Here is a 54,867-nt window from a genome sequence, read left to right on the forward strand (position 1 = left end):
GCGGCAACGCTGTCAAACAGCGCCTGCAGGTCGTCGCTGTCATTGGTAGCAGCGGGGGCCGCCACCGCGGCAGGGGCTGCCGGGGCAGGAGCGGCAGCCGGCTCGGGACGAGCCGAGGCAATGCTGTCGAAGAGGGCTTCCAGATCGGCGCTGTCGCCGCTGAGATTGGCATCGCTCATGACTCAAGCCCCCATTTTTTCGAAAATCTTTTGCAGCTTTTCAGCCAGCACCGCAGCAGTGAAGGGCTTGACGATATAGCCGCTGGCGCCGGCCTGGGCCGCGGCGATGATGTTTTCCTTTTTGGCTTCCGCCGTGATCATCAGCACCGGTAGATGCTTGAGATTGGGCGTCGCGCGAATGGTCTGCAACAGGGTCAGGCCATCCATGTTCGGCATGTTCCAGTCGGAAACCACGAAGTCGAAGCCCCCCCCTTGCAGCTTCTGCAGTGCGATGGCCCCATCCTCGGCCTCATCGACGTTGGTGAATCCCAGTTCCTTGAGCAGGTTGCGGACGATGCGCCGCATGGTGGAAAAATCATCCACCACCAGGAATTTCATCTTTGGATCAGCAGACATGCTTCACTCCGTTAATTCTTATCGTTCGAGCAGGGGACGCAAGGTATCAGCCAGCACTTCGGCGTCGAACTTGGCCACATAGGAGTCCACCCCTACGGCCTTGCCCATCGCCCGGTTGGCTTCTGAAGACAAAGAGGAATGCATGACCACAGGCACGCCTTCGAAACGTGCATCCCCCTTGATGTTTTTGGTCAGGACGTAGCCGTCCATTTCCGGCATTTCCGCATCCACCAGGATCAGGCGGATTTCATCGCGCAGGCTCTTGCCCATCTGCTGGGCATGGGCGGCGATGGCCTGCAGGCGGGTCCAGGCCTCCATGCCATTGGTGGCATGCTTGTGCTTGACGCCAAGTTTGTCGAGCACTTCGGAAATCTTCTTGCGGGCCACGATGGAGTCATCCACGAAGAAGATGCTCACTTCTTCTTCGACGCGGGCCGGAGCGATGTCGATGATGATGGCCTCGCCGAAGGCATTGGCCAGAATCTGCTCCACGTCGAGGATGGACACCAGATGCCCGCCCTCCAGCTCGATGACGGCGGTGATCAGTCCCTGATTGGCGGCCAGCACGGTCTCCGGCGCCTTCACCCGCTCCCAGTCCACACGGATGATGCGATCCACCTCATGCACCAGGAAACCCAGGGTGCGCTTGGAATACTCGGCCACCATCATGGTCTTGCCCAGACCGGCGGGCGGGTTGTCCAGCTCCAGGAAAGAGGCCAGGGACAGCACCGGGATCACGTTGCCGCGCAGGGAAATCAGGCCTTCCACCCCCCGGGGCATGTTCGGGGTCTTGGTGATATGGGGCGTGCGGCCGACTTCCCGCACCTTGAACACGTTGATGCCGAAAGTCTCCCGGGTTCCCAGGGAGAACAGCAGGATTTCCATCTTGTTGGAACCCGCCAGACGGGTGCGCGCATCCACGCTTTCCAGGAGGTTCTTCTTTTCCGACATATCCATGATGGTCAGCTCCGGGCAGTATCAGGCTTCAACGGTGGCGGGAAGGGTAGCCCCCAGGCGCCGCGCCAGGGTCTCGGAAAGCTTCTGGGGCTCGAACTTGGGCACATATTCATCCACCCCGACCGATTGACCCAGCTTCTGGTTGGACATGCCGGACAGGGAGGAATGCATGATCACGGGCACACCGGCAAAGCGCGGATCGCTCTTCACCTTCTTGGTCAGGATGTAGCCATCCATTTCCGGCATTTCGATGTCGGTCAGCACCAGGCTCACCATTTCATTGACCGGACGCCCCAGGGAAACGGCATAGGCGGCCATTTTCTCCAGTTCTTCCCAGGCCTGGCGGCCGTTGATGGCAGCCACGTACTTGACGTTCATGGCCTGCAGGGTACGTTCGATCTGCTTGCGCGCCACCACCGAGTCGTCGGCAAAAAACACCGTACATTCGGGCTTGTCGATGGGGACGATGCTGCGATACATGAACTCGTCGTCGTACTTGGTGGTTTCGGACAGGACCTTTTCCACGTCCATCATCATCACCAGACGGCCATCGGCCAGTTCCGTCACGGCGGTCACCAGGCCGCCCATCTGGGCCACCAGCATCTCCGGCGGCACCCGCATCATGCCCCAGTCAAGGCGCAGGATGGTATCCACCGCCTCCACCAGGAATCCCTGGGTGTGGCCGTTGTACTCGGTGACGATCATGATGTCCCGCGGCGTGTCGGTCTGGACCCCGGCGTACTTGGCCAGATCCACCACCGGCACCAGGGCGCCGCGCAGGCTGACCATGCCTTCGACTGCAGCCGGCATGTCCGGCGCCGCCGTGATGGGCGGCGTGCGCATCACCTCGCGGACCTTGAAAACATTGATACCGAAGGTTTCCCGCCGGCCATTGCGCGAATCGGTGCCCAAGGTAAACAGCAGGATTTCCAGCTTATTGGTGCCGGCAAGTTTAGTGCGGGCGTCGATACTTTTGAGCAGTTCAGACATGACCACTACCCCTCGAATGCGGGAACGATTGTTCTTAGAGATTCTAATTGCAATGGGCCAACAATCTACCTAGGTCGTTTCCCAGGGAAACCCATCACTTTTAACGACAATATACCTATAACCTTAAGAATACATGCAAAACCATGGGAGCGGAAAGGTAGAAAGCCACAGGAAGCCCATCAGGACTCCGTCCGGTAGCCAATCCGGACACCTCCCCAATGCTTGCCCTTGATGTAAACGGGGGCGGAAATGTCGTGCATGATTTCCCCCGTGTCGCGCCGGTAGGTCTGCAGCAGGAAAGGCTGTTCATGGGAACCGCAGCGCCGCCCGACCGGGTCGTCAAACACCCGCTTGGTGCGGTTGTTGATGAAATCCACCTTTTCGTCACCGGTCAGGGGCTTGGAAAAGCGCTTGTTATGGGTCGGCACGTACCCCTTGCGATTGGTGGAAATGGCATAAACCACATGGGGATGCCGTTCCAGCAGCGGCTCCTGCAACTTTGGCAGCAACTGGTCGCACAGGGTGTCGAAGCGGGTGGAAAACTTCTGGGGCCGGGTTCCGGCGATGGGGGAGTAGTTTTCGTCGAACAGGTCCGCCAGGGAAATCTTGCCGGAATCGATGGCCTGCTCCAACAACTGGCCGACGCTGCCGGCCAGTTCCTGCACCATGGACGGCATGCTGGCGTGGACCGCCACGGACTCCTCGCCGGCGCTGCCCAGGCGGAAGACGTTGCCGATTTCCTTCAGATTCGTCGCCAGGTATTCCAGCTGACGGGCTTCCTGCAAGGTGAGCTCGGCGGCGGCACTGTTCGACTGGGCCATTTCCATGATCTGGGCCACATGGGAGGCGATGTCCTGACCGGCCTGGCTCTGTTGTTCGATGGCCCCGGCGATGGCATCCACCTTTTCCATGGTCTCCTGGGCGCCGCCATTGATGCGGGTGAGGGAGTCTGCCGCCTGGCGGGCAAGATCGGCGCCGCTCTGGGCCTGACCGGTACCGGCCTCGATGCTGGTGATGGCGGTGGCGGTTTCCTCCTGGATGGAACCGATGACGCTGCTGATCTCGCCCGTCGCCAGGGACGTCCGCTCGGCCAGCTTGCGCACTTCGTCGGCCACCACGGCAAAACCGCGCCCCGCCTCGCCGGCCCGGGCCGCCTCGATGGCCGCATTGAGGGCCAGGAGGTTGGTCTGGTCAGCGATTTCCCGGATGGTCTGGACGATCCCGGAAATCGCCTTGGAGCGGTCACCCAGGGCTCGCACCACCTCGGCGGAATGGGTCACCGACTCGGCGATCTTCTCCATTTCCCGGGAGGCATCATTGACGATGCCCACCCCCTCGCCGGACAACTCGCTGGCAAACTGGGCAATGGACGAGGTCTCGTGGGCCCGCTGGCTGACCTCGTGCATATTGCTCGACAGCACATCCACGGCTGCTGCGGTGGCCTGGGCGGCATCATGCTGCTGAGTGGAGCCGGCAGCGACCCGGTTGGCCTCCTCCAGAACCTGGCGGGAGGCCTTGGCCACCTCGACCGCATTGAAGATCACCTTGCCGATGATGGTATGGATGCTGGCCACCAGGCGATTGAAGGAGGCGGAAGTCTCGGCCACATCGCCCTTGCCGGCCACCGGCACCCGTTTGGTCAGGTCGCCGTCGGCATACATGGTTTCGATCCCCTGACGCAGCACCCGCATGGGGCGCAGGAACAGGGCATCCATCACCGCCCCCAGCGCCAGGGACGTTCCCAGGGCCAGCAGCAGCATGGTCCCCGCCGCCGCCCAACCACCGCCGAGAGCCCCCCAACTCCACGCCCCCGATCCGAGAGCTGCCAGCATCACCACCAGGGCGATCGCCCGCCATGTCCAAACGGCACTCATCTTGTCTCCATCCCCTGGTTTTCCCAGTGTCTATAAGTATCTTCGGCTTACTGTCGGTCCCCGGCGTAGCCAAAGTCAGTCATATCATAATACGCGATGACCTCGTTACCCGGTGCGCAATAGTGCAGGGCGCTGCACAGGGAATGGACCAGGCGGATGCCCCGGCCATGGGGAACCTTGCCGCTACATTCGCTTTCCAGACTGGCCATGAAGGCGGCGTGATCGAAACCGGGGCCGGAGTCCCGCACCCGCATCACCAGCTCCGTGCGGCCACCGCGATGCTGCTGGGTCACTTCGAGGTCCACCGTGCCGTCGCGCAAAGCGGCCAGACGCCGCCCCCGCTCCTCCAGGTAGCGCTCGAACCCCTGGCTCTGGGCCTTGAGGCCCGAATCCAGGCCGAGCACCCCATGGTCCAGGGCGTTGTTGTACAGCTCGGAGAGGATGAGGAAGATGTGGCTGCCATGGTCCTTGTCCCGGTTGAACTGGCTCAACACCCCCATCAGGGTCGGCACCGGGTCCAGGTTGCGAATGTCGTCGGCGGAGAGGGACATGGTGACCTGCCAGGAACCGGAGTGGCGCAGCACCCGGGGAGTTCCGCCACCAATGCGGGGGCTGCGGGCCGTCTGGTGGTAGCAATGCACCAGCATCAGGGACAGGTCGTCCTGGGCGCCGCGACCGGCCAGATGGGCATCCAGGGCCCCCACCACGCCGGCCAGGCGCTCTTCCCGTTCCTGGCTGAGCAGGGCATTGAGCAGGCGCTCCCGGCCGAAGGGCGTACCGCTGCCGTTTTCCGCCTCCACCACACCGTCCGAGTAGATCACCAGCTGCTTCGGCTCCTCGATGAAATGCACCTCGGTGGAGGCATCGAAGTCCTCGTCGGCGAGAATGCCCAGGGGCAGATGGGCCTTGGCAAAAGTGATGCTGGACAGCAGCCCCTGGCTGTTCACCAGGAACGGCGGAGGATTGCCCCCATTCCACACCTGGATCGAACCGCTGGCCGAATCCACGGCGGCCAGGGTGGCGGCGACGAAACGCCCCACGGGCAGCAGTTCGGCCACCTTGCGGTTCATCTCCCGGGCGATGGCATCGATGCCGAAACCCTTTTCGGTCATGCGGTAGAAGGGCTGGGTCACCGGCATCACCGCCAGGGAAGCGGCCAGACCGTGGCCGGTGGCATCGGCCAGAAGAACATGCAGGATGCCTCCAGGGGTACGGGCGGCGGCGATGAGATCGCCGCTGTAGGTTTCCGCCGGCCGCATCCAGTGGCTGACGGCCAGATCCCCCAGCAGTTCGGCATTGACCAGGCGATGCATCAGGTGCAGGGCGACGCTCTTCTCCTCCTCCACCTGGTCCCGATAGCGCTGCAGCAGCCGCTCCCGGGCCTGGGCCTCACGCTGCAGGTGCAGGCGCTGCTGGAAGACGCCCAGCTTGGCCTGCAGCACCGGGCGGCTGATGGGCTTGTGGATGAAGTCGTCGGCACCGGCCTGGTAGGCCTCCACCAGGGAGCTTTCGCTCTGGGTGCCGCTCATGAAGAGCACCGGCAGCCAGTGGGGGTGCTCCCGGGACTTGAGCTGGCGTGTCAGTTCGCAACCGCACATGCCCGGCAGGGAAATGTCCGTCACCACCAGATCGGGACGGAAGCTGGCGTACAGGGCCAGGGCCTCTTCGCCGCTGCGGGCGACGCTGACCCGGTGGCCGAAACGTTCCAGCTCGAGCTGGGTCAGTTCGGCATCGAGGGGATCATCCTCCACCAGGAGGATGGCGAGCGCGGGAACAGCAATGGGGCCGGCTACCGCTTTCATGGCCCCGAACGGCATCAGGAGATTTTGAACAACTTGCCGAAGTTGGCGATATCCAGCACCTGCCGCACGTTGCCCTGACAGTTGGCCAGGGAGACGGCCTTGTTTTCCAGGGCCACCTTGTCGCGCAGCAGGAGCAGCATGCCCAGGGCCGAACTATCCAGATAATCGACGCCGCCCAGATCGACCACGAATTCCTTCAGGTCGCCACGGCCGAGAAGATTCTCGTAGGCAGCGCGGAATTCCCGGTGGGAATTGAAATCGAAGCGGCCGGAAAGCTTTACCACGGCCCGGCCATTGTCCTGCTCAACACTGGTATGCATACCACTCCCTTATCAATTATTCGTGTCTTGGCACTGCGGCCTATTATCTATGGAGCCGCAAGCGGCGGCTAGCGCCCCAGGCCGGCCAACACCCGGCGCGACATTTCGTCGAGGCTGACCACCTCGTCCACCGCACCGATCTGGGCGGCTTCCCGGGGCATGCCGTAGACCACGCAGCTGGCTTCGTCCTGGCCGTAGGTGCGGGCTCCGGCCTGATGCATGGCCAGCAGGCCCTGGGCACCGTCCTTGCCCATGCCGGTGAGGATCACCCCGAGGGCGTTGCGCCCCACCAGCTGGGCGGCAGAGTGGAACAGCACATCGACCGCCGGCCGGTGCCGGTTCACGGGCGGGGTCTGCAACAGTTCGGTCACCAGACCAGAGGCGGTCTTGCGTACCTGCAGGTGGGAATGGCCGGGGGCGATATAGACGGTTCCGGCCTCCACCTTTTCATTGCCCTTGGATTCAATGACCCGGGGCGCGCACAGGCTGTCGAGGCGCTTGGCGAAGGAGGCGGTGAAGGTCTCGGGCATGTGCTGCACCACCAGGATGGGTGGGCAATCGGCCGGCATGCCCAGCAGGAAATGCTTGAGGGCCTCGGTGCCGCCGGTGGAGGCGCCGACGAAAATGATCTTGTTGGTGGTCACGCCCCGGGGCACGGAGGGTACGGGCTGGGCTGCGGCCGGCGGCTTGCGCAGGCGCGCCCCCTTGGCCGCCCGGATCTTCTCCGCCAGTTCCTGGGCGTAGTCGTCCAGGGAATGGCCGGGCTCCACCCGGGGCTTGCCGATGAATTCGACGGCGCCCAGTTCCAGGGCCTTGAGGGTGGTATCGGAACCGGCCTCGGTATAGGAGGAGACCATCACCACCGGCATGGGCCGCAGGCGCATCAGGCGCTCGAGGAACTCCAGGCCGTCCATTTTCGGCATGGCCACGTCCAGCGTCAGCACGTCCGGATTGACGGTCTTGATCATCTCCCGGGCCGTCGGCGCGTCGGGAGCGGCTCCCACGACCTCCAGGTCGGGCTGGGAATTGATGAATTCGGTGAGCAGCTTGCGCATCACCGCCGAATCGTCGATTACGAGTACACGGATAGGCATGGCGGGTCAGGTAAAGAGTTCGATGTCCCCTTCCACCTTCGCTTGGCCCAGACGGGACTGGTACTCCTTTTCGCGGGTGAACAGGGTGTCGTTGTGGACCCGGTGCAGTTTCTTCACCAGGACCTTGCCGGTCTGGGGAAAGTAATAGACCTTCCGGGGATAGGAATCGAGCAGGTCCTTGGCAACCACGGGTATTTTTTCGGTCTTCAGGAAATTCAGCACGAACTCCGCATTGCGGGCGCCGACCTGGGTGGACGCCAGGCTGGAAAGGACCGCCCCGCCACCGAAGACCTTGGCCTCGAGGCGGCCGCGACGGGCGCCCAGCTTGAGCAGATGGTTGATCAGCACTTCCATGGCGTAGGTGCCGTAGCGGGCCGAGGTGCTGACCATGCCCTCGCCGCCCGCTTCGGGCAGCATGAAATGGTTCATGCCGCCGATCCCGGAATCGCCGTCGCGGATACAGGCGGCGACGCAGGAGCCGAGCACGGTCACCAGCAGCATGTCGTCCCGGGCCACGAAATATTCGCCGGGCAGGATCTTGGCCGCCGGCCGCTCGAAGCTCCGGTCGAAATAGCGATTGGTCGCCAGGTGCTCCACATACTCGGCACCGCCGGCGGCCGCAGCCAGGTCATCCCGGCTTTCGCGCCAGCTCATAGACCGTCTTTCCGAGGGAACGGAACAAGTCCGCAGCATGCAGGAAGCTCTCGGAATGGCCGGCGAACATCAGGCCCTCCGGGTTCAGCATGGGCGCAAAACGGGAAAGAATCTTGTACTGGGTCGGCTTGTCGAAATAGATCATGACGTTGCGACAGAAGATCACATCCAGGGGGCCGCGCACGGACCAGCTGGGGTCCAGCAGGTTGAGGCGCTGGAAGGTGATCATACGGCGCAGTTCCGGCCGCACGCAGACGTAGCCCTCCTGGTTGCCGGTGCCCTTGAGGAAGAAGCGCTTGACCTGCTCCGGGGACATTTTCTCCACCCGGTCGGCAGCATAGACGCCCTTGTCGGCCGTGGCCAGGACGTTGGTATCCAGATCGGAGGCGATGATGGAAACATTGCTCGCCGCGTTGCCCAGGGCCTCCTGCACGGTCATGGCGATGGAATAGGGTTCCTCGCCGGTGGAGGCGGCACAGCACCAGATCTTCAGGGGCCGCTTGCCGGCGTGCTTCTTCAGGTAATCGGCCAGGATGGGGAAATGGTGGGGTTCCCGGAAGAAGGAGGTGAGATTGGTCGTCAGGGAATTGACGAACTTCTCCCACTCCTGGGAATCGCTGTTCTTTTCCAGCCGGTCCAGATAGTCGCTGAAGGACTTGATGCCGGTGGCACGCAGGCGGCGGGCCAGGCGGGAATAAACCATGTCCTGCTTGACCGGCGACAGGGAGATGCCCGCATGCTTGTAGATGAGCTTGCGGACCCGCTCGAAATCGGTGCTGGTGAAGACGAATTCCCGGGTGGCCGGGGCTGCCGCCGGCGGCAGGTTGAACAGGGGGCGCTTGGCATCGGTCATGGCTGACACTTCCTTGCTCGGAGAAGCTCCCGGCAACAAGGGCCGGGAGCGGGCTGGGCGGATGGAAAGGGCTTAGAACTCTTCCCACTCGTCATCGAGGGAGGCCGGCAGATTGACGGGCTTGCCGCCGAACTTGGGCGACGGCACCCGCACTTCCTGCTGCAGATGGGGAATGGCGGCCTGCGCCTGCCCCATGGCCGGGCTCGGGCCGGCGTGGCGGCCTGCCGGCGCCTCGTGGCCGAGGCGGAACACGGAAACCGCCTCCATCAGGCCGTGGGCCTGCTCCTCCAGGCTTTCGGCGGCAGCAGCAGCCTCTTCCACCAGGGCGGCGTTCTGCTGGGTGACTTCGTCCATCTGGCTCACCGCCAGGCCCACCTGCTCGATGCCGGCGCTCTGTTCCCGGCTGGCCTCGGCGATATCGGCCATGATCTTGGCGACGCGCTTGATGGAGGTCACCACCTCTTCCATGGTGCGGCCGGCGGAATCCACCAGGCGGGAGCCGTTCTCCACCTTCTCCACGGAATCGGAGATCAGGGCCTTGATTTCCTTGGCGGCGGCGGCGCTGCGCTGGGCCAGGTTGCGCACCTCGGTGGCGACCACGGCAAAACCGCGGCCCTGCTCGCCGGCCCGGGCCGCTTCGACGGCCGCGTTGAGGGCCAGGATGTTGGTCTGGAAGGCGATGCCGTCAATGACGCCGATGATGTCGGCGATCTTGCTGGAGGAGTGGTGGATGGCGCCCATGGTCTGCACCACCTGCTCCACCACCTCGCCGCCCTTCACTGCCACCTGCTGGGCGCCGCTGGCCAGCTCGTTGGCGGTACGGGCATTGTCCGCATTCTGCTTCACCGTGCTGGTCAGCTGCTCCATGGAGGAGGCGGTCTCTTCCAGGCTGGAGGCCTGCTCCTCGGTGCGGGAGGAGAGGTCGGTGTTGCCGGAGGCGATTTCCTGGGCTGCCGTGTTGATGGCCTCGGTGGCGCCCTTGATGCGCTCGACGATTTCCTTGAGCTGCTCGACGGTGCTGTTGGCATCGTTCTTCAGCTGGCCGAAGGTGCCGGCATAGTCGGCCTCGATGCGGCTGGTGAGGTCGCCCTGGGACATGGCGTTGAGCATGCGGGCCACGTCGTCCAGGCCCTTCTGGCTGGTTTCCAGAAGACGGTTGATACCCTCGGAAAGCTGGCGGAAGAAGCCGTCCTTGCCCTCCAGCACCAGACGCCGGGTGAAGTCGCCGTTGGCGGCACCGTTCACGATGTCGGCCACCTCGGCCTCCACCGCCACTTCGGCGGTCCGGTCCAGCCATTCCACGGCGGAGCCGAGGCGGATGCCGCGCTCGTTCACCACCGGGGTCACGGTCAGGGAGAAGGTGCGGCCGCCCAGGTGCACGGTGGCGCGGTGGGAGCCGCTGAGGCGCGACAGCAGCCCGCGCTGGTGGGCCGGGTTCTTGTGGAAGACGTCGATGTTGGAACCGAGCAGGGTGGCGGCGCGGAAGTCGGGCAGGTCGCGGCGGATGTCGTCCTCCACTCGGCGGAACATGTCTTCCACCGCCTTGTTCATGTAGATGATGTTGTGCTGGTCGTCCGCCACCATGACGTTGGTGGCCACGTTGTCCAGGCCGATCTTGATGCGCAGGTTCTCGTTGGCGATGCGCTGGGCCTCGGCCACATCGAAGCCCAGCTTGATCTGCATGGCCTGGATGCCCTGCAGCAGGCGGCCCATCTCGTCGTTGCGGGTGATGTCCACCTGGTGGTTGTAGCGGCCCTGGCTGACTGCGCCGAAGGCGGCCTGGGCATCGGCCAGGGAGCGCAGGATGCCGCCGGAAAGGCGCCAGGCGATGAAGGTCAGCAGCACGATGACCAGCACGATGGCGCCGACGATGGTGCCGGTGGTGGTGGCCTTCAGGTCATCGGCAGCCTGGGCGTCCTTGCGCGCCTGGTCGGCGTGGTACTGGTAGAGGGCGTCGGTCTTGGCGGAGACCTCGTCGTAGAGCGGATTAATCTTCTCCGAAAGGATGCGCTGGGCTTCGGCGAAATGGCCTTCGTTGAGGGCGTCCCGGGCCGGGTTGATGCCCTCGTCCACATAACGCTTGCGGGCGATGAAGTAGGCTTCGGCCAGGGCCTTGTGCTCGTCGCTGCGGATGCTCTGCTGGTAGCGCTGCCAGATGGCCGTCAGCTCTTCCCGGTTCTTGGCGATGATGTCGGTGTGGGCCGTCACCGGATGCTCGTGGCTGGCCGCATTGCTGGTGCCCGGCTCATGCTGCAGGCCGAGCAGCACCTGGGCCCGGTTGTCCGCCACCAGCTTGCCGATGCGGGCCAGACCCTGGACCGGCTGCAGGCGGTCGGTGAAGGCCCGCTCCAGGCTCTCGTTGGTGTTGTTCAGGGCATACAGGCCCAGCACGCCGACCACCACGGCAAACAGGACTGCCAGGCCGAAACCCAGGCCCAGACGGGTGGCCAGGGACAGGCTGGCAAAACGGTCGCCCAGGCTGGGGCCGCCGCGCACCACCTTGCCGCAGAGGATGCGCAGGGAGCCGGCCCGGTTCTCGCGGAACAGGCGGTAGGCATTTTCCGCCGCTTCCACCTGGTCCCGGGAGGGCTTGCGGCGCACCGACATGTAGCCGACCACCTGGTCGTTTTCCCGGATCGGCGTGGCATTGGCCTCGACCCAGTAGTGGTCCCCGTTCTTGCAGCGGTTCTTCACCAGGCCGGTCCACGGCCGTCCCGCCTTGAGGTGGGTCCACATGTCCGCATAGGCTTCGGACGGCATATCCGGGTGGCGCACGATGTTGTGGGGCTCGCCGATCAACTCGGCCTCGGTGAAGCCGCTGATCTCGATGAAATCCCGGTTGATGTAGGTGATCTGACCCTTGAGATCGGTCTTGGAGACGATCAGGGTGTCATCCCGCAGGGGCACTTCCACATTGGTGACCGGCAGATTGGTGCGCATGTTGGTCTCTCCGTCTGTTCCGGCCACCGCTTCCGGCGGCCAAGCAATTTTCTCTGTCTGGGTGCCTGTCTCAGGCCAGGGCGGCCACGTCGTCCATCAGTTCCATGTCCCGGGTGCTCATCAGCTGCTCGATGTCGGTGACGATCAGCATGCGTCCTTCCACCGAGGCCAGGCCCAGGATGAAGCGGGTATCGAAACTGGCGGAAAAATCCGGGGCGGGGCGAATCTGGGGCGGGGTCAGGGCGATGACGTCGGAGACGCTGTCCACCACGATGCCCACCACCCGGCTCATCACGTTGAGGATGATGACCACGGTGAAGGGGGTGTATTCGATCTTGGGCTGCTTGAACTTGATGCGCAGATCGACGATGGGCACGATCAGGCCCCGCAGGTTGATGACGCCCTTGATGAATTCGGGCGCATTGGCGATCCGCGTCACCATGTCGTAGCCGCGGATTTCCTGGACCTTGAGGATATCGATGGCGTATTCCTCCTGGCCCAGGGTGAAGGTCAGGAATTCGCTGGCCACCTGGTCTTCGTCGGTGGCCCCATTGCCGGCATTGTAGTTTTCCACTGTCTCGCTCCTTCGCTCAGGCTGCCCCGTCCGTCGCCTGGCCCTTGGCCATGGCCACCAGGGCCGAGGTATCCAGGATCAGGGCCACCCGGCCGTCCCCCATGATGGTGGCGCCGGACACGCCCTGCACCTTGCGGTAGTTCTGTTCCAGGCTCTTGATCACCACCTGGTGCTGGCCCACCAGTCCGTCCACGAAGAGGGCGGCCTTGGCCCCGTCCGCATTGAGCACCACCATGATCCCTTGGTGGAACTCCCGCACCTTGGGCTCGGCGGCGAAGACCTCGTGCAGCACCACCACGGGCAGGTATTCGCCCCGCACCTGGATCACCCGGCCCTGGTTGGAAACCGTCTTGATGTCGCTGGGCTTCGGCTGCAGGGACTCGACCACATAGGACAGGGGAATAATATAGATTTCTTCCCCGACGGCCACGCTCATGCCGTCCAGGATGGCCAGGGTCAGGGGCAGGCGCACCGTCATGCGGGTGCCGATGCCGGTCATGGATTCGATTTCGATGCGGCCGCCCAGGGCCTGGATGTTCCGCCGCACCACGTCCATGCCCACGCCCCGACCGGAAACGTCGGTCACCTGGTCGGCGGTGGAAAAGCCGGGCTCGAAGATGAGGGCCCACACGTCCTGGTCGCTCATCTGGTCGGAGGCCGCCAGGCCCTTCTCCCGGGCCTTGGCGAGAATTTTCTGGCGGTTCAGGCCGGCGCCGTCGTCCCCCACCTCGATGACGATGTTGCCGCCCTGGTGGGCCGCCTTGAGGGTGATGGTGCCGCCCGGCGGCTTGCCGGCGGCGACGCGCTTCTCCGGCGATTCGATGCCGTGGTCCAGGCTGTTGCGGATCAGGTGGGTCAGGGGGTCGGTGATCTTTTCGATGAGGCCCTTGTCCAGCTCCGTGGTCTCGCCGCTCATCTTCAGTTCGACCTGCTTGCCCAGCTTGCCGGAAAGATCCCGCACCACCCGGGGGAAACGGGAAAAGACGAAGGAAATGGGCAGCATGCGGATGGACATCACCGCTTCCTGCAGATCCCGGCTGTTGCGTTCCAGCTGGGTCAGGCCGTTGAGCAGACGCTCGGGCGCCGCCTCCTGCATTTCCTGGGCCGTGGCCAGGAGCATGGCCTGGGTGATGACCAGTTCCCCCACCAGATTGATGAGCTGGTCCACCTTTTCCACCCCGACCCGGATGGAACTGTCGCCCGCGGCCACCGGCGGCGCCTTCGGACGGCTTTCGACGCGGGCTTCGGCTGCCGGCGCCACTAGCGCCGGCGCCGCGGCGGCAACGCTTGCCGGAACCACCGCAGGAGCGGTCTGGGGCGACGCCAGCGGAGCGGGCGCAGGCTCGCTTACCGGCGGCATGGTGCCGGCCTGGGGAAGCGGCACAAAGAAACCGTAGCCCTCCCCGTCCTCCAGCACAGGAGACTCGGCCACCCCGGCAGCCGCACCGGCATTGGCCGGCAGAGGCTCGAAGAAGCCGTAACCATCCCCTTCTTCAGCCACCGCTGCCGGAGCGGCAGCAGGATCGGGCAGGGGAGCGAAAAAGCCGTAGCCCTCACCTTCCTCGGCCACGGCCGGGATGGGGGCAAGGGCATCCTCTGCCGCCACTGGCTCGGGCAAGGGATCAAAGAAACCGTAGCCATCCCCCTCTTCCGCCATCGCGGCAGGCGCGGCGGGGGCCAGGCCGGGAGCGTCGTCGAAGAAGCCGTAGGCGGCCTCGTCCTGGGGCGCTCCGGGGGCATCGTCGAAGAGGCCGAAAGCCTCGTCGGCCGCTGCCGCCGGGGCTGCCAGGGGCGACAGGCGCCAGGCATCGGTCTCGGCGATGAAATCGAGGGATTCGGCCAGGGCTTCCCGCGCCACCTGGCCGTAAAGGCGCAGCTGCCACAGGGAGGGAACGGGGCCGCTGGAACGGCTGAGCACTTCCAGGCGCCCCTGGCGCCCCAGGTCCTCGAGGAAATTTTCCAGGGTTTCCGGCACCGCCAGGGAAGCGGGCGTCGGCACGAACTCGATTTCCCAGCCGCCATCAACGCCGCTATCCGCCGGGGCCACAACGGCTTCCGGCATGACGACGGCGACCGGCTCGGCCCCTTCGTCCCGGGACAGCTGGCGCAGTTTCTCGCAGATGGCCTCCTGGGCCTCGGCGCTGACCGCCTCGCCGCCCTGATGAGCGGCGAGCAGCAGCTTGAGCAGATCGCCGGCCTCGAGGAAGGCATCCACCATTTCCGGGCGCAGGCCGATCTCGTGCTTGCGCAGTCGGTCGAGCAGGGTTTCCAGGACGTGGGTGACGGCGGTCAGGTCGGTGAAGCCGAAGGTGCCGGAGGAACCCTTGATGGAGTGGGCCGCCCGGAAAATGGCGTTGAGGTCCTCATCCTCCGGGGCGCCCACGTCCAGCCCGAGCAGCAGGGATTCCATTTCCGCCAGGTGCTCCGCCGACTCCTCGAAGAACACCTGGTAGAACTGGCTCATGTCGATGGCCATGTTCGCCTCTCTGACCGACGCAGGGACTGAAGGGGACCGGGGCCGCGGCTCAGCCGATCACCTTCTTCACCACTTCCACCAGTTTCTGGGGATCGAAGGGCTTGACCAGCCAGCCGGTGGCGCCGGCAGCGCGACCCTGGGTCTTCATGGCGTCGGAGGACTCGGTGGTCAGCATCAGGATGGGCGTGGCCTTGTACTGGGGCAGACCGCGCAGGGTGCGAATCAGGGTCAGGCCGTCCATGCGCGGCATGTTCTGGTCGGTCAGCACCAGGTTGATGGCGCGGGCCTTGGCCTTTTCCAGGCCGTCCATGCCATCCACGGCTTCGACCACGTCGTAACCGGCACTCTTCAGGGTAAAGCTCACCATCTGGCGGATGGAGGCGGAATCATCGACGGCAAGAATGGTTTTGGGCATGGGAGACTCCGATTTTCAGAAGAGTTCGATTTCGCCGGTGTTGAAGCCTTCCTGGCTCACCGGATTATTGGAAGTGCGCTGGCGCAGGCCGTCCACCTGGGTGCGGGCCTGGAGCAGCGACTGCCGCAGGCTGTCGGCCTGGGCCGCGGACATCTCGCCCTGGCCGCACTGGGCCGCAGCCGCCAGGGCCCGGACCTCGCCCAGCACCGCCTGGACCGATTCGAGGCGGCCATTCACGTGGGACAGCAGCTGGGTCACCATGTCCTGGAACTGCAGGGAAACCACCGCCTGATTGACGCTCTGCTCCATGCTCTCGGAGATGTGGTTGAGCTCGTCGATGGTCTCGCCGGTACGGTGGTTGAGGGCCTCGATGTTCTGCATGGCCACCTCCACCCCCTGCTTGGACTTGAGGGCGAAGGTCATGTCCTGGGCCGCCATCTTGTTGATGGCCTGCTCGGTCATTTCGATGGATTGCTGCATGGTCACCAGCTGGCCGCGGATCTGCTGGCTGAAGTGGCTTGTGCGGCCGGAGAGGTCGCGCACCTCGTCCGCCACCACGGCGAAGCCGCGGCCCGCCTCGCCGGCCCGGGCCGCCTCGATGGCGGCATTGAGGGCCAACAGGTTGGTCTGTTTGGAGATGCCTTCGATCTCGCCCAGCATGCCGGTGATGCGCTTCATCTGTTCCGACATCTTGTCGGTCATTTCCACCAGCTCCATGGCCAGCTTGGAGTTGGCCACCACGCTGTCTACGAAGGCGTGCAGGGTTTCCGAGGTGTGCTGGGCGAAGCCGGCAAAATCGGCGGCGCCGTCCTCGCCGCGCTGGCTGCTGATGATGCCCGTGCCCAGCTCCTGCTGGCGCCGGGCCTGCTGGCTCATTGCGGTGAAACTCTGGATCAGGGTGCCGATGGCTTCCGAGAAAATCTGCTGGGTCCGCGTCACGTCGGCCCGGGCTTCCTCGAACTGGCTGTGGAATTCGTCGCTGGCCCGCTGCATCACCTCGCCGGTCTCGGCCAACAGGCGCACGCCTTCGCCACCGGCCACGTCACCGCCGGACGACTCCTTGCCGTCGGCGGAGGAATCGCGCAGCAACAGGGAAAACAGCAGCCAGCCGACGACGATGGCGCCGATGCCGACGGAAAAGGGGGCGCCGCGCAGGGCAGGGTCGATCGCCGCCATGGTCGCCGCCACGAGCAACGCCCATACCAGTCCGAAGCCAGACAATTTGGCCCATCCGTTCATCGTACCCAGTCTCCCCTTATTAGTTTGCTTGTGCTGGCTGACCGGACATTCTACAGGGGCGGGCGCCCGGATGGCACCTTGGTGCCGGGGGTCAGCGTTTCGGACGCAGGGATGGCGTCGTTGCTCACTTCCACATCAGGCGCGGCGTCCCGCAGGAACGCCTCCTCCGTCTCCTTGTTGAGGACGACGATGCTGATGCGGCGATTGACCGGATTGAGGGGGTCGTTGCGGTCAAACAGCACGGTGGAGGACATGCCCACCACCCGCAGGACCTTGTGGTCGTCCATGCCGCCGCTGACCAGTTCGCGCCGGGAGGAATTGGCCCGGTTGGCGGACAGCTCCCAGTTGGAGAAGCCCCGGGCGCCGGCGGCGAACTGGGCCGCGTCGGTATGGCCGGAGAGGGTGATGCGGTTGGGCACCGCATTCAGCACCTTGCCGATTTCCTTGAGGATTTCCCGGGTATAGGGCTTCAGCTGGTCGCCGGCCAGGTCGAACATGGGCCGGTTCTGCTCATCCACGATCTGGATGCGCAGGCCCTCGCTGGTGATGTCCAGCAGCAGCTGGTTCTTGAACTGCTGGATGGCCGGATTGCTCTGGATGGCATCCTCGATGCGCTTCTTCAGCTCCTTGAGCATGGCCCGTTCGCGCTGCTTGGCTTCTTCGGAGGACTTGGAAACGCTGTGCTTGGCCGCGTCCTCGCCTTTGCGCACCTGGCCGTTCTGCCGGGTCAGGTCGAGGCCACCGCCCTGGATCACCGCCGTGGCGTCGCCGGAACCGGAGCCGCCCTGCATGGAAACCTTGAGGGGATTCTGGAAATACTCGGCGATGCCTTCCAGATCGCCCTTGGCGGTGGAGCCGAGCAGCCACATCAGCAGGAAGAAGGCCATCATGGCCGTGACGAAGTCGGCGTAGGCCAGTTTCCAGGCCCCGCCATGGTGGCCGCCGCCACCCTTCTTGATGCGTTTGATGACTATGGGGCGAGAGGAATCGTCGCTCATCGGCGCTTACCGGGCAAAAGGGTTCAGGACTTACTTGCCCTTGCGAGCCTTGAGTTCTTCTTCAAGTTCGCGGAAGGACGGGCGGACATCGGAGAAGAGAACCTTGCGCCCGAACTCGATGGCCACCTGGGGAGCGTAGCCGGACATGGCGGCCAGCAGCACCACCTTGATGCACTGGTAAATCTTCGAGCCTTCGTGGGCCTTCTGCTCCAGCAGGCTGGAGATGGGCGAGACGAAGCCGTAGGAAAGCAGGATACCGAGGAAGGTGCCCACCAGGGCGCCGCCGATCATCTTGCCGAGCACGGCGGGCGGCTGGCCCACGGAGCCCATCACGTTCACCACCCCCATCACCGCCACCACGATACCGAAGGCGGGAGCGCCGTCGGCCACCTTGGCCATGGCATGGCCCGGCACCTCTTCCTCGTGATGGTGGGTCTCGATTTCCATGTCCATCAGGGCTTCGATTTCCAGGGTATTGAGGTTGCCGCCCACCATCATGCGCAGGTAGTCGGTGATGAAATCGAGGACGTGGTGGTCGCCGGCAATGTCCGGGTACTTGCTGAAGATGGGGCTGGATTCGGGGTTTTCCACGTCGGCTTCGATGGCCATCAGGCCTTCCTTGCGCACCTTGGCGAGGATTTCGAAGAGCATGGCCAGCAGGTCGATGTAGAGGGCCTTGGTGTACTTGGAGCCCTTGAAGATGGAAGGCAGGGCGCCGACCGTCTTCTTGATGACCTTCATGCTGTTGCTGGCGACGAAGGCGCCCACCACCAGACCGACGATGGCGGCATATTCGGCGGGCACCCACAGGGCAGCCAGGCTGCCGTGGATGGCGTAGGTGCCAACCGAGGCCAGCAGGATGACTACATAACCAATGATGAGAAACATGCTTCCCCCCACTGCCCTTCCGGCAGCGCCTGCTGTATTAATTCGGTGTATGCCATTCTAGCAACAACCCTTACGGCTGAGCAAAATAGCATCGGGCCGGACAAAAGCCCCAGAAAAACTCCGCCAGCCGGCGGATTCTGGCCCCCGGAGGCGATCCATTTTGCCATTCATTATGGTGTCCCAAGGGCCCGGGGGCGAGGACAAATGTCTCTTATTTGGGCCCGGAAACTGTTTTAAACTGGCAAACATGCGCCACGCACACTCCTCCTCCCGCGATGAACTACTGTAGCCACTGCGGCGCTCCGGTGCACCTGCGCATCCCGCCGGGAGACAGCCTGCCCCGCCACGTCTGTGACGCCTGCGGCACCATCCATTACCTCAATCCCAAGCTGGTGATCGGCTGTATTGCCGAATGGGAGGAGCGCATCCTCCTCTGCCGCCGCGCCATCGAACCGCGCCACGGCTACTGGACCCTGCCGGCCGGCTTCATGGAAAACGAGGAGACCACCGGCCAGGCCGCGGCCCGGGAAACCCTGGAGGAAGCCTGCGCCCGGGTGGAAATCGGCAGCCTTTTCGCCGTGGTGAACGTGCCCCACATCAACCAGGTCCATCTCTTCTACCTGGGCAAGCTGGTGGACGGCCGCCACAGCCCGGGGGAGGAAAGCCTGGAAACGGCCCTGCTGCAGGAAAGCGACATCCCCTGGCACGACCTGGCCTTCCGCAGCGTGCGCTTCGCCCTGGAACGCTATTACGCCGACAAACGGGAAGGCCACTTCCGCCTGCACAGCCTGGACCTGCCCCCGCCGCCGGCGGACTACCTCTAGGGCCGGCCCGCCCCCTACTCCTCCAGCTTGAATTCGATCGGCAGCACCAGCCGCAGCTCCCGGCCGCGCAGGGCTTCCGGCAGCGGCGTCGCGGCCAGGGCCCGGTTGAGCATTTCCAGCCCCTGGTCGTCGAGCAGGCCGTAGCCGCTGGAACGCTGCAACTGCACCGTGCCGGCCAGGCCGGCGGGACCGCCCACCAGCACCACCACCTCCACCGTCCCCTCCCAGCCCCGCTCCCGGGCCAGCCGCGGATAACGCTTGAAGCGCCGCGCCTCCAGGGCCAGGGCCAGGCGGTACTGGCGCAGGGCATCGCCGCTGGCGCCTTCCCGGGCCGGCGCTGCCGCGCCCCGCTCGCCGCCACCGGCCGCCGGACTGGCCGCCGCGCCGGCATGGCCCTCCCCTTCCCCCCGCCGCTCCGGCGCCGCCTCGGCCGACGCCGGCGGACGGGCGGCAGCGGCCGCCACCTGGGCGGTGGCGCCGGGAACGGCCAAGATGGGGGCCGGCCGCTCAGGCAGGCGGGACGGCGATTCTGGCGGCACCTGCCGGGAAAGCGGCGCCAACTGGGCTTCCCGGGGCAGGGCCTCGGCAGCTGGCCGGCCGCCGCGCAGATCCACCCGCATGCCGCCAGCCGCCGCGCTGGGCGTGGGCGTCAGGCTCCAGCGCCCCCAGGCCAGGAGCACGGCATGGGCCAGCAGGGAAACCACCAGGGCGGCTTTGAGGGTGGAAGATGGGGCAGCCATGGAACGATCGGGCAAACAAATGGATGGAAGACAGGGCCGCAGCCGCGGCAGTGGCGGCAGCGGGGGAAAATCGGAGCCGCCGCTGCCATACAGGCGCAAGGATACCCGAAAGCCTCCCCTTCCCCAGCCGCCACCCGGCAGCCGGGCCATGCCCTAGGAAAAGCCGGCGGCCTTTGTTACTCTGGCGCAAACCGATGATTTTTATGGACTCCCATGAACGATCCGGTATGCCTGCCGCCCCCGCACTGCCTCCCGGCCCCCCACCTGCTGGCCGAGTACGCCTGTGCGCCCCTGATCCTGGCCCTGGACCAGAACGGAGTGCCCCAGCGCTGGATCTCCTGGCAGGAGGCCTGCTTCTACTACGCCCGGGAAATGGTGGCCTGGGATGCGGGCGACAACGCCTTCACCCTGCGCGGCGGCATTTCCCGCCTCACCGGCCAGCGCTCCGCCATCACCGCCAACAGCATCATCGCCCTGCGCGGCCACAGCCACGGCCAAGGCTACAACCGCCACGTGCCGCCCCTCTCCAACCGGGAACTGTTCCACCGGGACCGCCACCTGTGCGCCTACTGCGGCCGGGAATTTTCCAGCCAGCGCCTGACCCGGGACCACGTCATCCCCATTTCCAAGGGCGGCAGCGACACCTGGACCAACGTGGTGGCCGCCTGCATGCCCTGCAACCAGAAGAAGGGCGCCCGCCTGCTGGAAAAGGCCGGCATGGAACTGCTCTACCTGCCCTACGTGCCCAACCGGGCCGAATTCCTGATTCTCTCCAACCGCCAGATCCTGGCCGACCAGATGGACTTCCTGGCCCGCCACGTGCCGGCCAAGAGCCGGGTCATCTGAAGCCGCCCCGCGGCACCGGGAACGGCCCGGCCCCGGCTGTGGCAAAATCGGCCCATCGGCTTTCATCGACGCGGAATTCCCCATGCCCCAAGGCCCCCTGGCCCATCTGACCCTGCTCGACTGGAGCGCCCTGAGCTGGTTCCTCTTCTGCTGGATCGGCTACGTCTTCTTCGCCGAACGGGGGCCCCACGCCCGGGAAAACCTGGTGGGCCAGGGCCACGCCTACCGTCTGCAATGGGCGCGGCGCCTGCTGGAGCGGGAAGTGCGCATCACCGACGCCTCCCTCATCGGCAACCTGATGAACAGCGTCTCCTTCTACGCCAACACCACCATCTACATCATCGCCGGCCTCTTCGCCGTGCTCGGCACCCTGGACAAGGTGGTCTCCGTCACCGCCGACTTCCCCTTCGCCCGGGAAGTCACCCGGGACCTGCTGGAACTGAAACTGCTGCTGCTCTTCGGCGTCTTCGTCGTCGCCTATTTCAAGTTCACCTGGTCCCTGCGCCAGTTCAACCTGCTCTCCATCCTGGTGGGCGCCGCCCCCACCGGCAGCTGCGACACCGATCCGGAACTGGAAGCCAGCGCCCGGCGCATGGCGGCGGTGAACAGCTACGCCGGGGACGACTTCAACCGGGGCATCCGGGCCTACTACTTCGGCCTCGCCGCCCTCACCTGGCTGGTGGGTCCGGGCCTGTTCCTGGTGGTCACCAGCATCATCGTGGCGGTGCTCTACCGCCGCGACTACCATTCCGAGACCCTGCTGGCGATGCGCCCGCCCGGCGGCGGCACCTGAGAAACAAAGGGCTCAGGCGCTCAGCTTGAGCCCGGCCACCCCGGCCAGAATCAGGCCGATGCTGCACAGACGCAGGGGACTGGCCGATTCCCCCAGCAGGAAAATCCCCACCAGGGCGGTGCCGGCGATGCCGATGGCCGTCCACACCGCATAGGCCAAGCCCAGGGGCAGCTGTTTCAGGGCCAGGGCCAGCAGGCCCACGCTCGCCGCCATGGCCGCCAGGGTGGCGGACCACATCAGTGCCGGACGGGAGGAGGCGGCCGCCGACTTGAGACCCAGGGCCCAGCCGATCTCCAGCAGACCGGCGAGCAGCAGCACAGCCCAGGCCAGCAGGGGCGAGAGGGAAAAGACAGTAGCGGGGGAAAACATGGGCGACCTCCGTGGCAACGGGGCCGTCCCCAAGGTACGGACGCTGGCGGGGTCGTCCCCGCAGCGGGCGGCAGGCGCCGCCGGAAGAAGCAGAAAAGGAGTGGCGGTGAGGGTGGGATTCGAACCCACGTGCCAGGTTTCCCTGACCATCTGATTTCGAGTCAGCGCCGTTATGGCCACTTCGGTACCTCACCGGGGAGGCGGATTTTAGCACGATTCGCCGCCCCGGGCGCTGACCTGGGCCCCTTTGTCGGGCTGGGCGTCCATGGCACAATCCGGGAACTTTTTTCCCGGACAACCCCGGAAAGGCGAGGATGCGTCCACAGGTATTCCGCTGGCTGCTGGTTGCCCTGCTTGCCCTGGTCCTGGTCTACGCCTGTGCCGACAGGAAGGTGGCCTCCTGGCGGGAAAGCAACGAGCTGGTGGTTCTCACCAGCCCCGGCCCCCTGACCTACACCCCCGGCGCCCAGGACAACGGCGGCGAAGCCGGGGCCGGCTTCGAGTACGACCTGGTCAGCCTCTTCGCCGAGGAGGCCGGGCTCAAGCTGAAGCTGGTTTCCGTCGGCAATTACCGGGAAGTGGCCCAGGCCCTGAAGCGGGGCGCCGGCCACATGGCCGCCGCCTGGCTGGTCTGGCACCCGGGCGTGGCCAACAGCGAATTCCAGGCCACCACCCCCTTCTTCCAGAGCAGCCACCTGCTGGTGCAGCACGAGGCCTCCCTGCCCATCACCAGCACCGAACAGCTGGCCGGACGCACCGTGCACGTGGTGGCCCGCAGCCGCCACGCCGACCTGCTGGCCGGGCTGCCGGCCCTCAATCCGCCGGTGACGGTGCAGGAACATCCGGAATGGAGCGACCTGGACCTGCTGCAGGCGGTGGCCGAGCAGCGCATCGAGCTGGCCCTCACCGACGGCCCCATCCTCGACATCGCCCAGAACTACTATCCCCAGCTCAGCGCCACCCTGCAGATCGGCGAGCCCCAGCCCATCGCCTGGCTCTTCCCCGGGGACGCGGACCCGGAGCTGGTGGCCAAGGCCGAAGCCTTCCTCGGCCGGGTGCACAAGGACGGCACCCTGGTGCGCCTGAAAGACCGCTATTTCGGCCACGTGCGCCGCCTGAAGCAGTTCGACGTGGTGCAGTTCCTCGAGCGCACCCGCAGCCTCCTGCCCGATTTCCGCACCCAGTTCGAATCGGCCCAGGCCCGCACCGGCATCGACTGGCGCCTCATCGCCGCCCTCGCCTACCAGGAATCCCAGTGGGACCCCATGGCCACCAGCCCCACCGGGGTGCGGGGCATGATGATGCTGACCGAGGAAACGGCGGACCGCCTCGGCGTTTCCAACCGGCTCGACCCGAAACAGAGCATCAGCGCCGGCGCCCGCTACCTGGCGGACATCCGGGACCAGCTGCCGGAAACGGTGAAGGAGCCGGACCGCACCTGGATGGCCCTGGCCGCCTACAACCTGGGCCTGGGCCACATGAAGGGCGGCCTGGCCATCGCCCCCAGCACCGAGGCGGACCCGGATTCCTGGTTCGAGATGAAGCGGGTGCTGCCCCTGCTCTCCCGCCCCGAGTATTACCGGCGCTTGAAGAGCGGCCGCGCCCGGGGTGGCGAGGCGGTGATCATGGTGGAGAACATCCGCATCTTCTACGACATCCTCACCCGCCACGAGCCGCCCTACATTCCGCCCAAGCCGGTCATGGAAAAGAAGGAGAAAAAGGGCGACAAGAAGAGCAAGAAGCGACACTGAGGCGCAGCCGGGCAGGCAAGGCGCCAGGGTCGAACGGGGCATGGCGCAGAGGCAGGCAGCAAGCCATTCTCCAGGCAGGCCATGCCGGAAGGTCCGTCCCGTCTGCCTTGCAGCCGGGGCAAAGAAAAAGGCCGGGATATTCCCGGCCTTTGTTTTGGCGAAGAGCGACGCGGCTTAAGCGGCGACGATCTTCTCCAGGCCGCCCATGTAGGGACGCAGCACGGTCGGCACGGTGACGGAGCCATCGGCGTTCTGAAAGTTTTCCAGGATGGCCACCAGGGTGCGGCCCACGGCCAGGCCGGAACCGTTGAGGGTATGCACCAGCTCCGGCTTGTTCTTCTCGTTGCGGAAACGGGCCTGCAGGCGGCGGGCCTGGAAGGACTCGAAATTGGAGCAGGAGGAGATTTCCCGGTAGGTGTTCTGGGCCGGCAGCCACACTTCCAGATCGTAGGTCTTGGCGGCGGAGAAGCCCATGTCGCCGGTGCACAGGGTGACGCGACGGTAGGGCAGTTCCAGCTTTTCCAGGATCGTTTCGGCGTGGCGGGTCAGCTCTTCATGGGCCTCGGCGGACTTCTCGGGGGCCACGATCTGCACCAGCTCCACCTTGTCGAACTGGTGCTGGCGAATCATGCCCCGGGTGTCGCGGCCGTAGGAGCCGGCTTCGGAACGGAAGCAGGGGGTGTGGCAGACCAGCTTCAGGGGCAGGGCCTCGGCGGCGAGGATTTCGTCGCGCACGATGTTGGTCACCGGCACTTCGGCGGTGGGGATCAGGTACAGGGGCTCGGCATCGGCCCGGGCGATCTTGAACAGGTCTTCCTCGAACTTGGGCAGCTGGCCGGTGCCGAAGAGGCTGGCGGCATTCACCAGGTAGGGGGTGTAGACCTCGGTGTAGCCGTGCTCGCCGGTGTGGGTGTCGAGCATGAACTGGGCGAGGGCCCGGTGCAGGCGGGCCAGTTGGCCCTTCATGACGGAGAAGCGGGCGCCGGAAATCTTGGCGGCCACGGCGAAATCCAGCTGACCGAGGGATTCACCCACGTCGGTGTGGTCCTTGACCTCGAAGTCGAAGGTCCGGGGCGTGCCCCAGCGCTTCACTTCCACGTTGTCGCTCTCGTCCTTTCCCACCGGCACGGTTTCATTGGGCAGATTGGGAATGGCAGCGACGATGGCGTTGAACTCGCCCAGCAGTTCGGCCAGACGGGCCTCGGCCTGCTCCAGCTCGGTCTTCATGGCGGCCACCTGGGCCATCACCTCGGAAGCTTCCTCGCCCTTGCCCTTCAACATGCCGATCTGCTTGGAGAGGGAATTGCGGCTGGCCTGCAGCTCCTGAGTGCGGGTCTGCAGGGTCTTGCGCTCGGCCTCCAGGGCGGAGAACTGGGTGAAGTCGATGGCCTTGCCGCGGGTCGCCAGGCGGGCAGCCACGGCGTCGAGGTCGTTGCGGAGCAGTTGAATGTCGAGCATGGAATCAAAACCTTTTTGCCACAGAGGGCACAGAGATCACAGAGAAAATCGTTTCACGCCGTCGGCAAGCCTGGGCTCGCCAAAGTTGATAAGTAAACCACGTTTCAAACCAGTTGCCTTCAGGTAGGACAAGACCTGGGCCGATACAGCTTCGGGCAGCGCCCGTTGGGACTTCAGCTCCACCACCACCTGCCGGGCAAAGGGAATATCCCGCAGGGACATTTCATGGCAGAGGGCCTCCTCATAGACGCTTTCCAGCAGCCCCGGCCCGAGCAGACGTGCACCTCGATGGCGGCGCCGATAATCTGCTGGATCAGTTGGTCCGCCATGACACTCGGTGTCCTCTGCGCCCTCTGTGGCTAGCCTTTTTTGCCTTTGCGGGCGGCCTGGGCGTCCAGGTCCCGCAGGTGGGCGAGCTTTTCGCCGATCTTGATTTCCAGGCCCCGCTCCACCGGCTGATACCAGGTGGCGGGCGCCATGCCGTCGGGGAAATAGTTCTCACCGGCGGCGTAGCCTTCGGCCTCGTCGTGGGCGTAGCGGTAATCCTTGCCGTAGCCCAGATCCTTCATCAGCTTGGTGGGGGCGTTGCGCAGATGCTCGGGCACCGGGCGGGAGCCATCCTTGGCGACGAAGGCGCGTGCCGCATTATACGCGTTGTAGGCAGCATTCGATTTGGCGGCGCAGGCCAGGTAGATCACCGCCTGGGCCAGGGCCAGCTCCCCTTCCGGCGAGCCCAGGCGCTCGTAGGTCTGGGCCGCGTTCATGGCGATCTCGCTGCCCCGGGGGTCGGCCAGGCCGATGTCTTCCCAGGCCATGCGCACGATGCGCCGGGCCAGGTAACGGGGGTCGGCGCCGCCATCCAGCATGCGGCAGAACCAGTAGAGGGCGCCATCCGGGTTGGAGCCCCGCACCGACTTGTGCAGGGCCGAAATTTGGTCGTAGAAGGCATCGCCGCCCTTGTCGAAGCGCCGCAGGCTCTGGGCCATGGTGGCTTCGATGAAAGCCCCGTCTACCTTGGCCAGCTTGGCGGTGCGGGCCGCCGTACGCACCTGCTCCAGCAGGTTGAGGAAGCGCCGGGCATCACCGTCCGCCAGGCCGATCAGGCGGGTGCGGGCCTCGTCATCGAAATCCAGCTCCGCCAGGGCCTTGTCACGGGCCCGGTCGAACAACTGACCCATCTCGGCCTCGTCCAGGGACTTCAGTACATAGACCGAAGCCCGGGAAAGCAGGGCCGAATTGACCTCGAAGGAAGGGTTCTCGGTGGTGGCGCCAATAAAGGTGAACAGGCCGCTTTCGACAAAGGGCAGAAAGCCGTCCTGCTGGGCCTTGTTGAAACGGTGGATTTCATCGACGAAGAGGATGGTGCGCTTGCCCTGGGCCTTCCACATCTCGGCCTGGGCCACCGCCTCCCGCACCTCCTTGATGCCGGAGAAGACGGCGGAAAGGGCAATGAACTCGCAGTGAAACTGGGTCGCCATCATGCGCGCCAGGGTGGTCTTGCCCACCCCGGGCGGCCCCCACAGGATCATGGAATGGGGCTGGCCCGACTCGAAGGCCAGACGCAGGGGCTTGCCCGGCCCCAGCAGATGCTGCTGGCCGATCACCTCATCGGGCGAGCGGGGCCGCAACTGCTCCGCCAGGGGAGCCCCGGCATCCACCGTTCCTTGGGAAAAAAGATCGCTCACTCAGAATCCATTGGCAGCAGGACTGCCCGTGCAAAAGCCGCAGTTTACCTCAAGGGCCCTGACACCCCTCACGCCCGGTCCAGGGGAGAAGCCACGCCCCGCCCACCCCGGTTGAGCACATGGGTATAAATCATGGTGGTCAAAACATCCGCATGGCCCAGCAGTTCCTGCACTGTGCGAATGTCGTAGCCCGCATCCAGCAAATGGGTGGCAAAGGAATGCCTCAAGGTATGCACCGACACAGGCTTGGCCAAACCCGCCCGACGCGCCGCCTCCTTCATGGCACGTTGCAGGGCCTTTTCGTGGGCATGGTGCCGCCGCTCGATGCCCGAGCGCGGGTCCACCGACAACCCGGCAGCCGGAAACACCCAGAACCAGGGCCAGGTAGCCCCTGCCTGTGGGTACTTGCGCTCCAGCGCATGGGGCAGATAGACCCCAGGCAAGCCACGCTCCTGATCATACTCAAACAGCACCCTGGCTCTGGCGAGTTGTTCCCGCAAAGGGCCTTCCAGGGTGCGGGGCAGCATGGTGACCCGATCCTTGGCCCCCTTGCCCTCGCGGACCAGGATTTCTCCGCGGCCGAAATCCACGTCCTTCACTCGCAGTCGCAGGCACTCCATCAGCCGCATTCCCGTCCCGTAGAGCAGCCGGGCCATCAACGCCTGCCCGGCAGGCATGACGTCCAGCAGCCGCTTCACTTCATCCCGATTCAAAACCGTCGGCAAACGAGCCGGCTTCTTGGGCCGGACCAGGTCGGTCAGCCATGGCAGATCCAGTTCCAACACCTGCCGATAGAGGAAAAGCAAGGCGGACAAGGCCTGTTGCTGGGTCGCAGCGGCGATATCCTCTTCCACCGCCAGATGGGAAAGAAAGGCCGTCACCTCGCGAGCCCCCATCTCCCGCGGATGACGCATGCCATTGAAGCGGATGTAGCGGACCACCCAATGGACATAGGCCTCTTCGGTCCGTATGCTGTAATGACGTATGCGTACGGCGGCCCGCACCTGGTCAACCAAACGGGGCCCCGGTACAACCACCTTGTCAGGAATGTCCGGTTTCATGGCAACAAAATACTGTATGGATAAACAGTTATATATCCAAATCCATTGCCACACAAGGGAAACCGCTGTCCGGTTTCCCAGCTTATTGGACACGTCCCCGTTTTATTGGACGTTTTTGTCGTCTACTACTAGTTACCGCCCATGACCAAACCATCTTATTTACACTTCGTGCTTGGGGCCGTTGCCGGCTCCTGCTGTGGCGTGTGGGTACGCGCCATTGGCGGCTTGGCGTTGAATGGTTTCGCTGATTGGCATCACGTGGAGTATTTGCTGCTCGACACGTTGCTTGTTCCCAAGCTCATTGCCTACGCTCTTCTCGCCTTCATCATCTTGGGCTCGCCAGTTTTTTTGTGGGCTCGCCGTAACAACAAGCTGTCTCTCTTATTGTTTGCCTCTCTCGCTGCATTGGCAGGTTGGTTCGCCGCATTTCCCGATCTTCTCATCCCGTCATGGGCACTCATTTATCTGTTCGCGGGGTTCGTGGCCGGTTCGGTAGCATATGCCACAACATGGGCTCTAACATTCCGCTTCAGGAGGGACGCGCCGCAAGCTGCGCGCCCCTGAGCTAAACGTTGGGCCGCAATATCGTGACCGCGCTATTCGAATCGCTACCTCCGAATGTTCAGGCACTTCTGGGCGTCCTGTTGTTTGGTGTCGTTTTGGCTGTGCAGCACCTATCTGCTCTGCAGGAGCTTCGGCGCCCTGATGGCGTTGGTCGGGCAATTTTCTACTGGGTATTTGGCGTATTTGTTTTGTTCTTTGGCCTAGCAGCCTCGACAGAACAGCCAATTGCCTTCGCTGCCAATCTCTTGGTTGGCTTCATATATCTTGGCGTCGCCGCAAAGGCCTACCTTGACCAAAAAGCCAACACGCCAACTGCGCCTCAAAACCATGAAATCCACTAGCCGCCAGCCCAACAATCCGCTCCACCGGACCGTCGGCCAGCTTCGCTGCCCGCCGTCCGGTGAGCTTCAACGTTAGGCGCCAGGATGGGTGAGATGAATTCTGAACTAACGCAGTTCTTAAGTACGGCCGAGAAAAGCCTTGCTGAACATTTGTCCTTGAAACCAGATAGTCCGAACAAACGGCTGTTGGAGCTTTATGCGCACGTTAAATCCGGGAGAACTTCTCCACTTGGTTTTCCTGATGCTCGGCTTTTGTTTTGGGATAGCCCCGAGGATGAAATTGAGGAGCGGTGTTTGAGTGATGCACTTGCAGTCTTCCAGTTTGTTAAGGGGCGTTAGCTTGAGCGTTTCGCCTAACTTTTCGGTCAAGCGGACCTGCCGCAAACGGCAGTCCGCTTACCTACAACGTTAGGTAGCTCCAATGGATGCCAGCCTCAACACGCAAAGCAAGTCCTGTGGCCTCGTGATGAAAGACATTGAGATATTCGAAGATGGCTCAGGCGGCGTATGTATTCTCGAAATTCAGTCTGCACCGTTCGCTGCATCGACACGCTTCTTCTTTGATTCTCCCCCGCCAGGTGCGTTTGTTGAAAACTTGGCCGCCCTTGACCGAAGCCTTTTAGGCGAAGCGAAACTAGGGCAGCAGTTTGAAGATCCTCATTTCATGTTCCGAGGTAATGGGCGGGGCCAAATCACAGTCAGCGGTCTGCTCGTCGATACCACCGAGCACTGGCAAAAGCTGGAGTTTTCCTTTGCCACGGACCAAACCGCTCTTGGGCCTTTCTTGGCTGAATTAAGGAGGGTTGTAGATGCCGCCGCTACCTAACATTCCAATGCACCGGACCTTCGGCAAGCTACGCTTGCCGAAGGTCCGGTGATTTTCAACGTTGGGCTTCATGAAAATGGACCTGTCTCGTGCTGAAGAATTGGTAGGGGTTCCGCTGGAAACGGTGGCAACGGCTATTACCCTGATCGAAGGTCAAAGCTATATCGAGTTGCGTGCAAAAGGTATCTCTTGTGTATCCGAAGACAACGCGACAGTAACGGCTGTGCAGCTACATAGCTTCGGTCATGAGCGCTACTCCCGGTATACGGGTGTTCTCCCAGGCAACCTCGAATTTATGATGGGGAGGTCTCAGGTGAGAGCTTCTCTCGGAACTCCTCAGCAAAGCGGCGAAGCAAGTGCAGTCCCGATTCTCGGGGCAAAGCCGCCGTGGGACGCTTTTGTCATTGGCCTACTTAGAGTGCATATTGAGTACACGGATACATGCGATTCAATAGGCATGGTCACACTTACAAAGCACGTCAAGTGAACAACCACATCTGGCCCAACAATCCGGTCCAGCGGACCGTCAAAAAGCTGCGCTTTTTGCCGTCCGCTGACCTTCCACGTTATGCGGCATGTCCGCCTCTGATGATTTGCGCAATATGACCCCTCAAGAATCCCTTGTCTTCTTCGCTACCCAAGTTCAGCGCTCGTCCAATGGTCTCGCTGTTGCGCATGCGTCCCGTAATTGGCAACTCGCTGCCCTGAATTACCGCCAAATCTTCAAGTGTCACCTCATGCGTGGACTCATTTCATGGCGGATACATCAAAATCCGAAGGAGCACCTCTGCAACGCAATTTCCGTTGCGGCTGAAGGCATCCGCACCCTTCGTAGTTTGTCTCAATCGCTCAATGCTGAGGAGAGTCTTCCTGTTGCGAAAGCGGCTCTTCTTGCCTGTCTAACAGGCGAGAACTTCGATACCACAGACATTGTTGCGGAAACCTGGGCGTGCGATTCACAGCTTGATCTGTTGCTAGCCACCTCTAACCCAAATGATTCCAAGGCAAATGTTCTGATCGCCTCGCTTCGCGAGGCCAAGCGAACATCTCTCGCGGCAGAGACCTATCAGAACTACTTCGACATACTTGCGTCCGCAGGCGATTCCGAGAAGATTGAAGACCTGACAAACGAAGGAGAGGTTCTTTTCGCTAAGCGTGCCCGTGATTCGTTCTTTGCTGGTGGCGATCAAACCGAAGGCGGAGGGCCAGACAACAATCTTGTCGTTGATTTTCGCCTTGCTGTTGCCCTAAAGCGGGCCGGTGGGCATAGCAGTTCGCTTCATGCATGGGCTTGGTAGCTTGCCATGTACCATTGCCGCATAACCCATCATTCCACCGGACCTGCGCGAAAAGCCGCGCAGGCCGGTGAATTCAGACGTTAGGCGACAAAATAGGAACGCACATGACGGACCAATGGCTTATGCGGGTCGAGGGTGGTCTCGCCGCGCACTTCAAAATGCCCAATGGGCCAAGCAAGCCTGGTGTTCATTGGGCTATCGGACTAAAGAATGGAGAGCAAACCTACAAGGTTCTGGTCAAAGCGCTGTTCGCCGACGATGCGACGCCTGAAACGAAGAAGAATCAGGAGTATCAGGCGCAAGTCGCTATGCAGTACCTAAACGACAAACTCAACAGCGGGTGGCAACCAACGCAGGAAATGGAGCACACCATCTACATCAGTAACCCATTGGGAACATCGCATGTGTCCCCGAACAAACCGTGGTGGAAGCTCTGGTGAGTTTGTCGCCCAACCCGGCAGTTGAGCGGACCTGCGCGAAAAGCCGCGCAGGCCGCTCACTTCTACGTTAGGGCCATATGTCATCGAACCTGAGGAGCTTTCTATCTTTGCTTGGCCTCGTGGGCCTATTGGCTTGCGCTCTCTTGTTCGTTTACTTTCCTGCGGTACCAACCTCGCTTCTTGGTTGGGTGGCCCTGGTTCTTGTTGGCCTTCCATCGTGGTTTGCACTTGAGTGGGTGGGGACAACTGTGCTTGGGTCACAATTCTTTTCTCGCCTTTCCCGTCCAATGCGCATACTTCTGGCGGTTCCGGTCCTTGCCGCAATCATGGTTCTAGCTGTTGTCGTTGGCCAACTTGTCCAGCGCCTAGTTAGTTCGGCCGGTCTCTAACATGGCGCTCAACCTCGCTCCCTTCGGTCGCTGGACGCTGCGCCATAAAGCCGCGCAGCGCCGGTTAGCTCTACGTTGAGCGTCAGAATCAGTGGAGTTCTTGCATGTCATTTAAGTGGCTTAACAAACAAGGCGTCGAGTCAGATTCCGGATTCATAGTTCAGTTTACCGGTCGGTTTACTTGTGAATACACAGAAAATGGCCGCGTTCTTGAAATTGAAGTCGAAGATGGAGAGAAAGCTGGACGACCTTGCATCAATATTAAACATGATGCATTCGCTAAATGGGGAAAGCTAAGGGCGTTTCACGAGGCAACAGAGCAGGAGCAAGAAAGGCTCATGAACAACTTCAAAGCCGCCATGGCCTTTCAGGGGCTTGAGGTTGAGGTTTTCTGATGCCCTCTCTGCCAACGATGCCGCCCAACCCGGCAGTCGAGAGGGACAGCCAAAAAGCTGCGCTTTTTGGTCCCCTCCGCGCTTCGCGCTCCGGCTGCCCCTCACTTCGACGTTAGACATTCGATTTTCATGGCCGACACTCGAAAGCCCGCTAAGGACGTCGCACAAAACAGAGGCAATGGCGCTTTCTGGATAGATCATGCTGTCGTGACAGCAAGTGATTTGTCTTGGCTGAAGGACGCCAAAGCACTGACTTTGTGGAACGTATCTTTACCTCCGGGATTCTTGGCAACGCTCCCTTATCTTGAAGGGCTGGATTGGCACGGCGGCTCGGCGAGTAGCTTGGCTTTGTTGGAAGGCGTGAGTGGCCTGGGGTATCTAATAGTCAATCAGGTGCGCGGCTTGACTGACATTTCTCACTTAGCATCACTACCAACACTCAAGCTTTTGTCACTTTACGGGTTGTCAAAAGTAACGGAGCTGCCATCACTTCAACCGCTCCACAACTTGCAGCGCTTGGAGCTTGGTCAAATGAAGTCACTAGGTTCTATTGGCCCTGCACTTGATGCGCCAAATTTGCGTGAGCTACTGCTTACGAAGCAAATCGGCATAACGTCAGAAGATGTTGCAGCCATTCGGCTGCACAAGTGTCTATCCCGCTTTCGCTGGGATGCCATCGACGTACCAAACAAAGTGTGGGAGCCAGTCGTCTCTCAAGTTGGTCTGCCGTCAGCCAAAGCCGAGTTTCCGCATGAATGGTATGCGGCCAATGTCTAACCCTGCAGTCGAGCGGGACAGCCACAAGCTGCGCTTGTGGCTCCCTACGCTTCGCTCCGGCTGCCCCTCACTTCTACGTTAGCGGTATGGCGCTTGCTCTCACTCTCATCGTCGTGGCCATAGCCATCATTCTGAACATCATTGCAGCGCGCCGAGTGGCCAAGAGCTCGTACTATGAGTCAAACCAGAAAAGGGCTCAGTACTGGTTAATCTGGTTGTTGCCGATTGTTGGAGCTACGCTTGCTTTCGCTTTGGCTAAAGAAGAAAAATCTGAACGAGTCACAACAGATTTAACAGAGTCGCGGGTAGAAGGTGACGCCTCTATTCGCCTTGATAGCGCTACAGGCAATCCATTTAGTGACCATGCAAGTCACGACTAAGGTTGCCGCTAACATCCCAGTCAACCGGACCGCCGAACACCTGCGTTTGGGTTTCCACAACCCGGCCCGCGCGGCGTCCGGTTACTTTCTGCGTTAGAAACCATGGATAGATCAGTGGAAGACCTCATCAATGAGGCGCTCATTGAAGTTAGCGCCCTGATGCGCGAGGAGTTCTTGAAAAACGCGCCAATAACACTAGGAAGCGCTCTCGATCAGTCAGGTCTAGAAAACGGCGCTGAAATTGTTATTGACTATCTACAGCATGGAGAAGCGGGAGTCGCTTATGAGCATTTGCTTTATATGGTCAAGGAGCCGCCGCTTGAAATCACAGATGAGTGTTTCAAGCTCATAGCCCGTGCAGGTCAGGCATTAGGCTTTGAGGCAAGCTCATGGCAAGCGTTGCGTGTTGGTTCCTAACAATGCGCTCAACTACCGCTCACTTCGTTCGCTGGACGCTGCGTGAAAAGCCACGCAGATCAATCTCTTCCACGTTGGGCATTTGATGACTCCCGATGAACTGAAGCGTGACTTCATTCAGCAGGTAGCGGAAAGCGGCTGGCTACGGTTATCAGTTCGTCTGATTATCTGGAGTGGGCAAGAACCCCAATCTCGCTGGCAGCTGGTCGGGGTATTTCCAACGGGAATAGACACCGAGGAAGTGCAGGAAGCGATTAACGCAATCCTGCACGATCCCCGCTACTTTGGCGTGTGCACCGAGTGCAACGAGCGCCAGCCCTCGGGCTGGATGATCAGCGACGACCTGTGCCAATCCTGCGCGTCACAACATCATCAGGTTCTATTCTGATCGGGAAAATTGCGAGGGGAGCGCCCCTCACTCCCCCGCCACATCCGCTCCGGGCGGCGGAGTGAAACGGAAGAGGCCGGGGGCCAGGGACGGGTTGCGTTCGACCCGGTTGAAGATGAGGGCGGTGGTCTGGCCGAAGCTGTCGAGCAGTTCCATGGCCCGCAGGTTGTCGCCGGCAAAGCCGAGGCGGACTTTTTCGAAGCCGGAGTCGGCGCTCCTGGGGGTGGCTTCGACCCATTCCAGGCCGTCTTTCTCGCCGCCTTCGGCCAGGGTGAAGTTCTTTTCCAGGGAGGCGGAGCCTTCGCCGGCCAGCAGGGCGGCCGGAGTGGCGCCCAGGGTCTTGCCCATTTTCTTCACGGTCACCTGCTTCAGTTCCGGGTCGTAGATCCAGAATTTTTCGCCGTCGCCCACCATCAGCTGGGGATAGGGCTTTTCCACCTGCCAGCGGAACTTGCCGGGGCGCTGGAACATCATCAGGCCGGCGGAGTTCTGGGGCTTGCGGCCGCTCTTGGCCACCACAGACTGGACGAACTCGGCCCGCAGGCTGCGGGTGTTGTCGAGGAAGGACTTGAGCTTGGCGACGCCGGAGGCCTGGGCGGCGCCGGGCAGCAGGGCGGCGGCCAGGAGGGCCGCCAGCAGGAACTTGGGGGGAGTTTTCATCATTCTTCCGTCTTGCGGCCCAGCACTTCGCGCCCGCCGCGGCCATCCATGGCGGAGACCAGGCCGGCCCGCTCCATGGCTTCGATGAGGCGGGAGGCCCGGTTGTAGCCGATGCGCAGGTTGCGCTGGACCAGGGAAATGGAGGCCCGGCGGGTCTTGAGGACGATCTCCACGGCCTGGTCGTACATGGGGTCGTTTTCGGGATCGTCGCCGCCCTCGCCGTCGCCACCGCCATCTTCGTCACCGCCGGCACCGCTGAGCACATCCTCGATGTAATCGGGGGCGCCGGTCTTTTTCAGGTATTCGACCACGTGGTGCACTTCGTCGTCGGCGACGAAGGCGCCGTGCACCCGGGTGGGGTAGCCGCTGCCCGGCGTCAGGTAGAGCATGTCACCCTGGCCCAGCAAGGCTTCGGCGCCCATCTGGTCGAGGATGGTGCGGGAGTCGATCTTGCTGGAGACCTGGAAGGAGATGCGGGTGGGGATGTTGGCCTTGATCAGGCCGGTGATCACATCCACGCTGGGCCGCTGGGTCGCCAGGATGAGGTGGATGCCGGCGGCCCGGGCCTTCTGGGCCAGGCGGGCGATCAGTTCTTCCACCTTCTTGCCCACCACCATCATCAAGTCCGCCAGCTCGTCGATGACCACCACGATGTAGGGCAGTTCGGTCAGAGGCTCGGGGGATTCGGGGGTGATGGAGAGCGGGTTGGGAATCTTTTGCTCGTTCTTCTCCGCCTCACGGATCTTGGCGTTGAAGCCGGCCAGGTTGCGCACGCCCATGGCGCTCATCAGCTTGTAGCGCTTTTCCATCTCGCCGACGCACCAGTTGAGCGCGTTGGCGGCCTGGCGCATGTCGGTCACCACCGGCGCCAGCAGATGGGGAATGCCTTCGTAGATGGAGAGTTCCAGCATCTTCGGGTCCACCAGGATGAGGCGCACATCCTTGGCGGTGGACTTGTAGAGCAGGGACAGGATCATGGCGTTGATGCCCACCGACTTGCCGGAACCGGTGGTGCCGGCCACCAACAGATGGGGCATCTTGGCCAGGTCGGCCACGGTGGCCTGGCCGCCGATGTCCTTGCCCAGAGCCACGGTGAGGGGCGAGGCCATGTCGTAATAGGCCTTGCTGGAAAGGATTTCCGAGAGGCGCACGGCCTGGCGCTTGGGATTGGGCAGTTCCAGGGCCATGCAGGATTTGCCCGGCACCGTCTCCACCACCCGCACCGAGATGAGGGCCAGGGCCCGGGCCAGGTCCCGCGCCAGATTGACGATCTGGGCGCCCTTGACGCCCACCGCGGGCTCGATTTCGTAGCGGGTGATGACCGGGCCGGGGTAGGCGGCCAGCACCTTCACCTGGACGCCGAAGTCGGCCAGCTTGCGTTCGATGAGGCGGGAGGTGAATTCCAGGGTGTCCGCCGCCGGCAGGTCGGTCTGGGGCGGCGCCGGGTCCAGCAGGTGCAGGGGCGGCAGCTGGCCGCCCTCCACCGCCTCGGGGAAGAGGGGCGTCTGGCGCTCCCGCTCGATGCGTTTTTCCACCTTGGTGGAGACTTCGATCTCGGGCTCGACGATTTCGATGCGGATGGGCTCGTGATCTTCCACCCGGGCCCGCTCCACTTCCACCACTGCTTCCCGCTCCCGGGCCACTTCGCGGCCGATGCGCTGGTCCTGCCAGCGCTCGATGAGGCCGCGGATGCCGAAATAGGTGCCTTCCACCAGGGTGCCCAGACGCTCGAAGGTGGACAGCCAGCTCATGCCGGAAAAGAGGCTCCAGCCCAGCACCACGCCGGTGAGCAGGACCAGGGTGGCGCCGGTGTAGCCGAGGGCGGCGACGGCGGCATTGCCAAGTTCCAGGCCCAGCATGCCGCCGGGCACCAGGGGCAGGGGCGTACGCAGGGTGTAGAAACGGATGGCTTCGAGGCCGCAGCTGGCCACCAGCAGGATGAGGAAGCCGATGGCGGCGACGATCAGGGGGCGGCGGTCGCCGTTGCCGCGCAGGCCGTCGAGGCGGCGGTAGCCCCACCACACCAGGGCCAGCATGAGGGTGACCCACCACCAGGCGGAAGCGCCGAAGAGATAGAGCAGAAGGTCGGAGAGCCAGGCGCCGAAACGGCCGGCGGGGTTGTGCAGGGCGTCCACCTGGGCCGCATGGGACCAGCCCGGGTCGGCCCGGTCGTAGCCCCACAGGGCCAGGGAGAGGAAGCCGGCGAACACCACCAGCGCCAGCCAGCGGGATTCCTGCAGGATGACGGCAATCTTTTCCGGCAGGGGGCTGGGGGACTTATCGGAGTTGCGACGGGCGGATTGGGGGACGGCCATTGGCGGCGAACAGTTGGTAGGTTCGCCCGATTATAACGGCAAGCGCCCCTTAGATTTCGTGCAGGACAATGCGGCCGTCCTGAACTTCGATGTAACCGCTGGTTTCCAGGTCCTTCATCACCCGGCTGACCATTTCCCGGGAGGCGCCGATCATCTTGGCGATATCCTGCTTGGTCAGCTTGCGGGTGACGATGCGCCGGCCTTCCTGCATCTCGGAAAACTCCAGCAGCAGCTTGGCGACCCGGCCGAAAACGTCCATCAGGGCCAGGCTTTCGATCTTGCGGTCGGCTTCCCGCAGGCGCTGCACCAGGCTGCGCAGCAGGTAGAAGGTCAGATCCACGTGCTCGGTGAGGAGGCGGCGGAACTCGGCCTTGGCGATGATCAGCACCTCGCACACTTCCAGGGCCACCACGTTGGCGGAACGGGGCTCGCCATCGAGCAGGCCCATTTCGCCGAAGAACTCGCCGGTGCCGAGGATGGCCAGGATCACTTCCCGCCCTTCCTCATCGCTGTTGAGCACCTTGATGCTGCCCGAGATGAGGATGTAGAGGGAGTCCGTGACGTCGCCGGCCCGCACAATGGTCGTACCCCGGGTCACCTTGCGATAGGTGGATACCCGGGCCAGATGTTCCAGTTCGCTGTCCGGCACACGCTCAAACATGGGCAAGCCCCGGAGCGTGGCGAGGCTTAGTCCTCTCCCAACCTGCATACTCAGCCTTATTTTTGCTTGTGGTGTGGATAAATCAGCGCCGATTATATGCCAAATCCGTCACGCGCCACCGCCGCCGGCGAGTTCGGTTACAGCCCCCCCGCTTTCGCTATAATTTCCCCCCGACCCGAAAATCCGACCGCGAGAGAAACGCCATGACCACCCAACGCCACAGCCGCCTGCTCATCCTCGGTTCCGGCCCCGCCGGCTACACCGCCGCCGTCTATGCCGCCCGCGCCAACCTGAAACCCGTGCTGATCACCGGCCTGGCCCAGGGCGGCCAGCTGATGACCACCACCGAAGTGGACAACTGGCCCGCCGATGCGGCCGGCGTCCAGGGCCCCGAGCTGATGCAGCGTTTCGAGGAGCATGCCCGCCGCTTCGAGACCGAGATCATCTTCGACCACATCCACACCGCCAAGCTGCAGGAAAAGCCCTTCCGCCTCATCGGCGATGCCGGCGAATACACCTGCGACGCCCTCATCATCGCCACCGGCGCCTCCGCCCAGTACCTGGGCCTGCCCTCCGAAGAGAAGTTCGCCGGCCGCGGCGTCTCCGCCTGCGCCACCTGTGACGGCTTCTTCTACCGCAACCAGGCCGTGGCCGTGGTCGGTGGCGGCAACACCGCCGTGGAAGAGGCCCTGTACCTGGCCAACATCGCCAGCCACGTCACCGTGATCCACCGCCGCAACAAGTTCAAGTCCGAAAAGATCCTCCAGGACAAGCTGATGAAGAAGGTGGAAGAAGGCAAGGTCACCGTGCTGTGGGATTCCACCCTGGAAGAAGTGCTGGGCGACGATTCCGGCGTCACCGGCCTCAAGGTGAAGAACGTCAATACCGGTGCCACCCAGGAAGTGCCAGTCATGGGCGTCTTCATCGCCATCGGCCACAAGCCCAACACCGAGCTGTTCGAGGGCCAACTGGAGCTGGAAAACGGCTACATCGTGACCCAGTCCGGCCGCGCCGGTAACGCTACCCAGACCAGCATCACCGGCGTCTTCGCTGCCGGCGACGTGCAGGACCACATCTACCGCCAGGCCTGCACCTCCGCCGGCACCGGCTGCATGGCCGCCCTGGACGCCGAACGCTACCTGGACGGCCTGGAGCAGGCGTAAGCCCCGGAACAGCGCTCCATGAAGCCTGCCAAGCCGGCCGCCGCCGGCTCCCCCTTTCAGGTCCTGCGGGACCTGAAAGGCCATCTGGAGCCCGCCAAACAGGCCAAAGCCGCCCCCCCCGCCGCACCGGCACCATCTGCCATGCCCGCGCCGCCGCCTGTATCCACGGCCGGGGACGAGGATGCCGCCCTGCTAGCCCAGGCCTTCGCCGGCGCCAAGCCCCTGGCCCGGGACAACCACGCCCGTCTGGACAAGCCCAAGCCGGCCCCCAAGCCCCGTCCCCGGCTGCAGGATGAGACGGATAGCGCCCCGACGCCCCGACCCCAGCGGATCGACCCCAACGACCCCCTGGCCCTGTTCCGCGCCAGCGTCGGCGAGGTCACCCCGGTCAAGGACACCGGCCGGGCCGAGGTGGGGCCGCGCCTGTCGCGGCAGAAGCGCCAGGCCCAGGCCGCCGCGCCGGCTGCGGAGGCGACGCCGGAGCTGTACATCCCGGACCTGCCGGACGACGACCCGGCCGCCCTCTTCCGCCGCGCCGCCGGCCCGGTGACGCCCCTGGCGGACAAGAACCAGGCGGCCCTCAACAAGCCCCTGCCGGCGGCCCGCCCCCGGCCCCGGGAGGAAGCCGAGCCGCCGGCAGCCACGCCGGCACCGGCCCACCCGCCCCTGTCCGACCGGGCCGACACCGCCGCCGAGGGCGAGCACCTGCGTCCCGGCGCCCCCGGCCGCCTGCTGGCGGACCTGCGCCGGGGCCGCATTCCGGTGGAAACGGAAGTCGACCTGCACGGCTACACCCGGGACGAAGCCCGGGACTTCCTCAGCGCCGCCCTGGCCCGCTGCGGCCGCCGCGGCCAACGCTGCCTGCGGGTGATCCACGGCAAGGGCCTGAGCTCCCCCGGCGGCGAATCCCTACTGAAGAACCTGACCCGCAACTGGCTGGCCCAGCACCCGGAAGTGCTGGCCTTCTGCGAAGCCAAGCCGGCGGACGGCGGCAGCGGCGCCCTGCTGGTGCTGCTGCGCAATCCCCGCCGGGAGGGCGCCACGGCGGACGATTCCCGGGGCTGAAAACCGCCTACCCCGGGAGGCAGCAGGGACGGGCATGGGCGCCTGCCTATGCCGGAGAATGGCTTCCCGCCTGCCTCTGCGGCCATGCCTCCGTAACATGCTTTCCCCATCCCCAAAAAGCAAAGGGCCGCCCCGTGGGACGGCCCTTTTGCCGCACCGGTCCCTGGGGGCCGGCGCCGGCGTGTCTTGCCTCAGATGGCGGCTTCGTCGGTCTCGCCGGTACGGATGCGCACCACCTGCTCCACAGGCATGACGAAAATCTTGCCGTCGCCGATCTTGCCGGTGTGGGCGGCCTTGACGATGGCGTCGATGGCGGGCTCCACCTTGTCGTCGGAGATGATCAGTTCCACCTTGATCTTGGGCAGGAAGTCGACCACGTACTCGGCGCCGCGGTACAGCTCGGTGTGGCCCTTCTGGCGGCCGAAACCCTTGACCTCGGTGACGGTGAGGCCGGTGACGCCGATTTCGGACAGGGCTTCGCGCACTTCGTCGAGCTTGAAGGGCTTGATGATGGCTTCGATCTTTTTCATGAACTCTCCTTATTTAAATTCTTGGGCGGGGCAGCGGGGCATTCCCAACCGAATGCCGTCATCTTCGCGTCGGCTCACCATTCGTCAGCATAACGGTTTGTGATCGGATAGCGCCAGTCCTTGCCGAAGCCCCGCTGGGTGACGCGGATGCCCACCGGGGCCTGGCGCCGCTTGTACTCGCTGATCTTGAGCAGGCGCACCACCCGCCGCACGTCGGCCTCGGCGTAACCCTGGGCGACGATCTCCCGGGGCGACAGGTCCTGCTCCATATAGGCTTCCATGATGGCGTCCAGCACCTCGTAGGGCGGCAGGCTGTCCTGGTCCTTCTGGTCCGGCTTCAGCTCGGCGGAAGGGGGGCGGACGATGATGTTGTCCGGGATGATCTCCCGTTCCCGGTTGATCCAGCGGCACAGGCGATAGACGAAGGTCTTGGCCAGATCCTTGATGACGGCGAAGCCGCCGGCCATGTCGCCGTAGAGGGTGCAGTAGCCCACCGCCATCTCGGACTTGTTGCCGGTGGTCAGCACCAGGCTGCCGCTCTTGTTGGAGATGGCCATCAGGATGTTGCCGCGGATGCGGGCCTGGAGGTTTTCCTCCGTGGTATCGGCAGCGGTGCCGGCGAATTCCTGGGCCAGCATCTCGCCATAGACGCCCATGGCCGGGGCAATGGCGATCTCGTCGTAGCGCACGCCCAGGGTTTCCACCAGCTGGCGGGAATCGTCCAGGCTCATCTGGGCGGTGTAGGGCGAAGGCATCATGATGGCCCGCACCTTGTCGGCCCCCAGGGCCTCGGCTGCCACCACCAGGGTCAGGGCCGAGTCGATGCCGCCGGAAAGGCCGATGACGGCGCCCTTGAAGCCGTTCTTGCCGATGTAGTCGCGCACCCCCAGCACCAGGGCCCGATACACCTGTTCCTCCAGGGCCGGCTCCGGCAGGAGCAGGCCGCTGACGCGGCCGTCGGGAGTCAGCTGCAGCAGCTCCAGGGCTTCCTCGAAACGGGGCAGGCTGGCGCCGACGCTGCCGTCGGCGCACAGGGCCAGGGAGGCGCCGTCGAACACCAGCTCGTCCTGGCCGCCCACCAGATTGTTGTAGATGAGGGGAATCCGGGTCGCCGCCACCCGCTCCCGCAGCACGGCGAGGCGGTCCCCTTCCTTGTTCATGTGATAGGGCGAGGCATTGAGCACCAGCAGGGCCTGGGCCCCGGCCTGGGCCGCCTGCTCCGCCGCCCCTGCCTCCCACACGTCGGCACAGATGTTGAGACCCAGGGTCCAGCCCTTGACCTCGATCAGGCAGGGCTCGCTGCCGGCTTCGAAGTAGCGCTCCTCGTCAAAGACCTCGTAGTTGGGCAGGCGGTGCTTGCGGTAGGTGGCCTGGATGCGGCCGTCCTTCAGGTAGGAGGCGGCGTTGTAGCGCTGGCCGGCCACCTCCAGGGGATGGCCGACGACGATGCCGATCTCCGGCACCTCCGCCGCCAGCAGTTCCAGCTCCCGGGCGCAGGCCCGGTAAAAATCCGGGCGCAGCAGCAGGTCTTCCGGCGGATAGCCGCACAGGCCCAGTTCCGGGCTCAGCATCAGGTCGGCCCCGCGGGCCTGGGCCTGGCGGGCCAGGTCGGCCAGGCGGGAACGGTTGCCGGCCAGGTCGCCGAGAACGGCATTGAACTGGGCGACGGCGACGGCAAGGGCGGAAGTGGGAGCAGCCATGGGCGGACGATCCGGGGAGAAAGGCGTCGGGCGAGGAAGGACGGGAGGCGGACTACGGTAATACTGGGTACAGCAGGAAAGCGGCCGGAGGACAAGCTCCCCCGGCGCCTCGGACAGCTTAGAAGTGGGGCTTTTCGCCGGAAGCGTCGTAACGGGCCACGCCGTCCACGATTTCCTTCTTGGCGGCTTCCAGGTCGCCCCAGCCGGTGACCTTGACCCACTTGTTGGGTTCCAGATCCTTATAGTGCTCGAAGAAGTGCTCGATCATCTTCGGCAGCAGGTCGGGCAGGTCGGAGACGGCCTTGACGTTATCGTAGATGGAGGTCAGCTTGGACACGGGCACTGCCAGGACCTTGGCGTCCAGACCGGCTTCGTCTTCCATGTGCAGGATGCCGATGGGGCGGCAGCGCACCACCACGCCGGGGTGCAGGGGATAGGGAGTCACCACCAGCACGTCCACGGGGTCACCGTCGTCGGACAGGGTGTGGGGCACAAAGCCGTAGTTGCAGGGGTAGTGCATGGGGGTGGACATGAAACGGTCCACCAGCACGGCGCCGGAATCCTTGTCCAGTTCGTACTTGATGCCGGGCGCCCGTGCGGGAATCTCGATGACCACGTTGAAGTCGTTGGGGACGTCCTTGCCGATGGACAGTGCGTCGATGTTCATGAATCAGTCTCCTTATAAAAGTCCCTAATTATACGTCAGGCGCTCCCTCGACGCGGCACCAAATGCCGGGAAATCCCGGAAAAACAAGGCTCCGCCCCCCTATTGCGCAGCAACAAAAGCAGTTGACACAAATTCTCACAATCTGCAGAATGAGAATTGTTGTCATTTAATAACCATTCCCAGGAAACCGCTCGCCATGCTGGTACCAGCCATGCCGTATTCCTGCCCGACCGACTCCGGCTGGCTTTCCCGGAGTCCCTGGGTCGGCGCCGCCGTGCTGCTGCACGGTGCCGCCCTGGCCTGGGCGTTGGGCACGGCACAGCCAAGCCCCATTGAAGCCCCCCAGGTGATGAGCATCGCGCTCGTCACCCCGGCTCCGGAGCCCGCCGCCAAACCCACGCCGACGCCTCCGCCGCCCAAGCCCCAGCCGGTGGTCAAGCAACAGGCGCCGGCCCCCAAGGCGGTGAAGAGCGAACCGGCCCCGGCGCCGACGCCCGCCTCCATCACCTCCTCCGCGCCGCCGCCCCCGGCGCCCGCCGCCGCGCCCCCCGGACCGGCCGCCCCGGCGCCCGTGGTGGAGGCCAAGTTCGACGCCGACTACCTGCAGAACCCCAAGCCCACCTATCCGCCGGCCTCCAAGCGCCTGGGCGAACAGGGCAAGGTCTGGCTGCGGGCCCACGTGCTGCCCAACGGCACCACGGACAACGTCGAACTCAAGCAGACCTCCGGCAGCCCCCGCCTGGACGCCGCCGCCCTCGAGGCGGTGAAGCGCTGGCGCTTCGTGCCCGCCCGCCAGGGCAGCGAAGCCGTGGCCTCCTGGGTCGTCATTCCCGTTTCTTTCAGTTTGGAAAGCTAAGCCATCATGCAAGCCAATTTCGATTTCTCCCATTTCTGGGCCCAGGGCGACGCCGTCTCCCATTTCATTGCCATCGTCCTGCTGGTCCTCTCCGTCGCCAGCTGGGCCGTGATCCTGGGCAAGGGCTGGAAACTGTGGCGCCTGCGCCACGCCGCCCCGGTGGCCATCGACAGCTTCTGGCACGCCTCCACCCTGCAGGAAGGCCTGGACCGCCTGGAACCCGCCGCCCCGTTCGCCGACCTGGCCCGCCGCGGCAGCCAGGCCGTCAGCCACTTTGAAAGCCATTCCGGCAGCGCCCCCCACCTGGATTCCCACCTCTCCGCCAGCGAACTGGTGACCCGGGCCCTGCGCCAGGGCATCGCCCGCACCACCAGCCACCTGGAAGGCGGCCAGACCCTGCTCGCCTCCATCGGCTCCACCGCTCCCTTCATCGGCCTGTTCGGCACCGTCTGGGGCATCTACCACGCCCTGGCCACCATCGGCATGACCGGCCAGTCCAGCCTGGACAAGGTGGCAGGCCCCGTCGGCGAGGCCCTGATCATGACTGCCGCCGGCCTCTTCGTTGCCATTCCCGCGGTGCTGGCCTACAACACCTTCAACCGCAACCTGCGCGTCATCGGCGGCGACCTGGACGCCTTCGCCCACGACCTGCACACCTTCCTCACCACCGGCCACCACATGGCCGAATCCCCCGTGGTTCCCCACGGCCGCGGCAACGCCGGCGCCCGCAAGCTGGCCGAGGTGGCTTAAATGGCTTTCGGCGGATTCGAATCGGGCCCCTCCCAGCCCATGGCCGACATCAACACCACGCCCCTGGTGGATGTGATGCTGGTGCTGCTGATCATTTTCATCGTCTGCGCCCCCCTGATGACCCAGGCCATCAAGGTGGACCTGCCCCAGGCCAGCGCCGCCCCGGCGGACCCCAAGCCGGACACCGTGCAGGTGGCCCTGGATGCGGCAGGCAAGCTGTACTGGAACAAGACGGAAATCAACGCTGAGGAGATGGTGGCCCGCTTCTCCGGCGCCGCCGCCCAGAATCCCCAGCCGGAAGTCCATCTCTCCGCCGACAAGGAAACGCGCTACCAGCGCGTGGCCGAAGTGATGGCGGCAGCGAAGGAGGCCGGCATCGTCAAACTCGGTTTCGTCACCCAACCTGGAGGCACCCATGAACCACGCCGATGAGCTCAAGCCCACCCTGGCCGTCGTCACGGTGGACAACCCGCCCGCCGGGCAAGCCCCGGTGGTGGCCAGCCGGCAGCTGTTCCGCGGCAACAACACGGTCCGCATCGAACACGGCGGCCAGTGCTACCTGCTCCGCCTGACCCGTGAGAACAAGCTGATTCTGACCAAGTAAAGAGCAACGCTTCACCCTCGACGCATCACCCTCTTGCCGCCAGCCAGCCCCCGGGCGAGCCAGCCTTCTTTTTTTGAGGTCCCGGTACCGGCTCCGCGCTGGCGCCTCCCTTTTCCTCGAAGCGAAGAGCCCCCGGCGGCAGCGGCGGATGCCCGACCCGTTTTTCCGTACCACCCACGACAACACGTAGCCAGCCACCGGTAGGCTTTCATGCCGGGCAGCAAGCCACGCATCAAGATCAGGAGAGATCATGCGCCTTGCTTCCCGCCCCGCCGGGGGACGTCCCGCGTCCGCCCATTCAGTACCCCTGCGCCCCCTGGCGGCCCTCGTCGCCGCCATCGCCCCCGCCGTCCTCGCCCTTGGCGCCAGCCAGGCCCAGGCACAAGCCCAGACGTCCGAACTGAAGGAAGTGGTGGTCACCGCCACCCGCCAGGAAGCGGACCCGGACCTCATTCCCGCCACCATCACCAGCATCGACCGCAAGACCCTGGACCGGCGCATGCCCCACGACGAGGCGGCGCTGATGGAAAACGAGGCCGACGTGGTCATTTCCCGGGACCTGCGCCGCTACGGCAGCGCCGCGGTGAACATCCGCGGCATCGAAGGCATCCGGGTGCTGCAGCAGGTGGACGGCGTGCGTCTGCCCGACTACTACTACGGCGGCGGCCCCTCCAACATCACCGCCTCCATGCCGGATGGCCCGGAGATGGACTTCCTCAAGCGGGCCGAGATCCTGCGCGGCCCCGCCTCCAGCCTCTACGGCTCCGACGCCCTCGGCGGCGTCGTCGGCTACCTCACCCTGGACCCCCAGGACCTGCTGCAGGGCCGCAGCACCGCCATGCGCTACAAGGGCACCTGGCGCCAGGCCGACCACAGCTTCCAGAACACCGTCTACGCCGCCGGCGGCAACGACCTGGTGGAAGGCCTGCTGGCCTACAGCCAGCGCAACGGCAAGGAGCTGGACAACAAGGGCAATGTGGGTGGCACCGGCTACAACCGGGAGCAGCCCAATCCCCAGGACACCAAGTCCGATTCCGTCCTGGCCAAGATCATCCTCAAGCCCGCCACCGGCCACCGCATCGGCCTCACCTACGAGAACCGGGAGCAGGACAACCACGTGGATTCCCTGCGCCTCTCCAGCGGCGTGCCCAAGGTGACCCAGACCTACGGCGACGAGAACACCAAGCGGGAACGCTACGGCATCGACTGGGAATGGAAGCCCACGGACCGCTGGTTCGACCGCCTGGCCCTCAAGTTCTACCACCAGGAGGCGGATTCCAAGACCTACACCATGCAGCGACGCAGCAACACCAGCGCCAGCTGCTCCGCCTCCTCCGGCGCCGGCAACAACTGCCTGGTGGACATGAACTTCATGTTCAACCAGAAGACCGACGGCCTCAACCTGCAGCTGGACAGCTACTTCCAGACCGGCGCCATCAGCCACTCCCTGGCCTACGGCGCCGACTGGCGCCAGACCCGCACCGAGGAACTGCGGGACTACACGGTACACAACCTGACCACCGGCACCACCGGCAAGACCCTGGCCGGCGACACCTATCCCCTGAAGGACTTCGCCCCCGGCGAATCCACCAACCTGGGCCTCTTCGTCCAGGACGAGCTGTCCTTCATGGACGGCAAGTTCCTGCTCACCCCCGGGGTGCGCTACGACGAGGTCAAGCTGCGGCCCGACGGCATGAGCAAGGTGGCCGGCAGCGGCGGCAGCGCCGTCACCCTCAGTTCCGCCAGCCAGAACCACTCCGCCGTCTCCCCCAAGATCGGCGCCCTGTGGCAGGCAAGCCCGGCGGTGGCCCTCTACGGCCAGCTGGTGCGCGGCTTCCGGGCTCCCAACTACGAGGAGGTGAACGGCCTCTTCTACAACGCGGCCCAGAACTACGTCACCCTGCCCAACGGCAACCTCAAGGCGGAAAAGAGCACCGGCCTGGAACTGGGAACCCGCCTCAAGGCCCTGGGCGGCGACATCAAGGTGGCGGTGTACGACAACCGCTACGACGACTTCATCGAACAGGTACGGGTGTGTAACGACACCGCGGCCCCCTTCACCTGCCCCGGCGGCACCCGCAGCGCCTACCAGAAGCTGAACCTGTCCAAGGTCCGCATCCAGGGCGCCGAAGTGCGGGGCAGCTGGCTCTTCGCCGGCGGCTACGCCTTCCAGGGCAGCATCGCCACGGCCCGGGGCGACGACGAGCAGAACAACCGCCCGCTCAACAGCATCGAGCCCCTGCGCGCCGTCCTCTCCTTCCTCTGGGACAAGGGCCAGTGGGGCGGCGAGACCCGCCTGCGCCTGGCGGCCACCAAGGAGCGCATCAACGACGCCGATACTGACTACTACAAACCGGCCGGCTACGGCGTCATGGATGTCTCCACCTGGTGGCAGGTGGACAAGCGCTTCCGCCTCACCGCCGCGGTGAATAACGTCTTCGACAAGCAATACACCCTGTGGAGCGACGTACGCCATGCGGGGCTGCTGAGCACCGATCCGGGCCCCAGCTTCTTCACCCAGCCCGGCCGCAACGTCAGCCTCTCCCTGCAGGCGGACTTCTAAGATGATGCCCCTGCTCCGCGCCCTGCTGCTGCTCCTGCCGGCCCTGCTCCACGCCGCCGCCGGGCAGGCGGCCCCAGCTGCCGGGAACAGCGCCCAGGGCGCGGCGCAGGCCCCTGCCGTCCTCTTCGTCAGCACCGCCCCCATCCAGCCCGGCAAGTTCCGCCTGCTGGCCGACCTGGCCGCCAGGCAGGGCCTGCGGCTGGAATCCCGCTTCGCCGAGAAGCTGCCCACGGACGCGGATGGCCGCCTGTTCCAGGGCTACCGCGCCGTCTTTTTCGATGCCCCGCGGGACCACCTGCGGGACTTCGTCCAGGCCCGCCTGGCCACCGCCCTGCCCGGCCTCAAGGCGCCCCACCTCTGGCTGCACGAAGGCAAGCCCACCTGGGCCGGCCTGCCCGAGCCCCTGGCCCGCCGCCTGCACGCCTACTACGTGAACGGCAGCCGGCCCAATTTCGAGAATTTCTTCCGCACCTTGGCCGCCCACCTGGGGGGCCGTTCCCTCCAGGGCATCCCGGAACCCATCGTCTTCCCCAAGAGTGCCATCTACCACCCCAAGGCCCCCGGCCTGGTGTTCGCCGACGCCGCCGCCTACCTGGCCTGGAAGGGCGTGCAGACGGACGGAGACATGGCCCCCGGCAAGCGCCCGCCGGTGGTGGCCATCGCCCTGCACCAGCAGTACATCGCCGCCGAGCAGACCGCCTTCATCGACGACCTCATCGAACGCATCGAGGCCGCCGGCGCCGTGGCCCTGCCCTTCTACAGCCCGGTCATGGACCCCATGGCGGTGCGCCGCCTGGTGCGGGTGGGGGAGCGCAACGTGGCCGACGCCCTCATCAACACCCAGATCATGCTCAACCCGGAAGGGCGGCGCACGGAATTCACCGACCTGGGCATCCCGGTGGTCCAGGCCATGCCCTACCGCAAGGGCGACGCCGCCGACTGGGCCGCCGATCCCCAGGGCATCGCCCTCATGGACGTGCCCTTCTACCTGGCCCAGGCCGAATACGCCGGCGTCACCGACATCCAGATCGCCGCCGCCACCCGCAAGCACGACGACCAGGTGGTGAGCATCCCCGCCCAGGCATCGGCAGTGGTGAACAAGGCCCTGAAGCTGGTGGCCCTGCAGCGCAAGGCCAACGCCGAGAAGAAGGTCGGCGTGCTGTTCTGGAACTACCCGCCGGGGGAAAAGAACCTCTCCGCCTCCTACCTCAACCTGCCCCGCAGCCTGGAAGCCACCCTGCAGGCCCTCAAGGCCGCCGGCTACCGCACCGAGGAAGTGGCGGAGAAGCCCCTCACCACCCTGCTGCAGCGCCTGCTGGCCCCCTATTACAGGGACGGCGAACTGCCGGGCCTGCTGCGGGACGACCTGGCCGAACGCCTGCCGGTGGCCGTCTACAAGCGCTGGCTGGCGACCCAGCCGGAAGCGGTGCGGCGCAGCCTGCAGGAACGCTGGGGCGAGCCGGAAAAATCCGCCATGGTGCTGCGCCAGGACGGCCAGGCCTGGTTCATCGTGCCCCGCCTCAAGCTGGGCAATGTGGTGTTCATGCCCCAGCCGCCCCGGGGCGAAAAGTGGGAAGAGAAGGAAAAGGCCCTCTACCACTCCACCAAGGCCCTGCCCTCCCACTTCTACCTGGCCGCCTACCTGTGGCTGCGGGAACGCCAGGGTGAGGGCGAGAAGAGCAGCGACAAGAGCGGCGCCAACGGCAGCGGTTTCGGCGCCGACGCCCTCATCCACTACGGCACCCACGGCACCCAGGAATGGCTGCCGGGCAAGGAGCGGGGCCTGGCGGTGAGCGACGCCCCCATGCTGGCGGTGGGCGACACCCCCGTGCTCTACCCCTACATCGTGGACAACATCGGCGAATCCCTCCAGGCCAAGCGCCGGGGCCGGGCCACCATCATCAGCCACCAGACCCCGCCCTTCGTCCCCGCCGGCCTGCACGAGGCCCTCACCCGCCTGCACGACACCCTGCACGCCTGGCTGGCCCAGGACGAGGGGGCGGTGAAGGAAAAGCTCAAGGCCGACCTGCTGGCCCAGGCGAAAAAGGAACGCATCGACAAGGACCTGGCTTGGGACGAAGTGCGCCTGCGGCAGGAATTCCCAGCCTTCGTCGAACAGCTGCACGACCACCTGCACGAACTGGCCCGCACCGCCCAGCCCCTGGGCCTGCACACCTTCGGCCGGGCGCCGGCGGAAGTACATCGCCTGGGCACGGTGCTGCTGATGCTGGGCAAGCCCTTCTGGGAAGCCCACGCCGCCCCCGGCGAGGAGGCGGACGAGACCCTGGTGGGCGACTACCGCAAGCTCAGCGAAAGCGCCCCCTACCGCCTGCTCAAGCGTTACCTGGTGGAGCAGCCCCAGGCGACGCCCCCCGCCGCCCTGGCCGAAACCGTGGCCCAGGCCCGCCGCTGGTATGCCGACCTGGGTGCAGGCAACGAACAGGCGGCCCTGCTGCAGGGCCTGGCCGGGCGCTACATCCCCACCTCCTACGGCGGCGACCCGATGAAGAATCCGGAGGCCCTGCCCACCGGGCGCAACCTCTACGGCTTCGATCCGTCCCGCATCCCCACGCCCCAGGCCTGGGCCGCCGGCAAGGAAGCCCTGGAGGCCCTGCTGGCCGAGCACCGCAAGCAGACCGGCAAGCAGCCCGCCAAGCTCACCTTCTCCCTCTGGTCCGTGGAAACCATGCGCCACCAGGGCATCCTGGAAGCCCAGGCCCTGTGGGCCCTGGGGGTGGAGCCGGTGTGGGATTCCGGCGGCCGGGTCGGCGGCGTCAGGCTGGTCTCCCGGGAAGCCCTGGGCCGGCCCCGGGTGGACGTGGTGCTCTCCGCCACCGGCCTCTACCGGGACCATTTCCCCAACGCCATGAAGCAGCTGGTGGAAGCGGTGCGCCTGGCCGCCGAGGCCGAGGAGGCGGACAACCCGGTGGCCGCCAACGCCCGCCGCATCGCCGCCGATCTCGTCAAGCGCGGCGTGCCGGCGGAAGCCGCCAAGCGGGCCGGCCAGACCCGCCTTTTCTCCTCCGAGTCGGGCAAGTACGGCACCGGCCTGGACGACGCCGTGCTGGCCACGGACACCTGGAAAGGCAAGGCCGAGGGCGACCGCAAGCTGGCCCAGCTTTACCTCTCCCGCATGCAGTTCGGCTACGGCCCGGACGAGGCGGAATGGGGCCAGGCCGGCGCCAAGGACGGCAAGGGCAAGGCCCTGGCCGGCCTCAACCTCTACGCCGAACAGCTGAAAGGCACCGAGGGCGCCGTGCTTTCCCGCTCCTCCAACCTCTACGGCATGCTCACCACGGACGATCCCTTCCAGTACCTGGGGGGCATCGCCCTGGCGGTGCGCCACCTGGACGGCAAGGCGCCCCAGCTCTACATCTCCAACCTGCGCCAAACCGGCAACGGCGGCGGCAAGGTGGAGGGCGCCGCCCAGTTCCTGGCCAAGGAGCTGGCCACCCGCAATTTCCACCCGGGCTACATCCAGGGCCTGATGCAGGAAGGCTACGCCGGCACCCTGCAGGTGCTGGACAGCGTGAACAACTTCTGGGGCTGGAACGCCACCGCCCGGGAAGTGGTGCGGGACGACCAGTGGCAGGAGTTCGTGGACGTCTACGTGCGCGACAAGCACCGCCTGGGAGTGAAGGACTGGTTCGAGAAGGAAAACCCCCACGCCCTGGCCCAGACCATCGAACGCATGCTGGAAGCGGCCCGCCAGGGCTACTGGCAGGCCGATGCCGCCACCGTGGACGAACTGAAGCAGCGCTACCGGGAACTGGCCGCCAAGCACGACGTGCGCACGGACAACGCCGCCTTCGCCAAGTTTGCCGGCTACGGCCTGCAGACCCCGACCGCCGCCCCCGCACCGACCCGGCCGCAAAGCGCATCGCAGTTGGCCGAGCCGCAGTCCCCGCCGGAGATGCCCGCCCCGCCCGTGATTCAGGGCATGCAGCTGGAGAAGATAGAAAACAAGCCCCTGCCAGCCACCCCGCCCCTGCTGGCCGCATCCCTGCTGCTTCTGCTGGCCGCCCTCGGCGGCGGCGCCTGGCAGGCCCGCCGCGAGCAGGGCCGCCGTCCCCTTTCCACTTCCACTCCTTCCAGGAGCCTCTGACATGTCCATGGATATTCCGGAAATGCCCGTCGACCTGCGGCTCGCCGCCGTGGTGCACCTGCTCTCCTCCTCCGCCCTGCGCGGCGCCACCCCCAACAAGACCGAGGCCCTGCGGGCCCATCTGCGGGGCCTGGCGGCCCAGGCCGACCTCAACCCCTACCTCAAGAGCGCCCTGCAGGAAGTGCTGCAGGGCTGGGAGGCGGTGGATTGCCACCCGGCCTCCACCCCCGTCGATTTCTACCCCCTGGTCGCCCCCGGCGCCGTCACCCACTAACCCCAAAGCAACAGGAGTTCTCCCATGTCCCGTCACACCGGCCCCCGTCTCAAGATCATGCGCGCCCTGGGCACCGAGCTGCCCGGCCTCTCCCGCAAGACCCGCGGCGAGCGCGAGCAGCCGCCGGGCCAGCACGGCGCCCGCAAGGTCGCCGGCCGCAAGTCCGAATTCGGCCTGCAGCTCATGGAAAAGCAGAAGCTGCGCTTCAACTACGGCGTCTCCGAAACCCAGCTGCGGCGCATCGTCAAGGACGCCCGCCGGGACCAGGGCGCCACCGGCCACAAGATCGTCGAACTGCTGGAGCGGCGCCTGGACAACCTGGTCTTCCGCGCCGGCCTGGCCCCCACCATCCCCGCCGCCCGCCAGCTGGTAAGCCACGGCCACATCGCCCTCAACGGCCGCCGCGCCACCATTCCCTCCATCCGGGTCAAGGCCGGCGACGCCTTCGGGCCGGTGGAAAAGAGCCGCAACCTGCTGGCCATCAAGGCCTCCCTGGCGGAGCCAGCCCTGGAGCGGCCCGAGTGGATCGCCTTTGAGGAAGCCAGCCTGACGGCCCGCCTCAGCCACCTGCCGGACGGCGACGCCGCCCCCTTCCCCCTGGACCTGCAACGGGTAGTCGAGTACTACGCCACCCGCCTGTAACCCCATGCCAAGCGCCGCCCCGGCGACCGGGGCGGCCCAGGAGTTCTCCATGCAACAGCTCGTCGAAATGTCCATGTACCAGTTGGGGCAGATCTTTCTCTTCCCCACCCTGGCCCTGGTGTCCCTGCTTTTCCTCTACGCCTTCTGGCTGCTCGGCCATTTCGCCCTGCAGGCCTGGCAGCGCCGAAACGGCGGCGGCCGGCCCCTGCTGGCCCGCTTCCGCGAGGCGCCCAACCTCAACGGCGACGAGCTGGACGTGTACGCCCACACCCTGCTCGAGGCGCCGCGCATCGCCAGCCGGGTGACGCCCATGCTGGGCCTGGTGGCTACCATGATCCCCATGGGCCCGGCCCTCAAATCCCTCTCCGACGGCAACCTGGCCCAGGTCTCGGAAAACCTCATGGTGGCCTTCTCCGCCGTGATCCTGGCCCTCATCGCCGCCTCCATCACCTACTGGATCGTCAATGTGCGGCGCCGCTGGCTGGCGGAGGAACTGCTGGAAGTGGAAGCCCTGCGGCAGCGGGCGGGGAGTGTTGCATGAGCCTCAAGCTGCTGCACGAACCGGAGACCGAGGACCCCATCCTCTCGGTGGTGAACCTGATCGACATCTTCCTCGTCATCATCGCCGCCCTGCTCGTCACCGTGGCCCAGAACCCGGTGCTCAACCCCTTCTCCAAGCAGGACGTGACGGTCATCACCGACCCGGGCAAGCCCACCATGGAGATGGTGATCAAGAAGGGCGAGAAGATCGAACGCTACAAGGCCAGCGGCAACATCGGCCAGGGCGAGGGGGCCAAGGCCGGCGTCGCCTACCGCATGAAGGACGGTTCCATGGTGTACGTCCCCGAAGGGGAAGGCCAGTAGTCCGATGCACCCTCACACCCTGCTGGAATGCCTGCTCGCCCGCCGTTTTGCCGTCGAATACCAGCCCCTGGTCTGTCCCGCCAGCGGCGACAGCCTGGGCTGGGAGGCCCTGGCCCGCTTCAGCGCCGCCGACGGCACGCCCCTGCCGCCGGACCTGGTGTTCCAGGCCCTGCACCACGACCCCCTGCTGCTCTTCCACACCGAACTGGAGACCAAGCGCCTGCAGCTTTCCCTGGCGCCGCCGGAGGGCCTGCTGTTCGTCAACCTGGACCCGGACAGCTTCGCCGCCGGCCACGGCCCGGACGGACGCAACGCCTTCACCGAGCTCTTCCTGCCGCACCGGCAGCGGCTGGTGGTGGAGGTCATCGAGAACCTGGACATGGGCGACGTGGCCCTCTCCCATCAACTGGTGGAGGAGCTGAAGGCCGACGGCGTCCTGCTGGCCATGGATGACCTGGCCGCCTCCCGGGGTCTCATTTCCTTCGCCGCCCTCAACGATTCCGCCTATCTCAAGTTCGACCGCTCCTGGCTGGCCGACTCGCCGGAACGGGAGCGGCGCACCGCCATCCTCTCCTGGACCCTGCCCGCCGCCCGCAGCCTGGGCGTGCGCACCGTGCTCGAGGGGGTGGAGACCGCCAACGACCTGAAGCTGGCCCGGCGCCTGGGTTTCGACCTGGTGCAAGGTTTCCTTTTCCGCGACCGCTTCCGTCGCGCCGAGGCCTGACATGCCCCCCAGCGATTCCCTGCTTTCCCGCATCTACCTGGAAAACTACCGGGAGATCGTGGATTTCCTCTCCCTGCGCACCGGCTGCCGCCATGCCGCCCAGGACTGCGCCCAGGATTGCTGGTTCAAGCTGTGCAAGGCCCGCCCGGCGGAGCCGGTGGACAACGGCCGCAGCTACGTCTTCCGCGTCGCCGCCAACATCGCCGTGGACTGGCACCGCAGCAACGGCCGGGAACTGCGCCTGCAGGCCGACTACGCCGCCAGCGGCGACCCCACGGCCACCAGCCCCGACACCCTGGAGACGGTGCAGCAGCGGCGCAACCTGGAGCGCCT

Annotated in this window: 59 protein-coding genes and 1 tRNA gene (2 of these 60 only partly in view); 30 read left to right on the forward strand and 30 right to left on the reverse strand. The window is 64.9% G+C overall.

Annotated features, from left to right (window positions below):
- From cheZ to motA, 17 genes are all read right to left on the reverse strand, one after another.
- Positions 1-179 carry the beginning of a protein phosphatase CheZ gene (cheZ, locus tag EV678_RS14040; protein ID WP_130459972.1) on the reverse strand. 688 nt of this gene lie to the left of the window's left edge, so 179 of the gene's 867 nt are visible here — the first part of the coding sequence; its start codon is at positions 177-179; the stop codon falls past the left edge of the window.
- A gap of 3 nt (positions 180-182) precedes the next feature.
- The gene (gene cheY / locus EV678_RS14045) at positions 183-575 is read right to left on the reverse strand and encodes a chemotaxis response regulator CheY (protein WP_014236803.1); all 393 of its coding nucleotides are present in this window, start codon (positions 573-575) and stop codon (positions 183-185) included.
- 18 nt (positions 576-593) lie between these two features.
- A complete protein-coding gene (locus EV678_RS14050; RefSeq protein WP_014236802.1) occupies positions 594-1,532 on the reverse strand; it encodes a chemotaxis protein in 939 nt (312 codons plus the stop codon).
- Between the two features lie 21 nt (positions 1,533-1,553).
- Positions 1,554-2,522: a chemotaxis protein gene (locus tag EV678_RS14055; protein WP_014236801.1), complete on the reverse strand. Its 969-nt coding sequence runs from the start codon at positions 2,520-2,522 to the stop codon at positions 1,554-1,556.
- Between the two features lie 179 nt (positions 2,523-2,701).
- Positions 2,702-4,282: a methyl-accepting chemotaxis protein gene (locus EV678_RS14060; RefSeq protein WP_014236800.1), complete on the reverse strand. Its 1,581-nt coding sequence runs from the start codon at positions 4,280-4,282 to the stop codon at positions 2,702-2,704.
- A 161-nt stretch (positions 4,283-4,443) separates the two neighbouring features.
- The gene (locus EV678_RS14065; RefSeq protein ID WP_165397535.1) at positions 4,444-6,198 is read right to left on the reverse strand and encodes an ATP-binding SpoIIE family protein phosphatase; all 1,755 of its coding nucleotides are present in this window, start codon (positions 6,196-6,198) and stop codon (positions 4,444-4,446) included.
- A 14-nt stretch (positions 6,199-6,212) separates the two neighbouring features.
- Positions 6,213-6,518, reverse strand: a complete 306-nt coding sequence (locus tag EV678_RS14070) for an STAS domain-containing protein (RefSeq protein WP_014236798.1) — start codon at positions 6,516-6,518, stop codon at positions 6,213-6,215.
- A 68-nt stretch (positions 6,519-6,586) separates the two neighbouring features.
- Positions 6,587-7,612 carry a protein-glutamate methylesterase/protein-glutamine glutaminase gene (locus EV678_RS14075; protein ID WP_014236797.1) on the reverse strand — a complete coding sequence of 342 codons (1,026 nt, stop codon included), beginning with the start codon at positions 7,610-7,612 and terminating at the stop codon, positions 6,587-6,589.
- Positions 7,613-7,618: 6 nt separating this feature from the next.
- Entirely contained in the window at positions 7,619-8,266 is a 648-nt protein-coding gene (gene cheD, locus EV678_RS14080) for a chemoreceptor glutamine deamidase CheD (RefSeq protein ID WP_130459974.1), read from the reverse strand.
- Positions 8,241-9,119, reverse strand: a complete 879-nt coding sequence (locus tag EV678_RS14085; protein ID WP_130459975.1) for a CheR family methyltransferase — start codon at positions 9,117-9,119, stop codon at positions 8,241-8,243. Before EV678_RS14085 ends, cheD begins: the two co-directional genes overlap by 26 nt.
- Before the next feature lie 72 nt (positions 9,120-9,191).
- Positions 9,192-12,059 carry a methyl-accepting chemotaxis protein gene (locus EV678_RS16560; protein WP_014236794.1) on the reverse strand — a complete coding sequence of 956 codons (2,868 nt, stop codon included), beginning with the start codon at positions 12,057-12,059 and terminating at the stop codon, positions 9,192-9,194.
- Positions 12,060-12,129: 70 nt separating this feature from the next.
- Entirely contained in the window at positions 12,130-12,633 is a 504-nt protein-coding gene (locus tag EV678_RS14095; RefSeq protein ID WP_130459976.1) for a chemotaxis protein CheW, read from the reverse strand.
- 16 nt (positions 12,634-12,649) lie between these two features.
- Positions 12,650-15,109, reverse strand: coding sequence for a chemotaxis protein CheW (locus tag EV678_RS14100; protein WP_130459977.1), 2,460 nt, complete (start codon positions 15,107-15,109; stop codon positions 12,650-12,652).
- Between the two features lie 49 nt (positions 15,110-15,158).
- On the reverse strand, positions 15,159-15,524 hold the full coding sequence (locus EV678_RS14105) for a response regulator (RefSeq protein ID WP_014236791.1): 366 nt from the start codon (positions 15,522-15,524) through the stop codon (positions 15,159-15,161).
- Between the two features lie 15 nt (positions 15,525-15,539).
- Positions 15,540-16,700, reverse strand: coding sequence for a methyl-accepting chemotaxis protein (locus EV678_RS14110; RefSeq protein WP_235832477.1), 1,161 nt, complete (start codon positions 16,698-16,700; stop codon positions 15,540-15,542).
- A gap of 113 nt (positions 16,701-16,813) precedes the next feature.
- Positions 16,814-17,761 carry a flagellar motor protein MotB gene (gene motB / locus EV678_RS14115; RefSeq protein ID WP_014236789.1) on the reverse strand — a complete coding sequence of 316 codons (948 nt, stop codon included), beginning with the start codon at positions 17,759-17,761 and terminating at the stop codon, positions 16,814-16,816.
- 30 nt (positions 17,762-17,791) lie between these two features.
- Positions 17,792-18,649, reverse strand: a complete 858-nt coding sequence (gene motA, locus EV678_RS14120; RefSeq protein WP_014236788.1) for a flagellar motor stator protein MotA — start codon at positions 18,647-18,649, stop codon at positions 17,792-17,794.
- A gap of 275 nt (positions 18,650-18,924) precedes the next feature.
- On the opposite strand from motA, the gene EV678_RS14125 reads away from it, so the two are divergent.
- The gene (locus EV678_RS14125; RefSeq protein ID WP_130459979.1) at positions 18,925-19,473 is read left to right on the forward strand and encodes an NUDIX hydrolase; all 549 of its coding nucleotides are present in this window, start codon (positions 18,925-18,927) and stop codon (positions 19,471-19,473) included.
- 14 nt (positions 19,474-19,487) lie between these two features.
- Here EV678_RS14125 and EV678_RS14130 read toward each other — a convergent pair whose 3' ends face one another.
- Positions 19,488-20,213 carry an energy transducer TonB gene (locus EV678_RS14130; RefSeq protein WP_165397536.1) on the reverse strand — a complete coding sequence of 242 codons (726 nt, stop codon included), beginning with the start codon at positions 20,211-20,213 and terminating at the stop codon, positions 19,488-19,490.
- A gap of 213 nt (positions 20,214-20,426) precedes the next feature.
- Between EV678_RS14130 and EV678_RS14135 the strand changes: the two genes are divergently transcribed.
- Positions 20,427-21,059 (forward strand): HNH endonuclease, encoded by a 633-nt coding sequence (locus EV678_RS14135; protein ID WP_205231526.1) that lies wholly within the window; start codon positions 20,427-20,429, stop codon positions 21,057-21,059.
- 82 nt (positions 21,060-21,141) lie between these two features.
- Positions 21,142-21,852 carry a DUF599 domain-containing protein gene (locus tag EV678_RS14140; protein WP_130459981.1) on the forward strand — a complete coding sequence of 237 codons (711 nt, stop codon included), beginning with the start codon at positions 21,142-21,144 and terminating at the stop codon, positions 21,850-21,852.
- Positions 21,853-21,864: 12 nt separating this feature from the next.
- On the opposite strand, the gene EV678_RS14145 is transcribed toward EV678_RS14140, so the two are convergent.
- A complete protein-coding gene (locus tag EV678_RS14145; RefSeq protein WP_014236783.1) occupies positions 21,865-22,221 on the reverse strand; it encodes a DMT family transporter in 357 nt (118 codons plus the stop codon).
- A 101-nt stretch (positions 22,222-22,322) separates the two neighbouring features.
- A tRNA-Ser gene (locus tag EV678_RS14150) sits at positions 22,323-22,415 on the reverse strand.
- 120 nt (positions 22,416-22,535) lie between these two features.
- Between EV678_RS14150 and mltF the strand changes: the two genes are divergently transcribed.
- On the forward strand, positions 22,536-23,972 hold the full coding sequence (gene mltF / locus EV678_RS14155) for a membrane-bound lytic murein transglycosylase MltF (RefSeq protein ID WP_130459982.1): 1,437 nt from the start codon (positions 22,536-22,538) through the stop codon (positions 23,970-23,972).
- 174 nt (positions 23,973-24,146) lie between these two features.
- Here mltF and serS read toward each other — a convergent pair whose 3' ends face one another.
- The 4 genes from serS to EV678_RS14175 form a co-directional block, all read right to left on the reverse strand.
- Positions 24,147-25,430: a serine--tRNA ligase gene (serS, locus tag EV678_RS14160; protein WP_130459983.1), complete on the reverse strand. Its 1,284-nt coding sequence runs from the start codon at positions 25,428-25,430 to the stop codon at positions 24,147-24,149.
- A gap of 36 nt (positions 25,431-25,466) precedes the next feature.
- A complete protein-coding gene (locus tag EV678_RS16195) occupies positions 25,467-25,652 on the reverse strand; it encodes a GxxExxY protein (protein WP_207222274.1) in 186 nt (61 codons plus the stop codon).
- 137 nt (positions 25,653-25,789) lie between these two features.
- Positions 25,790-27,115, reverse strand: a complete 1,326-nt coding sequence (locus EV678_RS14170) for a replication-associated recombination protein A (RefSeq protein ID WP_207222275.1) — start codon at positions 27,113-27,115, stop codon at positions 25,790-25,792.
- Positions 27,116-27,183: 68 nt separating this feature from the next.
- On the reverse strand, positions 27,184-28,176 hold the full coding sequence (locus EV678_RS14175; protein WP_130459984.1) for an integron integrase: 993 nt from the start codon (positions 28,174-28,176) through the stop codon (positions 27,184-27,186).
- Between the two features lie 141 nt (positions 28,177-28,317).
- Between EV678_RS14175 and EV678_RS14180 the strand changes: the two genes are divergently transcribed.
- The 12 genes from EV678_RS14180 to EV678_RS14235 all read left to right on the forward strand — a co-directional run bounded on the left by EV678_RS14180 (position 28,318) and on the right by EV678_RS14235 (position 34,391).
- Positions 28,318-28,740, forward strand: coding sequence for a hypothetical protein (locus tag EV678_RS14180; protein ID WP_130459985.1), 423 nt, complete (start codon positions 28,318-28,320; stop codon positions 28,738-28,740).
- A gap of 8 nt (positions 28,741-28,748) precedes the next feature.
- On the forward strand, positions 28,749-29,081 hold the full coding sequence (locus tag EV678_RS14185; protein WP_130459986.1) for a hypothetical protein: 333 nt from the start codon (positions 28,749-28,751) through the stop codon (positions 29,079-29,081).
- A 93-nt stretch (positions 29,082-29,174) separates the two neighbouring features.
- Positions 29,175-29,420 carry a hypothetical protein gene (locus tag EV678_RS14190; protein WP_130459987.1) on the forward strand — a complete coding sequence of 82 codons (246 nt, stop codon included), beginning with the start codon at positions 29,175-29,177 and terminating at the stop codon, positions 29,418-29,420.
- Positions 29,421-29,502: 82 nt separating this feature from the next.
- Positions 29,503-29,907: a hypothetical protein gene (locus tag EV678_RS14195; protein WP_130459988.1), complete on the forward strand. Its 405-nt coding sequence runs from the start codon at positions 29,503-29,505 to the stop codon at positions 29,905-29,907.
- 70 nt (positions 29,908-29,977) lie between these two features.
- Positions 29,978-30,394 carry a hypothetical protein gene (locus tag EV678_RS14200; protein ID WP_130459989.1) on the forward strand — a complete coding sequence of 139 codons (417 nt, stop codon included), beginning with the start codon at positions 29,978-29,980 and terminating at the stop codon, positions 30,392-30,394.
- Positions 30,395-30,482: 88 nt separating this feature from the next.
- A complete protein-coding gene (locus EV678_RS14205; RefSeq protein WP_130459990.1) occupies positions 30,483-31,205 on the forward strand; it encodes a hypothetical protein in 723 nt (240 codons plus the stop codon).
- A gap of 104 nt (positions 31,206-31,309) precedes the next feature.
- Positions 31,310-31,645 (forward strand): hypothetical protein, encoded by a 336-nt coding sequence (locus EV678_RS14210; RefSeq protein WP_130459991.1) that lies wholly within the window; start codon positions 31,310-31,312, stop codon positions 31,643-31,645.
- 493 nt (positions 31,646-32,138) lie between these two features.
- Positions 32,139-32,429 carry a hypothetical protein gene (locus EV678_RS14215; protein WP_130459992.1) on the forward strand — a complete coding sequence of 97 codons (291 nt, stop codon included), beginning with the start codon at positions 32,139-32,141 and terminating at the stop codon, positions 32,427-32,429.
- 129 nt (positions 32,430-32,558) lie between these two features.
- Entirely contained in the window at positions 32,559-33,206 is a 648-nt protein-coding gene (locus EV678_RS14220) for a leucine-rich repeat domain-containing protein (RefSeq protein WP_130459993.1), read from the forward strand.
- Positions 33,207-33,292: 86 nt separating this feature from the next.
- Positions 33,293-33,586 (forward strand): hypothetical protein, encoded by a 294-nt coding sequence (locus EV678_RS14225; RefSeq protein ID WP_130459994.1) that lies wholly within the window; start codon positions 33,293-33,295, stop codon positions 33,584-33,586.
- Between the two features lie 114 nt (positions 33,587-33,700).
- A complete protein-coding gene (locus tag EV678_RS14230; RefSeq protein ID WP_207222276.1) occupies positions 33,701-34,003 on the forward strand; it encodes a hypothetical protein in 303 nt (100 codons plus the stop codon).
- An 85-nt stretch (positions 34,004-34,088) separates the two neighbouring features.
- A complete protein-coding gene (locus tag EV678_RS14235) occupies positions 34,089-34,391 on the forward strand; it encodes a hypothetical protein (RefSeq protein WP_130459996.1) in 303 nt (100 codons plus the stop codon).
- A gap of 27 nt (positions 34,392-34,418) precedes the next feature.
- Here the strand turns inward: EV678_RS14235 and lolA are convergent, their stop codons facing one another.
- From lolA to EV678_RS14250, 3 genes are read right to left on the reverse strand one after another with little or no spacing between them, the layout of a single operon-like run.
- Positions 34,419-35,051 (reverse strand): outer membrane lipoprotein chaperone LolA, encoded by a 633-nt coding sequence (gene lolA, locus EV678_RS14240; protein ID WP_130459997.1) that lies wholly within the window; start codon positions 35,049-35,051, stop codon positions 34,419-34,421.
- A complete protein-coding gene (locus EV678_RS14245; RefSeq protein WP_130459998.1) occupies positions 35,051-37,366 on the reverse strand; it encodes a DNA translocase FtsK in 2,316 nt (771 codons plus the stop codon). Before EV678_RS14245 ends, lolA begins: the two co-directional genes overlap by 1 nt.
- A 49-nt stretch (positions 37,367-37,415) precedes the next feature.
- A complete protein-coding gene (locus EV678_RS14250) occupies positions 37,416-38,075 on the reverse strand; it encodes a Crp/Fnr family transcriptional regulator (RefSeq protein WP_014236776.1) in 660 nt (219 codons plus the stop codon).
- A 155-nt stretch (positions 38,076-38,230) separates the two neighbouring features.
- Between EV678_RS14250 and trxB the strand changes: the two genes are divergently transcribed.
- Entirely contained in the window at positions 38,231-39,190 is a 960-nt protein-coding gene (gene trxB / locus EV678_RS14255; RefSeq protein ID WP_014236775.1) for a thioredoxin-disulfide reductase, read from the forward strand.
- Positions 39,191-39,208: 18 nt separating this feature from the next.
- A complete protein-coding gene (locus EV678_RS16200) occupies positions 39,209-40,255 on the forward strand; it encodes a Smr/MutS family protein (RefSeq protein WP_235832478.1) in 1,047 nt (348 codons plus the stop codon).
- 191 nt (positions 40,256-40,446) lie between these two features.
- Here the strand turns inward: EV678_RS16200 and glnK are convergent, their stop codons facing one another.
- From glnK to ppa, 3 genes are all read right to left on the reverse strand, one after another.
- Positions 40,447-40,785: a P-II family nitrogen regulator gene (gene glnK, locus EV678_RS14265; protein ID WP_014236773.1), complete on the reverse strand. Its 339-nt coding sequence runs from the start codon at positions 40,783-40,785 to the stop codon at positions 40,447-40,449.
- Between the two features lie 74 nt (positions 40,786-40,859).
- Positions 40,860-42,485 carry an NAD+ synthase gene (locus EV678_RS14270; RefSeq protein ID WP_130459999.1) on the reverse strand — a complete coding sequence of 542 codons (1,626 nt, stop codon included), beginning with the start codon at positions 42,483-42,485 and terminating at the stop codon, positions 40,860-40,862.
- A 118-nt stretch (positions 42,486-42,603) separates the two neighbouring features.
- Positions 42,604-43,152, reverse strand: coding sequence for an inorganic diphosphatase (gene ppa, locus EV678_RS14275; protein WP_014236771.1), 549 nt, complete (start codon positions 43,150-43,152; stop codon positions 42,604-42,606).
- A gap of 196 nt (positions 43,153-43,348) precedes the next feature.
- Between ppa and EV678_RS16500 the strand changes: the two genes are divergently transcribed.
- The 12 genes from EV678_RS16500 to EV678_RS14335 form a co-directional block, all read left to right on the forward strand.
- Positions 43,349-44,008, forward strand: a complete 660-nt coding sequence (locus tag EV678_RS16500; RefSeq protein WP_130460000.1) for an energy transducer TonB — start codon at positions 43,349-43,351, stop codon at positions 44,006-44,008.
- Between the two features lie 6 nt (positions 44,009-44,014).
- On the forward strand, positions 44,015-44,758 hold the full coding sequence (locus EV678_RS14285) for a MotA/TolQ/ExbB proton channel family protein (RefSeq protein ID WP_014236769.1): 744 nt from the start codon (positions 44,015-44,017) through the stop codon (positions 44,756-44,758).
- Positions 44,759-45,190 (forward strand): ExbD/TolR family protein, encoded by a 432-nt coding sequence (locus tag EV678_RS14290; protein WP_130460001.1) that lies wholly within the window; start codon positions 44,759-44,761, stop codon positions 45,188-45,190.
- Complete coding sequence (hemP, locus tag EV678_RS14295; RefSeq protein ID WP_014236767.1) at positions 45,174-45,362, forward strand: hemin uptake protein HemP; 189 nt, start codon at positions 45,174-45,176, stop codon at positions 45,360-45,362. Before EV678_RS14290 ends, hemP begins: the two co-directional genes overlap by 17 nt.
- A 250-nt stretch (positions 45,363-45,612) precedes the next feature.
- Positions 45,613-47,925 (forward strand): TonB-dependent hemoglobin/transferrin/lactoferrin family receptor, encoded by a 2,313-nt coding sequence (locus EV678_RS14300; RefSeq protein ID WP_130460002.1) that lies wholly within the window; start codon positions 45,613-45,615, stop codon positions 47,923-47,925.
- A gap of 1 nt (position 47,926) precedes the next feature.
- Complete coding sequence (cobN, locus tag EV678_RS14305) at positions 47,927-52,030, forward strand: cobaltochelatase subunit CobN (RefSeq protein ID WP_130460003.1); 4,104 nt, start codon at positions 47,927-47,929, stop codon at positions 52,028-52,030.
- 1 nt (position 52,031) lies between these two features.
- Complete coding sequence (locus EV678_RS14310; RefSeq protein WP_014236764.1) at positions 52,032-52,304, forward strand: hypothetical protein; 273 nt, start codon at positions 52,032-52,034, stop codon at positions 52,302-52,304.
- A gap of 24 nt (positions 52,305-52,328) precedes the next feature.
- Entirely contained in the window at positions 52,329-52,946 is a 618-nt protein-coding gene (gene rpsD, locus EV678_RS14315) for a 30S ribosomal protein S4 (RefSeq protein WP_014236763.1), read from the forward strand.
- Between the two features lie 49 nt (positions 52,947-52,995).
- Positions 52,996-53,487: a MotA/TolQ/ExbB proton channel family protein gene (locus EV678_RS14320; RefSeq protein ID WP_130460004.1), complete on the forward strand. Its 492-nt coding sequence runs from the start codon at positions 52,996-52,998 to the stop codon at positions 53,485-53,487.
- Positions 53,484-53,810 (forward strand): DUF2149 domain-containing protein, encoded by a 327-nt coding sequence (locus EV678_RS14325; RefSeq protein ID WP_014236761.1) that lies wholly within the window; start codon positions 53,484-53,486, stop codon positions 53,808-53,810. Before EV678_RS14320 ends, EV678_RS14325 begins: the two co-directional genes overlap by 4 nt.
- Positions 53,811-53,814: 4 nt before the next feature.
- The gene (locus EV678_RS14330) at positions 53,815-54,534 is read left to right on the forward strand and encodes an EAL domain-containing protein (protein WP_130460005.1); all 720 of its coding nucleotides are present in this window, start codon (positions 53,815-53,817) and stop codon (positions 54,532-54,534) included.
- 1 nt (position 54,535) lies between these two features.
- A protein-coding gene (locus EV678_RS14335; protein WP_130460006.1) for an RNA polymerase sigma factor crosses the window boundary here: on the forward strand, positions 54,536-54,867 show its 5' portion. It continues 175 nt past the right edge of the window; only the first 332 of its 507 coding nucleotides appear in the window; its start codon is at positions 54,536-54,538; its stop codon lies beyond the right edge, outside the window.

This window comes from Azospira oryzae, from assembly GCF_004217225.1.
GTDB lineage: Bacteria > Pseudomonadota > Gammaproteobacteria > Burkholderiales > Rhodocyclaceae > Azospira > Azospira oryzae.

Excerpts from the sequence above, each read along its gene's own strand:
- cheY (WP_014236803.1), bottom strand. The coding sequence starts at position 575 with ATGTCTGCTGATCCAAAGATGAAATTCCTGGTGGTGGATGATTTTTCC.
- EV678_RS14050 (WP_014236802.1), bottom strand. The coding sequence starts at position 1,532 with ATGGATATGTCGGAAAAGAAGAACCTCCTGGAAAGCGTGGATGCGCGC.
- EV678_RS14055 (WP_014236801.1), bottom strand. The coding sequence starts at position 2,522 with ATGTCTGAACTGCTCAAAAGTATCGACGCCCGCACTAAACTTGCCGGC.
- EV678_RS14060 (WP_014236800.1), bottom strand. The coding sequence starts at position 4,282 with ATGCTGCTGCTGGCCCTGGGAACGTCCCTGGCGCTGGGGGCGGTGATG.
- EV678_RS14065 (WP_165397535.1), bottom strand. The coding sequence starts at position 6,198 with ATGAAAGCGGTAGCCGGCCCCATTGCTGTTCCCGCGCTCGCCATCCTC.
- EV678_RS14070 (WP_014236798.1), bottom strand. The coding sequence starts at position 6,518 with ATGCATACCAGTGTTGAGCAGGACAATGGCCGGGCCGTGGTAAAGCTT.
- EV678_RS14075 (WP_014236797.1), bottom strand. The coding sequence starts at position 7,612 with ATGCCTATCCGTGTACTCGTAATCGACGATTCGGCGGTGATGCGCAAG.
- cheD (WP_130459974.1), bottom strand. The coding sequence starts at position 8,266 with ATGAGCTGGCGCGAAAGCCGGGATGACCTGGCTGCGGCCGCCGGCGGT.
- EV678_RS14085 (WP_130459975.1), bottom strand. The coding sequence starts at position 9,119 with ATGACCGATGCCAAGCGCCCCCTGTTCAACCTGCCGCCGGCGGCAGCC.
- EV678_RS16560 (WP_014236794.1), bottom strand. The coding sequence starts at position 12,059 with ATGCGCACCAATCTGCCGGTCACCAATGTGGAAGTGCCCCTGCGGGAT.
- EV678_RS14100 (WP_130459977.1), bottom strand. The coding sequence starts at position 15,109 with ATGGCCATCGACATGAGCCAGTTCTACCAGGTGTTCTTCGAGGAGTCG.
- EV678_RS14105 (WP_014236791.1), bottom strand. The coding sequence starts at position 15,524 with ATGCCCAAAACCATTCTTGCCGTCGATGATTCCGCCTCCATCCGCCAG.
- EV678_RS14110 (WP_235832477.1), bottom strand. The coding sequence starts at position 16,700 with ATGGCGGCGATCGACCCTGCCCTGCGCGGCGCCCCCTTTTCCGTCGGC.
- motB (WP_014236789.1), bottom strand. The coding sequence starts at position 17,761 with ATGAGCGACGATTCCTCTCGCCCCATAGTCATCAAACGCATCAAGAAG.
- motA (WP_014236788.1), bottom strand. The coding sequence starts at position 18,649 with ATGTTTCTCATCATTGGTTATGTAGTCATCCTGCTGGCCTCGGTTGGC.
- EV678_RS14125 (WP_130459979.1), top strand. The coding sequence starts at position 18,925 with ATGAACTACTGTAGCCACTGCGGCGCTCCGGTGCACCTGCGCATCCCG.
- EV678_RS14130 (WP_165397536.1), bottom strand. The coding sequence starts at position 20,213 with ATGGCTGCCCCATCTTCCACCCTCAAAGCCGCCCTGGTGGTTTCCCTG.
- EV678_RS14135 (WP_205231526.1), top strand. The coding sequence starts at position 20,427 with ATGAACGATCCGGTATGCCTGCCGCCCCCGCACTGCCTCCCGGCCCCC.
- EV678_RS14140 (WP_130459981.1), top strand. The coding sequence starts at position 21,142 with ATGCCCCAAGGCCCCCTGGCCCATCTGACCCTGCTCGACTGGAGCGCC.
- EV678_RS14145 (WP_014236783.1), bottom strand. The coding sequence starts at position 22,221 with ATGTTTTCCCCCGCTACTGTCTTTTCCCTCTCGCCCCTGCTGGCCTGG.
- mltF (WP_130459982.1), top strand. The coding sequence starts at position 22,536 with ATGCGTCCACAGGTATTCCGCTGGCTGCTGGTTGCCCTGCTTGCCCTG.
- serS (WP_130459983.1), bottom strand. The coding sequence starts at position 25,430 with ATGCTCGACATTCAACTGCTCCGCAACGACCTCGACGCCGTGGCTGCC.
- EV678_RS16195 (WP_207222274.1), bottom strand. The coding sequence starts at position 25,652 with ATGTCCCTGCGGGATATTCCCTTTGCCCGGCAGGTGGTGGTGGAGCTG.
- EV678_RS14175 (WP_130459984.1), bottom strand. The coding sequence starts at position 28,176 with ATGAAACCGGACATTCCTGACAAGGTGGTTGTACCGGGGCCCCGTTTG.
- EV678_RS14180 (WP_130459985.1), top strand. The coding sequence starts at position 28,318 with ATGACCAAACCATCTTATTTACACTTCGTGCTTGGGGCCGTTGCCGGC.
- EV678_RS14190 (WP_130459987.1), top strand. The coding sequence starts at position 29,175 with ATGAATTCTGAACTAACGCAGTTCTTAAGTACGGCCGAGAAAAGCCTT.
- EV678_RS14195 (WP_130459988.1), top strand. The coding sequence starts at position 29,503 with ATGGATGCCAGCCTCAACACGCAAAGCAAGTCCTGTGGCCTCGTGATG.
- EV678_RS14200 (WP_130459989.1), top strand. The coding sequence starts at position 29,978 with ATGAAAATGGACCTGTCTCGTGCTGAAGAATTGGTAGGGGTTCCGCTG.
- EV678_RS14205 (WP_130459990.1), top strand. The coding sequence starts at position 30,483 with ATGTCCGCCTCTGATGATTTGCGCAATATGACCCCTCAAGAATCCCTT.
- EV678_RS14210 (WP_130459991.1), top strand. The coding sequence starts at position 31,310 with ATGACGGACCAATGGCTTATGCGGGTCGAGGGTGGTCTCGCCGCGCAC.
- EV678_RS14215 (WP_130459992.1), top strand. The coding sequence starts at position 32,139 with ATGTCATTTAAGTGGCTTAACAAACAAGGCGTCGAGTCAGATTCCGGA.
- EV678_RS14220 (WP_130459993.1), top strand. The coding sequence starts at position 32,559 with ATGGCCGACACTCGAAAGCCCGCTAAGGACGTCGCACAAAACAGAGGC.
- EV678_RS14225 (WP_130459994.1), top strand. The coding sequence starts at position 33,293 with ATGGCGCTTGCTCTCACTCTCATCGTCGTGGCCATAGCCATCATTCTG.
- EV678_RS14235 (WP_130459996.1), top strand. The coding sequence starts at position 34,089 with ATGACTCCCGATGAACTGAAGCGTGACTTCATTCAGCAGGTAGCGGAA.
- lolA (WP_130459997.1), bottom strand. The coding sequence starts at position 35,051 with ATGAAAACTCCCCCCAAGTTCCTGCTGGCGGCCCTCCTGGCCGCCGCC.
- EV678_RS14245 (WP_130459998.1), bottom strand. The coding sequence starts at position 37,366 with ATGGCCGTCCCCCAATCCGCCCGTCGCAACTCCGATAAGTCCCCCAGC.
- EV678_RS14250 (WP_014236776.1), bottom strand. The coding sequence starts at position 38,075 with ATGCAGGTTGGGAGAGGACTAAGCCTCGCCACGCTCCGGGGCTTGCCC.
- trxB (WP_014236775.1), top strand. The coding sequence starts at position 38,231 with ATGACCACCCAACGCCACAGCCGCCTGCTCATCCTCGGTTCCGGCCCC.
- EV678_RS16200 (WP_235832478.1), top strand. The coding sequence starts at position 39,209 with ATGAAGCCTGCCAAGCCGGCCGCCGCCGGCTCCCCCTTTCAGGTCCTG.
- glnK (WP_014236773.1), bottom strand. The coding sequence starts at position 40,785 with ATGAAAAAGATCGAAGCCATCATCAAGCCCTTCAAGCTCGACGAAGTG.
- EV678_RS14270 (WP_130459999.1), bottom strand. The coding sequence starts at position 42,485 with ATGGCTGCTCCCACTTCCGCCCTTGCCGTCGCCGTCGCCCAGTTCAAT.
- ppa (WP_014236771.1), bottom strand. The coding sequence starts at position 43,152 with ATGAACATCGACGCACTGTCCATCGGCAAGGACGTCCCCAACGACTTC.
- EV678_RS16500 (WP_130460000.1), top strand. The coding sequence starts at position 43,349 with ATGCTGGTACCAGCCATGCCGTATTCCTGCCCGACCGACTCCGGCTGG.
- EV678_RS14285 (WP_014236769.1), top strand. The coding sequence starts at position 44,015 with ATGCAAGCCAATTTCGATTTCTCCCATTTCTGGGCCCAGGGCGACGCC.
- EV678_RS14290 (WP_130460001.1), top strand. The coding sequence starts at position 44,759 with ATGGCTTTCGGCGGATTCGAATCGGGCCCCTCCCAGCCCATGGCCGAC.
- hemP (WP_014236767.1), top strand. The coding sequence starts at position 45,174 with ATGAACCACGCCGATGAGCTCAAGCCCACCCTGGCCGTCGTCACGGTG.
- EV678_RS14300 (WP_130460002.1), top strand. The coding sequence starts at position 45,613 with ATGCGCCTTGCTTCCCGCCCCGCCGGGGGACGTCCCGCGTCCGCCCAT.
- cobN (WP_130460003.1), top strand. The coding sequence starts at position 47,927 with ATGATGCCCCTGCTCCGCGCCCTGCTGCTGCTCCTGCCGGCCCTGCTC.
- EV678_RS14310 (WP_014236764.1), top strand. The coding sequence starts at position 52,032 with ATGTCCATGGATATTCCGGAAATGCCCGTCGACCTGCGGCTCGCCGCC.
- rpsD (WP_014236763.1), top strand. The coding sequence starts at position 52,329 with ATGTCCCGTCACACCGGCCCCCGTCTCAAGATCATGCGCGCCCTGGGC.
- EV678_RS14320 (WP_130460004.1), top strand. The coding sequence starts at position 52,996 with ATGCAACAGCTCGTCGAAATGTCCATGTACCAGTTGGGGCAGATCTTT.
- EV678_RS14325 (WP_014236761.1), top strand. The coding sequence starts at position 53,484 with ATGAGCCTCAAGCTGCTGCACGAACCGGAGACCGAGGACCCCATCCTC.
- EV678_RS14330 (WP_130460005.1), top strand. The coding sequence starts at position 53,815 with ATGCACCCTCACACCCTGCTGGAATGCCTGCTCGCCCGCCGTTTTGCC.